Annotated in this window: 46 protein-coding genes and 1 other RNA gene; 32 read left to right on the top strand and 15 right to left on the bottom strand. The window is 62.8% G+C overall.

What is annotated here, in order from left to right:
- Window positions 1-131: 131 nt before the first annotated feature.
- The 6 genes from GA615_RS08805 to GA615_RS08830 all read left to right on the top strand — a co-directional run bounded on the left by GA615_RS08805 (window position 132) and on the right by GA615_RS08830 (window position 3979).
- Window positions 132-533, top strand: coding sequence for a hypothetical protein (locus GA615_RS08805; RefSeq protein ID WP_161602240.1), 402 nt, complete (start codon window positions 132-134; stop codon window positions 531-533).
- Complete coding sequence (locus GA615_RS08810; RefSeq protein ID WP_152050928.1) at window positions 530-1267, top strand: hypothetical protein; 738 nt, start codon at window positions 530-532, stop codon at window positions 1265-1267. Before GA615_RS08805 ends, GA615_RS08810 begins: the two co-directional genes overlap by 4 nt.
- Entirely contained in the window at window positions 1264-1566 is a 303-nt protein-coding gene (locus GA615_RS08815; protein ID WP_152050929.1) for a hypothetical protein, read from the top strand. The genes GA615_RS08810 and GA615_RS08815 overlap by 4 nt, the downstream gene beginning before the upstream one ends.
- A gap of 23 nt (window positions 1567-1589) precedes the next feature.
- Window positions 1590-2312, top strand: coding sequence for a hypothetical protein (locus tag GA615_RS08820; RefSeq protein WP_152050930.1), 723 nt, complete (start codon window positions 1590-1592; stop codon window positions 2310-2312).
- A complete protein-coding gene (locus GA615_RS08825; protein WP_152050931.1) occupies window positions 2309-2659 on the top strand; it encodes a DUF4313 domain-containing protein in 351 nt (116 codons plus the stop codon). The genes GA615_RS08820 and GA615_RS08825 overlap by 4 nt, the downstream gene beginning before the upstream one ends.
- A 75-nt stretch (window positions 2660-2734) precedes the next feature.
- Entirely contained in the window at window positions 2735-3979 is a 1245-nt protein-coding gene (locus GA615_RS08830; protein WP_152050932.1) for a tyrosine-type recombinase/integrase, read from the top strand.
- A 176-nt stretch (window positions 3980-4155) separates the two neighbouring features.
- Here the strand turns inward: GA615_RS08830 and ssrA are convergent.
- The 5 genes from ssrA to GA615_RS08855 all read right to left on the bottom strand — a co-directional run bounded on the left by ssrA (window position 4156) and on the right by GA615_RS08855 (window position 8666).
- Window positions 4156-4525: a transfer-messenger RNA gene (ssrA, locus tag GA615_RS08835) on the bottom strand.
- Window positions 4526-4682: 157 nt separating this feature from the next.
- Window positions 4683-5705: a DUF1559 domain-containing protein gene (locus GA615_RS08840; RefSeq protein WP_152050933.1), complete on the bottom strand. Its 1023-nt coding sequence runs from the start codon at window positions 5703-5705 to the stop codon at window positions 4683-4685.
- Between the two features lie 296 nt (window positions 5706-6001).
- The gene (locus tag GA615_RS08845; RefSeq protein ID WP_235905249.1) at window positions 6002-7219 is read right to left on the bottom strand and encodes a DHH family phosphoesterase; all 1218 of its coding nucleotides are present in this window, start codon (window positions 7217-7219) and stop codon (window positions 6002-6004) included.
- On the bottom strand, window positions 7216-7827 hold the full coding sequence (locus GA615_RS08850) for a DUF4149 domain-containing protein (protein WP_161602241.1): 612 nt from the start codon (window positions 7825-7827) through the stop codon (window positions 7216-7218). Before GA615_RS08850 ends, GA615_RS08845 begins: the two co-directional genes overlap by 4 nt.
- 65 nt (window positions 7828-7892) lie before the next feature.
- The gene (locus tag GA615_RS08855) at window positions 7893-8666 is read right to left on the bottom strand and encodes an SDR family NAD(P)-dependent oxidoreductase (protein WP_152050935.1); all 774 of its coding nucleotides are present in this window, start codon (window positions 8664-8666) and stop codon (window positions 7893-7895) included.
- A 125-nt stretch (window positions 8667-8791) separates the two neighbouring features.
- Between GA615_RS08855 and GA615_RS08860 the strand changes: the two genes are divergently transcribed.
- From GA615_RS08860 to GA615_RS08880, 5 genes are all read left to right on the top strand, one after another.
- Window positions 8792-9298, top strand: coding sequence for a dUTP diphosphatase (locus tag GA615_RS08860; RefSeq protein ID WP_161602242.1), 507 nt, complete (start codon window positions 8792-8794; stop codon window positions 9296-9298).
- Window positions 9299-9433: 135 nt separating this feature from the next.
- Complete coding sequence (ruvA, locus tag GA615_RS08865; protein WP_152050937.1) at window positions 9434-10102, top strand: Holliday junction branch migration protein RuvA; 669 nt, start codon at window positions 9434-9436, stop codon at window positions 10100-10102.
- A gap of 45 nt (window positions 10103-10147) precedes the next feature.
- Window positions 10148-11248, top strand: coding sequence for a Holliday junction branch migration DNA helicase RuvB (gene ruvB, locus GA615_RS08870; RefSeq protein ID WP_152050938.1), 1101 nt, complete (start codon window positions 10148-10150; stop codon window positions 11246-11248).
- A gap of 86 nt (window positions 11249-11334) precedes the next feature.
- Complete coding sequence (locus tag GA615_RS08875) at window positions 11335-12333, top strand: YihY/virulence factor BrkB family protein (RefSeq protein WP_152051151.1); 999 nt, start codon at window positions 11335-11337, stop codon at window positions 12331-12333.
- 901 nt (window positions 12334-13234) lie between these two features.
- Complete coding sequence (locus GA615_RS08880; RefSeq protein ID WP_152050939.1) at window positions 13235-16183, top strand: right-handed parallel beta-helix repeat-containing protein; 2949 nt, start codon at window positions 13235-13237, stop codon at window positions 16181-16183.
- A gap of 200 nt (window positions 16184-16383) precedes the next feature.
- Here the strand turns inward: GA615_RS08880 and GA615_RS08885 are convergent, their stop codons facing one another.
- On the bottom strand, window positions 16384-18642 hold the full coding sequence (locus GA615_RS08885; protein WP_152050940.1) for a redoxin domain-containing protein: 2259 nt from the start codon (window positions 18640-18642) through the stop codon (window positions 16384-16386).
- 311 nt (window positions 18643-18953) lie between these two features.
- Between GA615_RS08885 and GA615_RS08890 the strand changes: the two genes are divergently transcribed.
- The 5 genes from GA615_RS08890 (at window position 18954) to GA615_RS08910 (ending at window position 23330) form a co-directional block, all read left to right on the top strand.
- Entirely contained in the window at window positions 18954-19679 is a 726-nt protein-coding gene (locus GA615_RS08890) for a radical SAM protein (RefSeq protein WP_235905254.1), read from the top strand.
- Window positions 19663-20046 (top strand): hypothetical protein, encoded by a 384-nt coding sequence (locus GA615_RS08895; protein WP_152050942.1) that lies wholly within the window; start codon window positions 19663-19665, stop codon window positions 20044-20046. Before GA615_RS08890 ends, GA615_RS08895 begins: the two co-directional genes overlap by 17 nt.
- Window positions 20047-20064: 18 nt before the next feature.
- Entirely contained in the window at window positions 20065-20601 is a 537-nt protein-coding gene (locus GA615_RS08900) for an RNA polymerase sigma factor (protein WP_152050943.1), read from the top strand.
- Between the two features lie 157 nt (window positions 20602-20758).
- Complete coding sequence (locus tag GA615_RS08905) at window positions 20759-21502, top strand: anti-sigma factor family protein (protein WP_152050944.1); 744 nt, start codon at window positions 20759-20761, stop codon at window positions 21500-21502.
- A 58-nt stretch (window positions 21503-21560) separates the two neighbouring features.
- Entirely contained in the window at window positions 21561-23330 is a 1770-nt protein-coding gene (locus GA615_RS08910; RefSeq protein ID WP_152050945.1) for a hypothetical protein, read from the top strand.
- A 132-nt stretch (window positions 23331-23462) separates the two neighbouring features.
- Here GA615_RS08910 and GA615_RS08915 read toward each other — a convergent pair whose 3' ends face one another.
- The 5 genes from GA615_RS08915 to GA615_RS08935 all read right to left on the bottom strand — a co-directional run bounded on the left by GA615_RS08915 (window position 23463) and on the right by GA615_RS08935 (window position 32837).
- On the bottom strand, window positions 23463-25622 hold the full coding sequence (locus tag GA615_RS08915) for a WD40 domain-containing protein (RefSeq protein WP_152050946.1): 2160 nt from the start codon (window positions 25620-25622) through the stop codon (window positions 23463-23465).
- A 123-nt stretch (window positions 25623-25745) separates the two neighbouring features.
- The gene (locus GA615_RS08920; RefSeq protein WP_152050947.1) at window positions 25746-28193 is read right to left on the bottom strand and encodes a DUF1549 domain-containing protein; all 2448 of its coding nucleotides are present in this window, start codon (window positions 28191-28193) and stop codon (window positions 25746-25748) included.
- Window positions 28194-28307: 114 nt separating this feature from the next.
- Window positions 28308-30740: a PPC domain-containing protein gene (locus GA615_RS08925; RefSeq protein ID WP_152050948.1), complete on the bottom strand. Its 2433-nt coding sequence runs from the start codon at window positions 30738-30740 to the stop codon at window positions 28308-28310.
- 80 nt (window positions 30741-30820) lie between these two features.
- The gene (locus GA615_RS08930; protein ID WP_161602243.1) at window positions 30821-31432 is read right to left on the bottom strand and encodes a Uma2 family endonuclease; all 612 of its coding nucleotides are present in this window, start codon (window positions 31430-31432) and stop codon (window positions 30821-30823) included.
- Between the two features lie 103 nt (window positions 31433-31535).
- Window positions 31536-32837 carry a DUF1501 domain-containing protein gene (locus GA615_RS08935; RefSeq protein WP_152050950.1) on the bottom strand — a complete coding sequence of 434 codons (1302 nt, stop codon included), beginning with the start codon at window positions 32835-32837 and terminating at the stop codon, window positions 31536-31538.
- Between the two features lie 792 nt (window positions 32838-33629).
- Between GA615_RS08935 and GA615_RS08940 the strand changes: the two genes are divergently transcribed.
- From GA615_RS08940 to GA615_RS08990, 11 genes are all read left to right on the top strand, one after another.
- Complete coding sequence (locus GA615_RS08940) at window positions 33630-35636, top strand: M1 family metallopeptidase (protein WP_235905257.1); 2007 nt, start codon at window positions 33630-33632, stop codon at window positions 35634-35636.
- Window positions 35637-35683: 47 nt separating this feature from the next.
- Complete coding sequence (locus GA615_RS08945; protein WP_152050951.1) at window positions 35684-36712, top strand: methionine synthase; 1029 nt, start codon at window positions 35684-35686, stop codon at window positions 36710-36712.
- 50 nt (window positions 36713-36762) lie between these two features.
- Window positions 36763-37617 (top strand): MBL fold metallo-hydrolase, encoded by an 855-nt coding sequence (locus tag GA615_RS08950; RefSeq protein ID WP_235905258.1) that lies wholly within the window; start codon window positions 36763-36765, stop codon window positions 37615-37617.
- Window positions 37614-39152, top strand: a complete 1539-nt coding sequence (gene xylB, locus GA615_RS08955; protein ID WP_152050952.1) for a xylulokinase — start codon at window positions 37614-37616, stop codon at window positions 39150-39152. Before GA615_RS08950 ends, xylB begins: the two co-directional genes overlap by 4 nt.
- Before the next feature lie 71 nt (window positions 39153-39223).
- Window positions 39224-41323 carry an ArnT family glycosyltransferase gene (locus GA615_RS08960; RefSeq protein ID WP_161602244.1) on the top strand — a complete coding sequence of 700 codons (2100 nt, stop codon included), beginning with the start codon at window positions 39224-39226 and terminating at the stop codon, window positions 41321-41323.
- A 151-nt stretch (window positions 41324-41474) separates the two neighbouring features.
- Window positions 41475-42710: a hypothetical protein gene (locus GA615_RS08965; protein ID WP_152050954.1), complete on the top strand. Its 1236-nt coding sequence runs from the start codon at window positions 41475-41477 to the stop codon at window positions 42708-42710.
- 26 nt (window positions 42711-42736) lie between these two features.
- Window positions 42737-43417 carry a hypothetical protein gene (locus GA615_RS08970; RefSeq protein ID WP_152050955.1) on the top strand — a complete coding sequence of 227 codons (681 nt, stop codon included), beginning with the start codon at window positions 42737-42739 and terminating at the stop codon, window positions 43415-43417.
- On the top strand, window positions 43417-44112 hold the full coding sequence (locus GA615_RS08975) for a Uma2 family endonuclease (RefSeq protein ID WP_152050956.1): 696 nt from the start codon (window positions 43417-43419) through the stop codon (window positions 44110-44112). Before GA615_RS08970 ends, GA615_RS08975 begins: the two co-directional genes overlap by 1 nt.
- Before the next feature lie 70 nt (window positions 44113-44182).
- Window positions 44183-45235 (top strand): sugar phosphate isomerase/epimerase family protein, encoded by a 1053-nt coding sequence (locus GA615_RS08980; RefSeq protein WP_152050957.1) that lies wholly within the window; start codon window positions 44183-44185, stop codon window positions 45233-45235.
- A gap of 641 nt (window positions 45236-45876) precedes the next feature.
- Entirely contained in the window at window positions 45877-47025 is a 1149-nt protein-coding gene (locus tag GA615_RS08985; RefSeq protein WP_152050958.1) for a Gfo/Idh/MocA family protein, read from the top strand.
- A 65-nt stretch (window positions 47026-47090) separates the two neighbouring features.
- Window positions 47091-47936, top strand: a complete 846-nt coding sequence (locus tag GA615_RS08990; protein WP_152050959.1) for a sugar phosphate isomerase/epimerase family protein — start codon at window positions 47091-47093, stop codon at window positions 47934-47936.
- 28 nt (window positions 47937-47964) lie between these two features.
- Here the strand turns inward: GA615_RS08990 and GA615_RS08995 are convergent, their stop codons facing one another.
- Together GA615_RS08995 and typA are read right to left on the bottom strand one after the other, a co-directional pair.
- The gene (locus GA615_RS08995; protein WP_152050960.1) at window positions 47965-48363 is read right to left on the bottom strand and encodes an ACT domain-containing protein; all 399 of its coding nucleotides are present in this window, start codon (window positions 48361-48363) and stop codon (window positions 47965-47967) included.
- A gap of 25 nt (window positions 48364-48388) precedes the next feature.
- On the bottom strand, window positions 48389-50227 hold the full coding sequence (gene typA / locus GA615_RS09000) for a translational GTPase TypA (protein WP_152050961.1): 1839 nt from the start codon (window positions 50225-50227) through the stop codon (window positions 48389-48391).
- Window positions 50228-50591: 364 nt separating this feature from the next.
- On the opposite strand from typA, the gene GA615_RS09005 reads away from it, so the two are divergent.
- The 5 genes from GA615_RS09005 to GA615_RS09025 all read left to right on the top strand — a co-directional run bounded on the left by GA615_RS09005 (window position 50592) and on the right by GA615_RS09025 (window position 55763).
- A complete protein-coding gene (locus GA615_RS09005) occupies window positions 50592-51710 on the top strand; it encodes a polyprenyl synthetase family protein (RefSeq protein WP_152050962.1) in 1119 nt (372 codons plus the stop codon).
- A 106-nt stretch (window positions 51711-51816) separates the two neighbouring features.
- The gene (locus GA615_RS09010; RefSeq protein ID WP_201750146.1) at window positions 51817-53373 is read left to right on the top strand and encodes a phytoene desaturase; all 1557 of its coding nucleotides are present in this window, start codon (window positions 51817-51819) and stop codon (window positions 53371-53373) included.
- A 27-nt stretch (window positions 53374-53400) separates the two neighbouring features.
- Complete coding sequence (locus GA615_RS09015; protein WP_161602245.1) at window positions 53401-54288, top strand: phytoene/squalene synthase family protein; 888 nt, start codon at window positions 53401-53403, stop codon at window positions 54286-54288.
- Window positions 54289-54299: 11 nt separating this feature from the next.
- Window positions 54300-55424 carry a hypothetical protein gene (locus GA615_RS09020; RefSeq protein ID WP_152050964.1) on the top strand — a complete coding sequence of 375 codons (1125 nt, stop codon included), beginning with the start codon at window positions 54300-54302 and terminating at the stop codon, window positions 55422-55424.
- A 135-nt stretch (window positions 55425-55559) separates the two neighbouring features.
- Window positions 55560-55763, top strand: coding sequence for a carbon storage regulator (locus tag GA615_RS09025; RefSeq protein ID WP_152050965.1), 204 nt, complete (start codon window positions 55560-55562; stop codon window positions 55761-55763).
- A gap of 43 nt (window positions 55764-55806) precedes the next feature.
- Here GA615_RS09025 and GA615_RS09030 read toward each other — a convergent pair whose 3' ends face one another.
- Together GA615_RS09030 and GA615_RS09035 are read right to left on the bottom strand one after the other, a co-directional pair.
- A complete protein-coding gene (locus tag GA615_RS09030; RefSeq protein ID WP_152050966.1) occupies window positions 55807-56559 on the bottom strand; it encodes a hypothetical protein in 753 nt (250 codons plus the stop codon).
- A 108-nt stretch (window positions 56560-56667) separates the two neighbouring features.
- Window positions 56668-57504 (bottom strand): XRE family transcriptional regulator, encoded by an 837-nt coding sequence (locus GA615_RS09035; RefSeq protein WP_152050967.1) that lies wholly within the window; start codon window positions 57502-57504, stop codon window positions 56668-56670.
- Window positions 57505-57671: the final 167 nt, after the last annotated feature.

A 57671-nucleotide genomic window follows, 5' to 3' on the forward strand; every position in this document is an offset into this window, starting at 1 on the left:
GTAGCGGACGCCGAGCGTCGGCAAAACCTTTGCGTCCGCTACGCCGAGAGGGCTGGTAGTGAGGTGAGATGATCCAGATACCAAAGCACCCTTCCGAAGAAACACGGTTAATCGCCGCAAGGCAAACCGCAATGGCATTAATCGAAGAAGCCGGGGTAGAGGGCGACATCGACGACATCGCCAAGGATGTGGCTGCCCATTGCCGTTACGGCGACGGTTACCAAATGGCAAAGGATTTGGAGCGCGCCTATTGGGATTGCGACATGCGTATAGCCGAGGTGCTCGAAGGCCACTCGTATCGCCTCGACAAGGCGCACGAGCAATTTCTGACCCGATTCCAGCAAGAGCATGGCGTGCAGCCGCCGTTCCCGGTCGGAACCGCGGTTAAAACCAGGCACGGCACCGGCATCATAGACCGCATCTATGAACACCGCGCCATGACCTACGCGGTCAAAATGGACGACGACGAGAAGGCCGAATCGCCCACGAATCGCCGCTCACTGTTCTACTTCGACGAAGTAGAGGCCATATGAAGGCCCGCCCCATCCTGTTCAGCGCTCCGATGGTGCGCGCCCTGCTCGACGGCAGGAAGACGCAGACGCGGCGAATTTTGAAAGGTTCCACGGAGTTCAAAGGCCCCTACAACCCCGCGTACTTGGAAGCGCACCGCAATGCAGATGGATGGAAGCGGATATGCCCCTACGGCCAGCCCGGCGACCTGCTCTGGGTGCGGGAGACTTTCGCTGACGTCAACGACCACGGATGCCCTGCGATCCTATACAAGGCAGACGGCGTGACGCTGGATTTTATGGACATCGCGGATTATCTCTGCGAAGACGGCTCGCTTGATTACGACCATCCGCACATAAAGAAGTACCATTACTCGCAATGGATTGGCGATGTCGAAAGCGGTGAGCCATACCATGGGTTTCACCCCTCCATCCACATGCCCCGCTGGGCCAGCCGCTTGACACTGGAACTGACCGGCGTGCGCGTCGAGCGGTTGCAGGACATCAGCCGCGAGGACGCTATTGCCGAGGGCATTGAGCCTGTTCTGACGGGAGCGGGGGAGCGGTGCGGCTGGCTGGACTATGAGCACAGAGAGGCCGGCACAGGGTATTACATAGAACCCACGAACAGCTACGAGAGCTTATGGGATTCCATCAATGGCTCCGGCTCATCGGACGCCAACCCCTGGGTCTGGGTGCTGGAGTTCCGCGTGCATCAGGTCAACGTAGACGAACTACTCAAGCGGAGGGCCGCATGACCAATGAGCGGGCTGACCAAGAACTTGCCCGGCTGTTGGCGATGTCCGAAGAGGAACGCGAGCGGTACTTCTGCGCGCTTCCTCCCGATGGAACTTCCACGCTTCTTGTGGAGCACCTCCTGACAAAGCCTCAGACCGCTGCTCGAGACGAACTCATCAAGAGGGCGAAGGCCTACTGGTATGACGACTTCAAGTCGCTGAATCCGAGCGGCTGCCCGAAGATGACCCTGCACGACGACTTGATGCGAGCTGGCTACGGAGACTTGGCCGCCAACGTCGTAGGTGGGCTTTACGACTGACTAACCAAACTTAGCGAGGGACTATGCACGACCCGATGACCGTTGCCTTTGAAATACGCTACCCGTGGAGGAGCGAGCCTCCCAGTAAGTTATGGCCGAAGGGCTACCGCAGCTCATTCATCACGATCTGGCATAAGGACCCGGAGCGGGACGGCACGGATGATAGCTGTGGTTGGTTCAAGCGTTCGAGGCATGGCGACTCCGAGACCTTGCAGCGGATACGGTCTAGCTTCGATCAGGAGTGGGACGCGAAGTACGGAGGCTGGTTCCATCCGGACGGCTCTCCGAAGTTCTCGGTTTCGGCCGTAGTCCTTAATCTGTTCTGGCGAGCCGCGTGGGAGCATTTCTCACACGACCGTTCAAAAACCGCTGCGTTCATGCAGCGGCATCTCTTCGACATCCTCTTCTTCGCCGAGAACCCGGTAGATTCACTTCACCCCACCATCACCGGGAAATATGGCTTCGATCGACGCGATCAACGGATCAGCCAGCTGGCGAGCGTTATCTACGGATGGATCCTCAGGGCGGAGCAGAAGTGGTGGCAGCACCCCCGCTTTCACATCCACCACTGGCGCATCCAGGTCCACCCCTGGCAGCAGCTTCGCCGCCGGCACTGGGATCGTTGCTGTAAATGCGGGAAGCGTGGTTTCCCGAAAGGCGTTAGCGCAATCGGCGACTGGTCAGGCGGCAGGATCTGGCACTCCTCTTGTGACGGCAGCGCAGCCGCTGAGGTGAGGGTCACATGACCCGCATCCGCTTTCGCAACTGGAACTGCATCGTCCGCAAGCATCAATACGACAATGGCCGCCCGGCCCTGCAGCTGATCGACGCCGAGGACGGCTCACCGATCGCCCAAGCTACGGTGAATCTCCCGGACGTTGCGCTGGGCAGGAATCAGGTTGCCATCAAGGACTGGTCGGAGAACGAGGGGATGCTCGACGCTCTGGTCGCCGCCGGCGTGGTAAAGCCCACCGGCGAGACCGTCCGGTCGGGCTACGTCGAGGTGCCGATCTGCGAACTCCAGCCGCCGTTCCGGGAGGTGAGCCACGCGGAGCGGGTATCCGAGTCGAAGGGCAATGGGCGCAGCCGCTAACCCATCTGGCGCGCTCCACCTGCTGAACGTAAAATCAGGTCGGATTCCCATCCCATCCACCAAGGAGGCCCAACCTTGGCAACCATCTTCAAACGCGGCCGCGACAAGGGGAAGAAGAACAAGCCATACGTCATCCAGTACACGGATCACGACGGCAAGCGGCAGTTCGCCAAGGGGTTCACTGACAAGGCGCTCACCGAGCAGCTGGCGGCCAAGCTCGAGAACGAGGTGCTCCTCCGCAAGCGGGGGATGATCGACCCCGCCCAGGAGCGGCTGCTCGCCATCAAGCAGAGCCCGATCGAGGAGCATCTCCAGGCCTTCGACCGCTCCCTCGCCAACAACACCGCCAAACACCGGCGGCTGACCATGACCCGCGTCCGGCGGGTGGTCGAGGGCTGCGGCTTCCGCACCCTGGCCGACATGGACGGCGAGAAGGTGGTCGAGTGGCTCAACGAGTTCCGCGAGGAGGAGGACATCGGGGCCCGGACCTACAACCACTACCTTCAGGCGGCCGACGCCTTCGGTAAGTGGCTGGCCACGACGAAGCGGCTGCCCGGCAACCCTCTAATCGGAATGGAGCGACTGAACGCCGAGACGGACGTCCGGCACAAGCGGCGGGCGCTGAAGCCGGAGGAGTTCGCCCGGCTCGTCGAGGCCGCCCGGAACTCTGGCGTCGAGGTGCAGGGCTACGACGGCGAGATGCGGGCGAGGATCTACCTGATCAGCTACCTGACCGGGCTTCGCCGGTCGGAGCTGGCGAGCCTGACCCCCAACTCCTTCAAGCTGGACGACGCCCAGCCGACCCTGACTGTCGAGGCCGCCTGCTCCAAGCACCGTCGCAGGGACGTGCTGCCGATGCACCCGGAACTGGTCTCGCTGGCCCGGGGGTGGGTGGCCGGCCTGGCTCCGGAGGAGCCGCTCTTCCCGAAGCTCGCCCGGCGGAAGACGTACACCATGGTCCAGAAGGACCTGGAAAGGGCGGGCATCCCCTACGAAACCCACGAGGGGCTGGCCGACTTCCACGCGGCGGGCAGGCACACCCACATCACCGGACTGGTCCGGTCGGGGGCCTCAATCATGGAGGCGAAGGAGCTTGCCCGCCATGCCGACATTCGCCAGACCGCCAAGTACACCCATATTGGCATGGAGGAGCGGGCCGAGGCCTTGGCGGCCCTGCCGTTCCCGCTGGCCCCGGCGGCGGTCGAGGCGTTGGAGCATGACGGCGATCTACAGGCACTGGTCACCGCCTGGCCGGGGCTTTCCCCAGAAACGAGGCGGCAGATCCTCGCCCTGGCCACCCCGCCATCGACGGATTCCTGACCGCCGATTGGTTGCGTATTGGTTGCGTTTCGGGCGGCGTTCAGCGTCGGGAGCTTTCAGCGGGTGTCAGGCCGCCCATTCTGGACGCTAGGTCCAGAAACGAGCAAAGCCCCGCCGGAGCGAGGCTTTACGTCGTGTTGTGGCGTCTGCAGTCAGGAGCTGTCAGTCGCCGTAAGTAGTGGAGGCGGCGGGAATTGCACCCGCGTCCCGAGATCCGTCAGTGAAGGCGTCTACATGCGTAGTCGTTTCTTGAATTGTCGGCCTTGGAGCCCCAAACGACAGGGTCTCGTTCGGCTTAGCCCATCATGAGTTTAACCTGATTCGCAACGGGCGGTTGAATCAGGCGAGCCCACTGTGTCGACGTCGGCCATGACCCGTGGACGAAGTCATGACGCAACGCAGCTTACCGCGGTCAGGCGGCGAGGCTGTAGGAACCAACGTTGTTGTTGGCAGCTAATGTTTTGATCGGCTTTTTACGAGGCCAGCCGACCAACCTCGGCATGCAGCCAGACACCTCAGCAATCCGGTCGAACCTAGATCGCCCCCGTCTTGAGAAAGAGTGCCGAAACTGAATCAGACTGTTTCGACACCCTTATTATCCGGGCACCTCGAAGAGAGGTCAAGGTGCCGTGGTGCAGTTTTCATCAGGCAACAAGGAGATCCTCGGGACCTACGGATCGCGACCGGGTCCGTGTCTCAATACTCAATAGTTGTCGGAGCTGAGCACCTCACCGCCGCGAATGGTGCCGAGTCCTCGCCAGACGAGTCCGTCAACGGTTTCTTTGATGAATCGGACGGAGCCATCACCGAGCAGGACATTCACCCCACCTGGGTGCCAGGAGCGACTGGTGACGGCAGCGAAGGTCGGCCCGCCCTGTCCTTCGCGTTGGCCGTTGATGTCGAGGTCATGTTGACCATCGCTGCTCATCACCTCTCGATTCGGTGTCCAGGCGGTGGTGAAGCCGGATTGATGAACATGACCATCGACCCACTCGGTATGCCCGCTGGAGTGGAGGCTTCCACAAGACCCGCTGTACTCGGGAACCAGGGTCAGGGGATCGGCATTGGGCAGGTAGGTGCCGTTCGGATCAGTGACGCTGGCCAGACCGCCACAATCCCGATAGTAGCGCTGGTAGGTTTTGACCTCCGAGGCCAGGATCGTCTGGGTGAGTCCGTCTCGGAATGCGGAGATCGGCCGACTGCGATTCACCATGAACGCGGATCGATTCTCAGGGGCGTTGAACCCTCCCCAAACATACCAGTCTCCCATTGCAAACCCGTAGTTCGTCGTGCCAGCCGGGCCGAAACTGTGGGAGGAGACCTCGGAGTTCACCTCGCTTGGGCAAAGGAAGACCTCAAGCATCTGCGCCGTGACGGTCAGGTTTTGCGGGTGGGAATAGGACGTGCTGAAGTTGATCGCGTCGAACATCGGTCCCTGCTCCATGTAGGGCAGGATGCGACCGTGAACGCTCCAACCGCCAAACCAGGACACCGAGTTCCCGGAACCCGCGAGGATCAAGGCAGGGGGAAACACCCCGTTGGCCCCCTCGTAGTTGTGGAGACCGAGTCCCAGTTGCTTCAGGTTGTTCGAGCATTTCATCCGTCGCGCCGCCTCTCGGGCACTCTGCACGGCAGGGAGAAGCAGGGCAATTAAAACCCCGATGATCGCAATCACTACCAATAATTCAATCAGGGTAAAACCTGCTCGGCTCCGTCGGACGAACATCTGAGGCCTCTTCACGAAGGAGGGGGGGATATTGAGACTCTGTCTCATTAAAGGTCTTCAACATCTGACAGGACGGCCCATCTCCTGTCAACGGGGTTGAGATTCCGAATCGGTTGAATGCGGTGCGTGCGAGTGCCCAATCGGTTCCGAAGTCACGATGGGCCAAGGGGTTCGAGACAGGCGCCTCGTGTCGAAGGAGCGGGGGGCTCGGGGGCGGAATTCGCCAGAAGGAAGAAGCGAGCGTGACCTTCCTGCTCTCGATTGGGAACGCTGGCAGGAGTTCCGACGTGGCTCGGTTAAGGGATCTGGATCATCGGACAGGTTTGGAGCAATCGGCGGCTTGAGGCATCCGTCAGATGAAGCTGATCGAGCAATCGCATGCGAAGCTCTCGGAGCAGGGCGTTGATGGCGGCGGGACTTCGGTCGCTCAGGGGAATGGCGCCGCCGGCTCGTTTGTCGTGTCCACCGGCGGTGCCCAGACCATTGACGACCGCTCGAAGCATCTCTCCGCTATGAGCGTTCAGCGTGTCGGTGCGGGCCGAGAGTCGGAGCTGATCACGAAACTGGCCGATCGCGACCACCCAGTGGGCCCGGTCGAATCGGATGAAGAAATCGGCAAGTTCGGCGATGATGTCGGGTTGAGGAACCTCACCGCACCAGCAGAACAAAAGATCGTCATACAAAAACGCGTTCGCCAGGGCATGCTGGGCCGTGGCAAAGTAACTCTCGGGCAGTCTGGGGTTCCGGATGCGGGCCATCAGGTCCTTGTCGGCTCGGGGAAAGAGCCAGACCAGAGCCCCGTCGTCGGTGGGACCAGCTTCTCGGGGATAACCGATGCTCTCCGACTCGATGCCATAGAACAAGGCGGTGGCCAGTCGCTCGGTCAGGGGCACCTCTTGTTCGAGGAGGTAGCTGGTCACCATCGTTGAGGTCGCCCCCATCTCGGGACGAATATCTCGGAAGGCGACGCCGTCGAGGTCGCCCCCGGTTTCATGATGATCCAGCACGGCGACGGGGGTAATCGACTCGCTCGCGCGGCGTCCGGTGTGCGGCTGGGTATCGACCATCACCACGGCCACCCCCGGTCCCGTCGGGGCATCGTCCACGGGCACAAGAGGAATCTCAAGGTATTCGACCATCGCCCGGTTTTCCGCCCTGGCGAGCATGCCGTCGAGCGTGAGGGTCACTTCCGCCTCAGGCCGACGGTGTTCGAGAAGGGCTCGCAGACCGAGCATCGACGCCAGGGCGTCGGGGTCGGGGTTCACGTGAGAGACGAGCACGATGCGCGGGTAGGGTTCAAGCGCCTCGAGCAGGCGATTGGACCGGCTGCGTCGGGCAACACTGGGGCGGGTGGACGGTTCGGCCTTCATCGCGGGAACATCCCCGGGACGACGGGGGCCGGTTCGAGACGGATCTCGGCGGTCGGCCTTGGTGGTGACACTCTTTGTCGAGTCTACGGTGACAGGCCCCGTGAATTCCAGCACTCGCCGATCGGAATCAGTTCGCTGACTCATCGTCCGTCCCTGGGGTTGTCGGGAGGGGAGTTCGGAGGACCCTGTTCTGGCCCCTGGTCCTCCAAACGCTCTTGCCAGCGTTCGACGCTTCGCCGAGCCCGTTCGGCCGGGGTGGGTTCGGACACCCCTGGACCCTGGGGGGCCGGCCGGAACGCATGAGCAACGATCAACACCACACCAAACACCAGCATCAGGCCGTTGAGGCGAACGCTTCGGCGGTGGAGTTGATCGAAGCGGTCGGCACGCTCGGGGCCCGCATCTCGGGCCGCGTTGATCTGGGGGGTTAAACTATTGCCACAGTAAAGGTTGATCAAGATTCCCGAGAGCATCAGCACCATCTGCACCAGGGCCCAGAGCCCCCGATATTCGGGCCGGACCAGGACACCGCTGGTCAGCGAGGCCAGGGCGATGGTCGCGCTCGTGGCTCCCCAGGAGTAGTATCGGGGAAAGATCGCCCGGACAAATCGAGCGGCCTGAGCGGCGTCGAGGGCCTTGAAGATGATCGGCGCGATCCCGAACGAGAAGAACAGGATCGCCCCGAGCCAGGCGGTCATGCTCAGCAAGAAGAAGGCGTCGAAGATCATAAGGAGCGTTCTGGAATCGATCACGACTGCCGACTCTTCAAGATCAGGAACGAGGAAGATCACCAAGGGTTGGACCGCTGACCGACTCATTATCCCCCGCTGCTGGCCCGAGGGGGAGGTGTCCCCGCGCCGAGTCCACCATCCACGCCCCAGTTCTGCCCGGTAATCCAGCCGGCCTCCGGCCCGAGCAGGAAGGCGGCCACCGCCGCGGGTTCCTCGGGCTGACCGACTCGGCCCAGCGGGTGCATCGCGGCGCTGAATTTTCGGGAGGCTTCATTCTGGAGCAACGCAGCGGTCAATGCCGTCTCGGTCAATCCCGGAGCCACGGCGTTGAATCGGATGTTCGACCTCGCGTACGAGATCGCCCCCGCTCGGACCAGCCCTTCGATTCCCGCCTTGGCCGCGGCGATTCCTTCGTGGTTATTGATGCCTTGCCTGACCGCCACCGTGCTGAATAGAACGATCGACCCGGAATTCTGGGTCCGCATGGGCTTCAGGGCCGCCTTCACGGCGAGGAACGCGGTTCGCAGATTGATGTGAATTGCCTGGTCGAATTCGTCCAGTCGCAACAGGTGAAGCGGCTTGATCACGACCGATCCGATGCAATGCGCCAGGCCATCAAGTCGTCCGAACCGATCGACCGCGGTGGCAACGGCGCGTTCCAGGTCCTCGGCGTTCCCGGAGTCTCCCGCGACCGCGAGGGCCACGGTTTCGCCTCCCAGTTCGTCGACAACCCGATGAAGGCGATCCTCATTGCGGGCAAACAGGACGACCCGGTCCCCGCGATCAACGAGTTTCCGGGCCAGCGCCGAGCCGATGCCGCCGGAACCTCCTGTAATCAGCACGGTTTGCGATTCGGCCATGATGCGCGTCTCCTGGGAAGTTGCATGTCGGTCTTCCGTCGTGTCGATGAATGAGACGGTGTTGTAGACCAAGCCTCTGGCGGGTCAACCCGACTGGTCTTGATGCTCAAAGCGGAGGTTTTCCTGTGCAACTCCGGGTTCGTCGTCTGATCGACCGCGCCATTCTGCCCTCGCGGCACAATTCCCGAGATGCCGGGCTCGACGTGTATGCGATCGACGACGTGATCGTTCGCCCCGGCCAGGTGCTCAAGGTGCCGACCGGCATTGCCATTCAGCCCGAGTCGATCCCTGGAGGCCCCGAGGCCCTCGTCTCCCTCGTCTGGGACAAGAGCGGCCGAGCCGCCTCGGGCCTGAAAACGATGGGAGGCGTGATCGACGAACCCTACACGGGGGAACTGCTGATCGTCGTTACCAACCTCAACCACGGTCCCGTTTTCGAGGCTCTGGCTCAGGGAAACGTCCCGGCCGTCAATCGGGCGCTTGAAGCCGCGACAATTCGCATCCCCTACGGCAAAGCGATTGCCCAGTTGCTCCTGCAATCGGTTCACCTTGCCGATCCGATCGAGGTTGCCGAACTCGACGCCACCGATCGGGGCGACCGGGGATTCGGATCGAGCGATCTCCCGAAATGATCCGGCGGCCAGAAGCCGGTCGGCGGAAACCGAGCAGGAAACTCTTGTCCTGAGGCTCGGGATCGGGCATGATGGTGTACAAATTGTACGATTGGTGGGTCGGGACCCTCGACCGAACAGGGTGGGCGAATCGCGATGATTACGCAGATCCGGGGCAGATTGCGGTCGGTTGCCGAGGAATCCTGCATCCTCGTCGTTGAGCCCTGCCTGGACCTCGAAGTGCTGATCCCCGAGTATGCCCGGCGCCAGTTGCAGGCGAAGCTGGAGGAGCCAGTGGTCCTGCATACGGTCTTCGACATCGAGGGGAACCAGATGTCGGGCCGGATGCGGCCGAGGCTCATCGGCTTCCTGTCTCCCGTTGATCGAGAGTTCTTCGACGTCTTCTGCTCGGTCGATGGGGTCGGGGTGCGAAAGGCCCTGCGGGCGATGGTTCGGCCGGTTCGGGAACTGGCGAGGATGATTCAGGATCAGGATGTCCGCACCCTGGCAACCTTTCCCGGAATTGGTGAGGCGACGGCTGAGCGGATCGTTGCCAAGCTCCGTCGCAAGGTGAGCAAGTTCGCCCTGATGGTCGGCCCCTCGGCCGATGACCCCTCGGCCATCGGCCCCCAGGAATCCAACGGCGAGGTCTCGAACGCGGAGCCCGACGTGATCCGAGACACCTACCACGCCTTGCTCTCCGTCGGTCACTCCGAGGCCCAGGCCCGTCACCTGATCGACCAGGTCCTTTCCGGCAAGAAGAAGTACAAGACGGTCGATGCCATGCTCATGGCCATCTACCAGAACGAGACCCCCGGAACCTGACCCAGGCTCGCAAGCGCCAGGACTGAAGATGGAAGGAGCGAACCGATGAGTGCGAGGGAGCCGATCATCACCGGCGGAGGGCCTCCCGAGGACGACGCCCCCCGCCATCGTGAGGTCCGAGACGACCGCGTCCCCGCTCCGGCCGAAGGGATGGACGAGAAGCTCCGCCCGCAATCCCTTCGAGAAGTCATCGGTCAGCGATCGGTGGCCGAGCGGCTCTCGATTGCTCTGGAAGCCTCGCGGAAGCGCGGCGAGCCCTTGCCGCATATCCTGTTTGATGGACCTCCCGGTCTGGGCAAGACGACCTTCGCCACCGTTTTGCACAACGAGCTGGGTGTCGAGCTGGCCATGACCAGCGGCCCGGCCCTGGCCAAGAACGCGGATATCCTGCCGTACCTGACCAATGCCTCGGCCGGATCGATCCTGTTCATCGACGAGATTCACCGGCTCCCCCGGGTGGTCGAGGAGTTCATCTACCCGGTGATGGAGGACTTCCGGGTCGATATCGTGCTGGGGGAGGGGATGAACGCAAGGACGGTCAACCTGCCCTTGAAGAAGTTCACGATCATCGGGGCCACAACCCGAAGCGGGATGCTCTCCGGCCCCTTGCGCGACCGCTTCCACCTGCATGAGCATCTGGAGTTCTACGACGTGGACGACCTGGCGAGGATCGTCGCCATCAACGCCGGAAAGCTCCGCACGACGATTACCACCGACGCCGCCGAGGAACTCGCCCGGCGCAGCCGAGGAACCCCCCGCCTGGCCAATGCCCGGCTCCGATGGGTCCGAGACTACGCCGTGGCCCGAGCCGACGGTCACATCACCCGGCCGATCGCCGTCGATGCGCTCGACATGCAGGAGGTGGACGTGGAGGGACTCGATCGGCAAGACCGCCGCTATATCGAGACCCTCATCCGGGTCTTCCGAGGCGGGCCAACCGGCGTTGAGGCCCTCGCCGCGACCATGAACATCGCCATCGACACCCTGACCGACGAGGTCGAGCCGTTCCTGCTGCGGCGCGAGTTTATCGTCCGCACCCCCCGGGGCCGACGGGCCACCGAGGTCGCGTACGAGCACCTCGGGCTTGAGGCTCCGGAACCTGACCCCCCCTTCGACCTGATCGATCAGCCTCGTTTGTTTGAATGACGGCGTGGTCACGGTTTTGGTCCCGAAGTTGCTCTACACCTCTTCTCAGACGAGTTCCAAGAAGATGAGGAGGGGTTGCGGTGCAGGTGACGCCCGTTCGATTACGATCAGCGTTCAATCTGGGAGGTCTAACGCCGAGACAACTGGCTTCGCGGACCTGGTGCCAGATCTCCAAGAATTCCCTGATGAGTCGGGCCGCCGCCATTGCCTTCTATGCGATGCTGGCGCTGGTTCCCTTTCTGGCACTGATCCTGACCTTGACCGTCAAGGCCTTGCCGAACCTCTCGGAATCACGCTTTGCTCAGGGACAAGACCTGGGAACTCAGGCGGTGTCGGAATTCGAACGAACGCTGGAGCAGTCGTTCCCTGCCGAAGCCGTGGGTTTGATCGAGGGACAGATTCAGCAGATTCAGGAGCAAGGGCGGGTCGATTTGCTCTCTTTTGGTCTGCTGGTCACAATCTGGCTGGCGTCTGCCCTGTTTCTTGAAATCATGGCGGCGCTGAACGCGGTGCATGGGGTTTCCGAATCGCGGCCGATCTGGAAGCTTCGGCTTCAGGCGATCGCCTTGACACTCGTGCAGGCGACGATTCTGATCGCGGCGTTGGTGTCGATCGTTGCCTGGCCGCAGATCATCCAGGCCATTGGACTGGGCAGCGGCCCGGCCTTCCTCGTTTCTGCCGTTCGGTGGCTTTTGATTGTCCTCATGCTTTTGTGCAGCTTCGCCATGGCCTTCTATTTCGGACCCGACGCCGATACTCGATGGGAATGGATCACTCCGGGCAGTCTCTTTGGGACGGTCGTCTTCGTGATCGCTACGATCGGGTTTCGGGTCTATGTGCAGAATTTCGCCAATTATAATGAGACGTATGGAACCCTGGGCGGTGTCATGGTCCTGATGTTCTGGTTCTGGATCTCGGCGCTCGTCTTGCTCGTTTCTGCTCAGGTGAACCGGGTGATCGAGGATGCCTCTCCCGTGGGCAAGAAAACCGGCCAGCGAGTCGATCCAACCACACCGCCCGATTTCGAACAGATCGACCCGGAACCTGCCCCTGAGTCGGCCGAGCGTCAGCAGGCTCGCCGGTGATCTGTTCCGGGGAATTCGAGGGGAGTCGTTCCATGGATCACGGCTCCTTGAGCACTCTGCCCCAATCCTGATCCGTCAGGTTTCCGTTGCCCGCTCGAACGGGTCAGCCTGCAAAGAGCGGAGGACTTCGGTGCCTTCCGAGTGGCAGGGTGCGCGGCTCGGTGCGCCTCGGGTGCGCGGCTCGGTGCGCGAAGTCACGATGGGGCCAGATCGAAAAAATCCTTTTCTGGAAAAGACTTCCGTCGCTGAGCTTGGGTTCGTTCCGTCAAACGGCTTCAGGCGGAATGGCTTCGTTTCGCGCGGTGCAGGATGGCTTCGTTTCGCGCGGGGGAGCGAGGTCGATTGCGGTGATTCGCACGCAGGAGTGTGGTCGTCGGATTGATGGTGGGATCGTCCTGGTTGCGTTCGAATTGTCAAAGAAAGGGTGAAGCGTTTGAGCGATCGAAGACCAACAGAGGATCGCGGTCGAAGAAGCGGGGACTGGTCTTGAACGACTGCCCACGCTTGAAAGTATCGAGAAATCACGGTCGGGCAGTCACAAAAAGATGGGTTGGAAACCGGAAGATCGAGTCGAAGGGAGTCGGAGCAGAATCGGACCAGGGAGCGGGATGGTCGGTGGAAGATCGTCTTTTTGAGCCAGTTCGAGGTCTGTGTTCTAGAGTCCTCTGACGCTGGAAGGTTGGGAGAAGGTGCTCGGGGATGATTGGGGGCGATGGCATGGCTCCCGGGTTCCCCCCTTGGTAGGCGATCAGGTCGTTGATCCGGGGACTGGGGGACTCTGTGATTCCGCGAAACGGATGCCCAAACCCGAACGCGACCGAAGCCTGGGGCGGGGTCCGAGGGTCGGACTCGCGAAGCAAACCGATCCGCCAGTGATCAAATCACCACAGGACTCAACCGCATGACGTATCAGCGTGATCGCAAGAGCTGGCTCGCATCCGTGACCTTACGGTTTGGGACGCACTCGAACCGGCGGAAGGATCGACGATCGAGCATCCGCTCCGTCGAGCTGCTGGAACCCAGGCAGCTTCTGGCAACGTTTGCGGTTACGAATCTTGATGCATTTGGCGAGGGGTCGCTCCGTCGGGCCATTCAGCTGGCGAACCAGAACGAGGGGATGGACGCGATCTCGTTTGAGGTCAGCGGAACGATTCGGACGGGGCGGGTCGCGCTGCCGGTGGTCACCGATCCCGTGGCGATTGACGGAACGTCGGCTCCTGGATTCGACGGCACACCGAGGGTGACGGTGAACTTCGCCCATCAGCGGGGGCTGGTCTTCGGCCGGGGGGCCGAGGGATCGCAACTGACCTCGCTGGCGATGATTGGCGCGGAGGGGGCAGGGGTGACGCTGCAAGCGTCGCGCGTGACGGTGGCCGGCAACTTCATTGGCCTCGACGCCGACGGGAGAAGCGGACGGGGCAACAGCGGCGACGGAATCCGAATCCTCCCGAGTTCGCGCGGGAATCTGATCGGGAACGTCGATCCGGTGACGGGAATTGATTTCTTTGATGCGTCGGGCGTGGGGATGCAGCCGGTATCAGGATGGCAGGGAATCCGCGCCTGGAGTGCTCCCGGCGAGTTCATGATCACCGGGACATCGAGTACGAATGGTTTGCTGTACATCGGGCCGATCTCGGGGACTGGGGGCACGAGCTATGCGGTGAACATGCCGGGGGCGGCCACGACGAGTGTCTACGGGCCGGATCTGCTCGAATCCGGCGACATTCGGCTGGTCGGGAGCTATCGGACCGGAGACGATCAGGTGCTCGGGTTCGTCTACCAGGGGGCGCTCAACGACCTGGGGAACGCCGGGAACTACCGGACCATCGCCTATCCCGGCGCACAGTTTAATTATGTTCACAGCACGATGGAGCGTTTTGCCGTCGGCAATGCGGATGGGCCGGAGGGGAACTTGCCGATCGGGACGGGGCACGCCTTCCTGTACGATCTGGAACAGGAGATGTTCTTACCGGATCTCGTTTATCCGGGTTCGACCTCGACCACGGCGTACGGCATCTGGCACAACGGCGAGGCGAGTTACACCATTGCTGGAGGATACACGGCCCTCGGCCCCGGATCGGAGGGATCGATTGCGCAGGGCTATCTGGTCGACTTCAACGCGGTGACGGGGGAACTGACGAACTGGACCTCGTTCGAACCGCCGAGCGGCCTCATCGGCGTGGATCTCGTGACCCACTTTGAGGGGATCAGCGGCGAGGAATCGGGCGTTTATACGATCAGCGCCGACGCGGTGACGTTGGGATCGGGAGATGACGGACAGGGATACTGGCTCACGATTCGGCGGAACGCGGACGGCTCGTTCAGCCAGGGAGATTGGATCCCACTGACCTATCCCGGTTCGAGTGGTATCACCAGCGCGAACTCGGTGGCCGGGAATCAGGTGATTGGCATTGTGATCGCTGAATCGGGCACCTTCTCCTATCAATCGACGGTCAACGTCGGGTTTCACCGATCGAACGTGATCAGCGGCAACGGGGGGAACGGTATTTCGATTATTGGATCGCATGAAAACGTGATTGCGATGAACCAGATCGGGACCGACGTGTCGGGAACGGTCGCGTTCGGCAACGGGAGGAACGGAATCCTGGTGACCCACGGGGCATCGGGGAACATGATTGGCGGAGAGGCGACGGGAGGGAACGACCCGACGGCCGGCGTGTTCGTCAGACCTCCGCAAGGAAACCTGATTTCGGGGAACCGAGGCAATGGGGTGCTGATCAATGGTCGAGCCACGCGCAACACACTGAGCGGGAACTTCGTGGGGACCGATGCCGGCGGGTCGTCGGCGCTCGGGAACCGACTCGACGGGGTGGCGATCGTCGGGGCGCATGGGAATGCCTTGATCGGTTGCGAATTCCAGAACAGCCCGTTTGTCTATTACAACGTGCTGAGTGGGAACGGCGGGAATGGCCTGCGGATTACTGACGCCAATGACACGACGGTGCATGCGAACTTCATGGGAATCGGCGCGGACAATGCAACGAGCGTCGGCAATGGCCGCAATGGGATTCTCGTTTCGGGACGATCGCGGAACACGCAGGTCGGCGGGGTGATTCCGCTCGGCAATGTGACCTCGGGCAATGCCTGGAACGGGATCGAGGTACGCGATCGGGCGAGCGGGTTCGTCTCGTTCAACACCTTTGCCGGGATTGCCGCGTTTGGTGACGCGGTGCCGAACGGCCGGAATGGGATCCTGGTGACTTCCGTCGGCGGAGACAACCTGATTCGCACGTCGATCGTCGGGGGAAACCTCGGTAACGGGATCGAGATCGGCGGGTGGGCGACCGGCGTTCAGGTGACTGAGACCGGCGTCGGGACCAATACGAGGCTCGATGCGGCGATTCCAAACGGAGGAAGTGGTATCCGGATCTCCGGACATGCTCACTCGAACGCAATTGGCGGGTTTCAACCGTCGATCGAGCCGAGGATGACAATTTCGGGGAACCTCGGCTACGGGGTGGAAGTTGTCGGGAAGGCGAGGGGGAACCGGATTTTCAATGCGGCGATCGGCACGGATGTGATGGGGAACGCCCCGATCGGCAATGGCCTGGGAGGCGTTTTGCTTGGGCCGGGAACGTCGGGAACAATCATCGGGGGAGAGGCAGCGCGTTTCCAGACCGTGATTCGTCAGAACGTGGGGAACGGGCTCACCATTCTGGACTCAAGGGGAAACAGGGTGGTCGGCAACGGTATTGAGGAGAACACCTGGTTTGGCCTGTTCGCGGCCGGCGACGTGCGAGGAACCGTGGTCGCAGGGAACACGATCGCGGGGAACGGAAGCGGTCAGGTCGATGTGTCGAGCGCGAGGGGAATCGTGATCTTGCCGTGAGGCGTGGGAGTCGAGGGAGGGGGGCGTGGTTGGATCGGTTTGAGCTGGCCGCGGTCCCCCTCACCCGGCCTGGCGGCCACCCTCTCCCCCGCGACGGGGGAGAGGGAGCGTGAATGCTCTGGCGATCGACGGCAAGCCACGCTTTCCCCTACGAACGAGGGAATACGTGGCTGCTTTGATCCAGGCAAATCAAGAGCCGCTCAGTTGCTGGCGGCGACGGGGGCGGGGATGCGGCCGAGGAGACGGTTGATCCGAGATAGCTCGGAGACGACGAAATCGACGTCGAGGAAGGGCTGCCAGGAGATGTCCTGGTAGCGAAGGTTCCCCTGAGCGTCGATGAGGAAGGTGCCATGGAGCGGCATGTCTTCGAAATCGTCGAAGGCGCCGTAGCGTCGGAACGCGGCCAGGTCGGGGTCGGAGAGCAGGGGCATGGTGAACTCGACCTCACCGTTGGTTTTTAGGGCGGTGGTACGTTCGAGGTCATCGGTGCTGACGGCGAGAACGACCGTGCCCGTATCGCGGATGCGGTCGATGTCCTTGCTGAAGGCGATGAGTTGTTCCATGCAGTGGGCACAGTCGCCACCGAGGTAGAAAATCAGCAAGACGTTCTGACCGCGATAATCTTCCAGGCGGTGGGTGATGCCGTCGGTATCGACCCCTTCGAGCGGTTCGGCAGGAAAGGGAGACCAGGTGAGCGGGCCGACGGTGTCGAGATCGATCCGAGATGCGGCGGCCAGGTCGGTTCGAGGCTCAAGCGCAGGGGGCTGCCAGCCGTCCTGCTCCTTCCAGGTGGTGAGCTGGGCGTTGATGCGTTGGAAGACGGGAAGGTCAGGATCGGCTTCGCGAGCGATTTCGCGGAGGGACAGATAGGCGGCTCGGGCCTCGTCGACCTGACCGGCGGCGGCGAGGATCTCGACCTGAGCCGCAAGCGGGGCGACCTCGTTTCGGGCTCGATCGACGGCCTGTTTGGCCTTGGCGACCGCTTCGTCCGTTCGACCGGCGGCCAGTAAGAGGCGGGCGAGGGATTCGCGACGCATGCCGTTGGCATTGCCGAAGGATTCGAAGGCAGCTTCCGTCTCGCCGGCCAGGAGGTGGCGATGACCTTCAAGCTCGGCGATGGCGGAGTCGAGGCCGGGAAGTTTGGGGGCGGGCTTGGGTTTGTCCTTGGACTCGTCGTCGGCCTTCGCCTCGTCGGCTTTCGCTTCATCTGAGGATTCTTCGGACGGGGGGAGGAGGGCCTTGAGGGCGGCAATTTGCTCGTCGAGGGCGTTGAGATCGCCTCGGGCCGCATGGGCGAGGCCAAGGGAGTGAGCCTGCTTGAGCTGTTCGATCGGCTCGTCGGACCAGTCGAGAGCGCCTGAGGCGGTGGCGTCGAGCAGGTCGTCCCAGCGCTCGAAGGCGATGAGGGCTTCGGTCCATCGGCGACGGCCTTCGCGTTGGGGGTGGCCGCCAGATTTGGCGTTGTTCTTCTTGGGGTCGCGGGGCTGCTCGACGAGGTCTCGGGCGACGAGGACGGCGTCGTTGAAGCGTCCGGTCTTTGTGAGACTCTCAGAGAGCCACTGATTGTTGTGGGAATAGTTGTGAATCATGAAGGGCATGACGCGGTCGCGGATCATGTAGGCATGATCGACGCGGGCGGACCCTTCTTGCTGATAGGAGGCGTCGGCGTAGCGCTTCAGGTTGGTGTAGGTGTGGCCGGGCATGTGCCAGGCGTGAGCGATGCCGGGAGACGCCTCGGCGAACCTGGCGGCGGATTCGAGGGCCTGGGTATCGTCCTGCTTGTCCCAGAGGTGGATCTTGTAGTGATGGGCGCCGGGGTGGAGCGGATTTTTCTCGATGACCGAGTCGATGAGCAAGCTCACGGCTTCTCGGCTGCCGATGCCGTCTTGCCGGCCGTTTTGCCAGGTGACCATGGCCAGCCAGGCGCGGGCGTCGAGGTCGTCGCGGAACTCCTGGACGATTTTCTCAAGCCCTTTGAGCCAGCCCTGTCGTCGGGATTTGTCGTCGCCGTCTTCCTTGTAGAAGGCGCTGAGGGCGTCGAGATAGAGCTGCTCACGGCGAGAGATTTTGGTGGCCTCGGCCTTTTCGCGGGCGACCTTGAGGAACCCCTTGGCCCGGTCGGCGTTATTGGCGTTGGACATGGCCATGCCCCAGTAGAGCATGGGGTTTTCGGGCTCGATGGTGCTGGCCTGTCGGAAGGATCGCTCGGCCTCAAAGTAGAAGAAGACGTGGAGCTGGGCGACGCCTTGATTGACGAGCGCCTGGACCTCGGCCGACTCGGTCGTGATGGGGAACTCGACGGATCCCTGACCTTCCATGAGGTATCCGGCCTGGCGGGGGCCTTCGTTGAAGGCTTCGCCGTGGTTGGAGTGTCCTTCGGGGAGGGGGTCGTCTTCGGCCCGAACCATCAGGCCGACACCGAGCAGGAAGACCAGTGAAAGGGTCAGGCGGCTGAGCATGGCGAGGGGCTCCGGGGTCGGTCGGCAGAAAGGATGGATCGAGGAGCGGGCGCGAGGTTCAATCTTAATTGGATCGCAGGGAGAGTTGCCAGGGGGGGATTGAATGGAGAGCGAGGAATCTCTCCCGACGGTCACGCATGGGAGGATTGGTGGAGGGGTTGGAGAAATCAAGAGGGCTGCGGGATTGAATTCGAACACTGGCGAGGCTTTGCGAAGTTCAGAGCCTGACCTTTTGGGTCGAAGGCGTGTACAATGACGAACCTGCTTCCTCTTGCGTCGTAGTGTTGGCTTTCCCCGATCCGGAGCGACCGTTGAGTGCCCCGATCCCGCTGCCCATCGCCGGTTCTCGTCAGGATCACCGTTTGAAGCCGTTGCTGGCCAAACGAGCGGGAACCCTGGTGATTCACGAGGTCTATCGGAGCCTCCAGGGGGAAGGAACCTGGGCCGGATTACCCTGTGTGTTCGTTCGGTTGACGGCCTGTCACCTGCGCTGTTCGTATTGCGATACTCCGCACGCCTTTCACCGGGGCGAGCCGATCGCCGTCGAGGATCTGGTCGAGCAGACGCTCGCACTGGCCGCGCCCGGCGATGTGATCGAGGTCACCGGAGGAGAGCCGTTGCTTCAGCCGGAGGTCTTCCCCCTGATGACCCGGCTGGCCGATTCGGGCCATCTGGTCTTGCTCGAAACGAGTGGCGCGTGCGACATCGGGCCGGTGGACCCGAGGGTCCGGATCATTCTCGATCTGAAGACGCCGGGCTCGGGAGAGGTCGACGCCAACCTTTGGGAAAACCTGCCAAAGCTCAAGCCCACCGACGAGGTCAAAGTGGTCGTCTGTGATCGAGCCGATTTTGACTGGACCGTCGGTCACATTCGGGCTCATCACCTGACCGAGCGTTGCGAGGTGCTGATCAGTCCGGCGCACGGGAAGGTCGAGCCGGCGTCGCTTGCGACCTGGATCCTGGAAAGCGGCCTGCCGCTCCGGTTACAGGTCCAGTTGCACAAGCAACTCTGGGGGCCCGATGCACGAGGGGTCTGACGAAGGAGAAGCGGCCGGGGGCGGATCGGGCTGGGGGCGAATGGGACCGCTGGTGGTCATCGCCCTGGTGCTGGGCTGGCTCTTGCTGTCGGGAGGATCGATTCCAGCGCTGTCGGTCCTCTGGAGAGAGCTTCCCGGAACCAAAGGCTTGGTGACGATTGCAAACGGGGTCATGCTCGGCTTGATCCTGATCATCGTCAACTTTGTGTGGCGCATGCCCCGAGACGGCGGGCCGCTGTTGCAAGACGATGAGGAAGCGGCAGCGAAATCTCCTGAAGAAATCCCGTCGGCGGACGAATTTGCTGAAACGGGATCCCCTGGTGTCCGGGTAACTGATGATGACCGGCCCGTCGAGGACCCGAAGTAGATCGAGGGCCGAGCGCCGATGGATGACGATCGAGGACTGGTCGATGCCTTGCGAGCCGGCGACCCCTCGGCTCCCGCCGCGCTCATCGAACAGTACCAAGGTGTCGTTTTCGGCCTCTGCTTGCGAATGCTCGGCCATCGTCAGGACGCGGAGGACGTCGTTCAGGAGACGTTCGTCCGCGCCTTGAGATCGGTTCATGCCTTCGATGCTGACCGGCCGTTGCGTCCCTGGCTCCTGGGGATTGCGGCCAATCGGTGTCGGACGGCCCTGGGGCGTCGGTCGCGTCGACCTGCTCCGGTTGAACCCCCCGACGACCAGGCCGATCATCGGCCCGGACTGTCTGACCCGGACGACCTGGCCGGCGAGTTGCTTCGAGCGCTGGATCGGCTTCGGCCGGATTACCGATTGGTCTTCAGTCTCTATCATGAACAGGGGCTTCCTTATGAGGAGATTGCTCGGATCATGGATCGCCCGATCGGTACGGTGAAGACCTGGTTGCACCGCGCCCGGGCCTCGCTGGCCGAGGACCTGACGCGACGGGGGGTGATCTGTTGAGCCGAGCATGGGTGAAAGGGTTGGGAACTGGAATGCCCTCGAATCATCCGACGATGATGGCTCGATCCGCCTGGCCTCGGGTCGATCACGCAGCGGGGCCTGGCGGTCGAATCGAACCGTCGGTCACGCGGGTCTGCCTGGCGTGGGAGCGTGTGCGATGACGTGTCGAGAGGTCGAACACTTCTGGGAACGCCGCCTCGACGAGGTCCGATCCGGCGCCTCGCCGGACACTTCGGAGCGATCGCCGGTGGATCTGGTGTCGCATCTGAGTGTCTGCGCCCGATGCCGGGCTCGCGTGGCCGGCTATTCGGCTCTGGCCCAGGCGATCAGCGGGTTGGAGGCCCCCAAGCCTTCGGCGGGCCTTTCGGCTCGGGTCCTCGCGGCGGTCGAGGCGGATCGTGGGCCGGAACGCTTGCCGATGCGATCGGTTCGTCGAGGCTCGGTCACGCTCGTGCGGCGGTTCTCGGTCGCCGCGGCGGTCTTGCTGGCGGTCTTCGGACTTCGGGCGATCTGGTCGCCACGCGAAGGGGGGGATCAGCGGCCGGATCGGTTGCCGCCGATGGCTGCTCCGGTGGTGACGGTTGAGGAGACCCCGCGCCCCTTGACCGAGTCGGTGGCTGAGATGGCCGAGGTGACCGTGGCCATTGCCCGGCGGACGTCGGAACCGGCCGCGAGGCTCGGGCGGGAAATGCTCGGCTCCACCACTGAGCTTCCGGCGCCTTCTGAGCCGACCACGCCGCAGGAAAACAAAGGACAGGCCGATCGCCTGGTCAAAGGGCTTGGCTCTCGGCTCGAATCCGGGGTGAAGCCCTTTTCTGAGCCGGCTCGCAGCGCGTTTAGTTTCCTCGTGCCAAGCTTCCTTCCGCCTGAGGATTCCTCAAAAGCCGAACGGGGAGTCTGAGACCCGCCCCTTCGAATCGTCATGGCCCTTCGATTGAATGAGGCCGGAGAACGTATTGATGCCCGTTTGCTACTCGATTCGCTTGGTGTGTCTGGTGGCGGTCTGGATGATGGTCGCAGGCGAGCCGAGCGTCGCCTCGGCCGAGGATCCGGTGGATCGGCTCCTGGAGCGAGTGCCGCCCGAGGCGTCGATGGCTCTGGTGGTTGAGGACCTCGGGGAGCATCTGGACCGCCTGGAGAGTTCCTCCCTGATGCGGGGATTGAGGGCACTGGGGCCGGTCCAGGAGTGGTTCGATTCCGAAGAGGGGGCGAAACTGCAACGGGCTCGCCGCGACGTTGAGGCGGCGCTCGGGGCGTCGCTTGGGCAGTTCATCGACGGATTGCTGGGCCAGGCGGTGGTCCTTTCGTTGCATCTGCCCCCCGAGGCACCGCCTGACGCGGCTCGAGGACTGCTTCAGACGGTCGTGACCGATCGCGCTCTGCTGGAGCGATTCATCGGGGTGGCCAATGCGGCGGAACTCGCTTCGGGCAAGCTGCGAGGGGTTGAGGAACGCAAGTACAACGGCATTTCCTATTCGGTTCGGATGTTCCAGGACGGACGGCCTGATGAGGCGTTCGTGGTCCTGGATGACGACAGCTTTGTCTGGACCAATAGCGAACCTTTGCTCAAGGGGGTGATGGATCGGCGGGCTGGTGCCGACATTCCCCGATGGACGGACGACTCGGCACTTCATCGATTGCGCGATCGATTGCCCGATCAGGCGATGCTGTCGCTGTTCATCGATCCGGACTTTGTCGCTCGACTGATCGGGGCCAATCCGGAAGACACGACGCTGGACGAATTGCCCGAGCCGGCGCGGGAGATCCTGGCGGCGATCGAATCGCTTGGGCTGGCGCTGGAGTGGCGCGAGGGTCCGGTTTTGCACATGGTGGAAGTCCTCGACGCCGATCGCCTGCCTGATCCGGTTCGATCCTGGGCAGCGCGATCGGGAGACGCCTCGGCCCTGCTGTCTCGGATTCCCGACTCGGCCTTGCTGACGGCCGCGGGCCTTGTTGACGCCCCGGCGGTGTTCGATCTGGCGGTCGCCTCAGTTCCGGAGGGGCAGCGTGATCGCGTCGAAACGGTGATGGAACTGTTCCGGGGCCTGCTGCTTGGCCGGGACCTTCGCCAGGAAATCTTGCCGACGATGGGGCCGGGAGTCGTCGGGTGGGTTCATGCTCCGGAGCCGGATCAGCCAATCCGACGCGCGCCGGCGGTGCTGGTGGCCTCGATCGGTGATCCCGCCGCGGCCGAGGCGATTGAGAACGCCCTCCGGACGGTGCTGGCCTTCATCAGCCTCGATGAAACTAACGATGAGGCACCGCTTCGCCTGGAGCACCAGTGGCGCGAAGGGGCCCAGATCTCGGCGTTGATGGTAGGCAAGGAACCGGGCTCGCCGCGCGTTGCGTTTGCGGTGGCCCGGGGATTGATCGTGCTCGGGACCGATCCCGACGCTGTGGCCTCGGTCGTGGCGGACCCCAGCACGGCGCGGGCAGAGGGACTGCCGACTGCCTTGGCGGCTCGTGATCGCCTGTTCCCGGAAGAATCGACATTTGCCTATCTGGACCTGGCGTCGCTGCATCGCCTGGCGCTCGATCGTCGGGACGATCTGGAACGCTTCATGATGACGCGATCCGGCAAGGGCGACGGCGACGCACCGACCCGTGAGGATCTGGAGCTTCTCTTTGAACTTCTCCCGCTCTTTCGGGCGGTATACGCGACTTCCTCCCTCTCGACCGATGCGACGATCGCTCACCAGCGGGTCGGCTTGATCGTGGCCGAGGATTGAGGCGGCTCCGATGGATCGCAACGCACGAAGGCCAGCGGGCGATGATTCCCGCTGGCCTTCGATGCGTTGACAGTGTTTCAGCCCTGTTCCGCGCAGAGGGAGCCGATCAGGAACGGATCCGTCGGACGGAGATCACTCCTCGTTGGCCGCGGCGGCGGCCGTCGGTTCGGGTTGCCGGGCGTTCAGTTCGGCGACGAGGGCGTCGCGCTGGGCTTCGAGACGCTCGGCGGTGGCCACGAGGGCCTCGACGGGGGGAGCCTTTGCGGCGAGGGCGGCCTCGGCGGCGGCTCGGGCTTGCTGGGCTTGCTCGACGGCGGCCTTCAGCGGGCCAAGGGCGTCGGTCGCGGCCTTCGCGGCGGCCTGGGCGTTGGCCAGGGCGGTGTCGGCGGCCTGTTTCCGGGCGACGGCGTCGGCCAGGGGAGTACGGGCAGCGGTCACGGCGTCGGCTGAGGCGATCACGGCGGCGAGTGCGGGGACGACGGCTTCGGTGGCCTTGGTCCGTTGGGCGAGGGCGGCCTCGGCCTCGGGGAGGGCGGAGGGATCGGTCGCGGCCTTCTCGGTGAGGACTCGGGTTGCCTCGGCGGCGGCGGCAACCGCCTGCGAGGCGTTTCCGAGGGCGGCGAGGGCCTGGGCATCGGCCTCGGCGGCCTTCTGAAAGGAGGCGACCGCGGCCTGGTGGGCGGCGTTCGTTTCGGCGGTCGCGGCCGCGGCGGTCTCAACGGCCTTGGTGGCCTGAGCGGCGGTGGCCTCGGCGGCCTGGACCTGCTGTTCGGCGGCGGCGAGCGCCTCGGCGGTCGAGGCGGCGGCCTGTCGGAGCGGTTCCAACTCAGCGAGGGCGGTGTTGGCGGCGGCCCGGGCGGCCTCGGCCTCGGGGCGAATGGCTTCGAGGCGAGAGGCGACGGTCAACGGATTGGCGCGGAGGTCGCCGAGCGGGCTGGCGTCGTCGCCGTTGAACAGGCGAACGATTCCGTCAAAGGTGCCGGCGATGATGGTCTTCTCATCGTGCCCGATGGCGGCCTGAAGGGCGAGATCGTTGAACCCGCCGAACGCCTTGAGTTGCTTCCCTTCCTGATCCCAGAGCTTGACGGTGCGGTCGCGGCCACTGGTGACGACGCGGCCGTCCTTGGCGAACCGAACGGAGGTGGTGCCGCCGCCGTGGGCGTTCCAGCTCTTGAGCTGATTGCCGGTGAACATGTCCCAGGTCTTGACCGAGGCGTCCTGCGAGGCGCTGGCCAGGACGTTCGAATCGAGCCGCCAGTCCATGCTGGTGACCATGTCGCCGTGGCCAGGGAGGACGTAGAACTCCCGACCAGTGCGGGCCTCCCAGACCAGGGTGCCGCCGTTGCGATCGCCCGAGGCGAGCAGGACGCCATCGGGGCTGAAGGCGACGGAGGTGACCCACTCGGTATGCTTCCGAGACTCGTAGACGAGGGAGTCGTCGTCGGTCCGGTAGACGCGGAGAACCTTGCTCGGCCCGCCGAGGGCGATCAGGGAGCGATCGGGGCTGATGTCGGCGGCAAGAACGAGGTCGTATTCCTGACCAGCTTCGATCAGGCGTTCGCCGGTCTTCACGTCCCAGACAACCACGCGGCCGGATTGACCACCTCGGCCGCCGCCGGCGAGCAGGAGGTCGCCGTCTCGGGAGAAACGGAGGACGTGGACGTCACCTTCGTCAAACGGCAGGATGGCGGCGAGGCTCTTGTTCTCGGTGTCGTAAAGGAGCACCTGCTTGTGCTGGCCGATTGCCATGAGAGGCGCCCAGGGGCTGGCCGCGAGGGCGACGATCGCGCCGGGGCGGTCGTTGACGAGAACCGGCTCGGTGGGCAAGCTCTGGGGCATGGCCGGCTCGCCCGTCGGCTTGCCGAGGGTCGACGGGTCGAGCTGGAACTCCATCTTCGGCTTCTTCTTGACGGTTACAACGCTGCCGGAGTTCTCCGGCGCCCCGGCCTCGATCCACTTGCGGAGGATGTCGATTTCCTCCTCGGGGATCTTCGGAGCGTTCGGGGGCATGGTGGGGGTTTCGTCGTGGTTGACGAGCAGGAAGAGCCAGCTATCGTCCGGGGAGCCCGGTTCGATGACGGAGCCGGAGCCGCCACCTTCCATCATGTTGGCGTAGGTGGTGAGGTTCAGGCCGCCGGAGGCCTTGTCGGCGTTGTGGCAGGTGTTGCAGCGGGCCTGGAAGATCTTGGCGGCGTTGTCGGTGAAGGTGAGCTTGGCATCCTCGGCCGAGGCCAATCCGGCCGAAACGCCGAGCAGCACGGTCAGGGCTGTGGAGAGGGAAAAAGGTCGCATCGGCGAAGACACCTCAAGACGTCGGCGGGTCCAGTCCGGGGATGATCGAAGGGGCGGGACCATTGCGGGCCGAGTCGAAGCGAAGGGGCTCGGCCCGCAATGGCGAAGCATCGGGGTATCAAATCAGTGGTTGAAAATAAACTCGCGGCTATTGAGCAAGGCCCAGAAGACATCTTCAAGCGCCTGCTGCCGGTTCGAGCCTTCGCCGAAGAGGGGCAAGAGCTGGTCACGTTCCTCGGGGGTCGGTTTCCGGCTCAGGCAGCGGACATACAGGTCGGAGATGAGGTCTTCGGGGGAAAGGTCGCTCTCGACCAGTTGTTTGAGGACGGGGCTGGAGCGGATCTTGGCGTTGGTGGTCGAGCCGTTGAGCAGGTGGAGCGATTGCGAGAGGGTTGGCTCCATCTTCACCTCGCACGAGCAGACGGTTTCGCGGGTTGCGCGGCCGAAGGTCGTGAGGAAGTAGTTCGAGGAGCGGCCGTCGGCGATTTGAACGGCCCGGGCACCGAGCGGGAGCCCGCGGAACTTGTCCTGGGTATCGGTCACCTGGCTGATGACGTCGAGCAGGTTCTCGGCCTTGATGCGCCGGAGGTTGGCGCGGGCGAAGTTGACCGAGTCGTGGGCGTTCGACTCGTTGGCGACCGTGTCGCGCTGGTAGGTTCGGCTGTTGCAGATGTCTCGGACAAGAGACTTGAGATCATAGCCCGACTCGGTGAAGCGACGGGCGAGTTCGTCGAGCAACTCAGGGTTCGAGGCGGGGTTCGAGACGCGGAAGTCGTCGACTTGCTCGACAATGCCGATGCCGAAGAAGTGCGCCCAGACCCGGTTGACGAAGCTGGTGGCGAAGAAGGGGTTTTCCGGAGAGGCGAGCCAATCGGCCAGCACCTCACGGCGGTCCTTGCCGCTCACGTCGGGGGTCTCGCCGCCGAGGAATTTGGGAGCCATGTTGCGGCCGTCGACCGGGTGCTTGGTCTCGCCGCCGCCGGAGTTGAAGATGATCGTCTCGCGGTAATCGTCGCCTTGCTTGCGGCCGATCTGGGCGAAGAAGGCGACGAAGCCGTAGTAGTCGTCCTGGGTCCAGCGGTCGAACGGGTGGTTGTGGCACTGGGCGCACTGAATGCGCATGCCCATGAACACCTGGGCGACGTTCTCGGCCATCAGGAGACGGTCGTTGGTACTCAGGAAGTAATTGGTGGCGGGATTCTGGAAGGTGCCACCGCTGGCCGAGAGCAATTCGCGGGTCATGACGTCCATGGGAACGTCGTTGGAGAGCTGCTCGACGAGCCAGTTGTAGTAGAGGTACATCCCCTTGTATTCGATCTGGTTGGCCACGGTGCGGACCTGGAGCAGCTCGGCCCACTTCTGGACCCAGATCTCGGAGAATTCCTTGCGGGTGAGTAACTCTTCGATGACCTTCGAACGCTTGTCGGGGTCGGAATCGTCGAGGAATGCCTGGTATTCGTCGCGGGTGGGGACGAGGCCGACGAGGTCGAGAGAGACGCGCCGGAGGAACGTCTCATCGGAGCAGACCTCGGAGGGAGCGACCCGGATCTTGCGGAGCTTGTTGGCGACGAGGGTGTCGATGTAATTGGCTTCGGGTTCGTCGGGGTACTCGAATTCGAGGCCCTTGGGCAGAACGAGGAACTGGGAGCCGACGGTGAAGGTTTCGAAGCGGGCCATGATGAAGGCTTCGCCCTGCTCTCCGGCGGTGACGAGGCCGGCACCATCGACCGCGGCCGAGTTGTCGTTGTTGGTGCTGAAGACGGCCAGCGAGGTGACGTCACGGTCGGTGCCGTCGGAGTAAATGGCTCGGACGGTCATCTGCTGGCTTGAGCCCTTGCCGTCAAGCACGGCTCGACTGGGGTAGAGCTGGACGTCGGTGAGGGTGGGCAGTTCCGCGACGGTGTCGTTGGGGGCACCGTTGGCGATCCACTCACGGATCGACGCGTAGAGTTCGCTGTCGGTGGAGAAAAGCTGACCGCCGGAGTGGGGGACAAGTCCGGCCCCTTTTTCCAGGACGGTGCTGGCATCGGGCACGGAAAGGTTGATGCGACGGCCGGGCAGCTCGCGGAGCAGGCGGTGATAGTCGCCTTCGGGATCGAAGCCGAAGAGCGAGAGGCGGAAGCCGTCCTTCCCCCGAGCGGCCCCGTGGCAACCGCCCGAGTTGCAACCGGCCTTCATGAACACGGGCATCACGTCGAGCCGGTAGCTCAAGGGGGGCATCTCGCCGGCCCGGGAGACGGTGACGGGGACCTCGACCTTCTGATCGCCGAGGGAGACGGTCAGGACGGTCGAGCCGTTGGCGACCGGGTGGTAGGTGTGCGACTCGTCAACTCGGACGAGCGAGGGGTCGGCCAGCGCGAAGGAGGCCTCGGAGGTCACGTCGCGGGTGGTGTCGTTGGTGAAGTTGGCCTGAACAACGATCGACTGCCGATCGCGGTCGGTGGAGAGATTGATTTGGGGAGGGAAGACCTGAAGCTCGGCGATCGCCGGCTCCTCGGCCCTGGACATGCCGGTCAGGGCGAGCAGGGCGATGGAGGCGGCGGTCAAGCAGGTCCGGATCGAGGGGGGCATGGCTGGCGTCTCCTGCCGTCGGCTGCGCGGGGCGGTCGGTGATTCGGAATCCATGACGATGATCGATCAGAGGGAAGAGGGTGGCCGGTCGAAGGGCGAAGCGATCCGATCCGATCATTGTTCCGGATCGTCGCCTCCCGCGGTGGATTCGGTACGTTGCTGCTGTTCGAGGCGGAGCTGTTCGAGGCGGTTGAGGGGCTTCTTCGCCTCGGGCTTGGGAGCTTCGGGGGCGGGAGCGGCTTCGGCCTTCGGCGCTTCCTTGGGCAGGGGCTTATCGACCCGAAGCTCGGTGGAGCCGAGGTTGTGGAGGATCGGTTCGCCGTTCTGGGTCACGACGACCTGGCAGAAGAGGTTCTTGTGGGTGCCTTCGGGAGTTTCGGCGGCGGTCTGGATCGGGAAGATGATTTCCTCGGTCTCCTTGGTGATCGTCGTCGGCTCGACGGTCGCGGCGTTGGGCAGGCCGACGAGGGTGACGGTTGCTTCGCCGTCGAACGGAGTGATCTGATTGACCTTCACGAGCAAGGGGGCTTCGCTGCCTTGTTCGGCGGCGGCCCGCTCGAACTCAAAGGTCAGGAACTTCTCGGCGATCGTCAGGGGAACGAGCTGAGAGCTGACGGTGACCGGGCCCTTCGGACCGGTCGAGGAGCCGTTGACAACGATCTTCCAGGTCGCCAGCCCGGCGTTGTCGGCGGCATTCAAGGGGATGAGGGCTTCATTCTGCCCTTCGGGAATCGACACGCCACCGGCCGAGCCGATGCCAGGAGGATTCCAGGGGAGGGAAACGGCAATCGGCGCGGTGAACCCTTCGGCGCGGGTGGCCACGACCTTCAACTGCATGGCCCCGTTGCGGACGAGGGGAACCTTCGGCTCGACGACCTCAATGGAGAAGGGGGCTTCCTCGGAAACGCTGACGGCGAGCCGATCGACGGAGCGGGTCCAGAACGGGATGTTGTTGCGTCCCTGAACCAGTTCGACGGTGTGAGCCAGCGCGGAGGGTACGGAGAGGGATTCATCGGTCGGACGGCCGGTCAGGTTGGCGAGCGTTCCCGCCACCGGAGCGTCTGCCGAGGCTGAGAGGAGCACGGGCATCTGGGCGATGCCGGCGGCCATGGTGTCGGCATCCAGGGCGATTCCTTGAGGGAGCCCCTCGGCCGAGAAGGCCAGGTCGCCGCCGAAGTCGGCCCGGGAGGCGTTGACGAGCATTGCGAGGCGATTTCCCCGAGGGACCGACGCGGTCACGACGCCGATCTGGGGGTTCTCGTTCTGCGGACTGATCGTCAGCTTCGGTTCAACGGGCGTGACCTCGATGCGGTAGAAGTGGTTCGGGCTGCCTTTTTGGAGATGGTCGCGAATGCTGACGACGTACTCGCCATCCTCGGGAGCAGTGAAGCGGTAGTAGCTATCCGGCCCGCCGCTGTCGTCGTTCGCGCCGACGTTGCCACCGGCCTTCTTGGAGACGACAAGGACCGCATCGAGCGGCGACCCGAGCGAACGGGCGAAGACGCGGAGGTCGAAGACCTGGCCGTTCTTGGCCTCGAAGCTGAAGCGATCGGTTTCACCGTCTTCTCGAATCACGCCGTTGAGGCCCATCGGGGGAGCGAAGGGAGTGGGCTCGCTGGTCGAGCCGGATTCGATCACGTTCCCAAAGGGGCTGAGGCGGAAGGCGTACGGAGCGGGGGAGACGCCGCGGTCATCCTCGGCGAGGAGGCCGAAGTTCGGGTCGGCATGGTCGGGGAGGGTGACGGCCTGGGTGCGATCCCCTTCGATGTCGCCGATCCACTGGACCTCGATCGTCTCACCGATCGGGCCGCCGGCCGGGACAAAGGCTCGGGGGCGAGGGAAGTTGCCCACATGGAGGCGGTAATGGCAGTTGCCGTTGCCCTGGTAGGCGCTTTCTCGGACCTGGATGATGTACTGGCCGTCTTCGGGGGCGATGAGCTGAACGATGGGGTCCTGGCGGACGAGGCTGGCGTCGTCGCTGCGGACCAGCTCGAAGCGCTGGGGGTTGAGAATGGCGACGTAGGGGTCAAAGAGTGTTTTTCCGAGCCGGATGCCCTCGACCTCGGCGGTGATCCGGTCCCCTTTCCTGGCCTCGATGACGTAGAAGTCGTCGTCCTCGTTCTGGGCGACGCCGATGACGGTGACGTTCAGGGGGATGGGCTGGGGGGCTTCGAAATTGCTATTGGCGTCGGCCGCCTCTGCGATTTCGGGATAAGCGCCGACGCTGAACGTTCGCAGGTGGCTGATGCCCGTGGCGGTGCGGACCCGGAGATCATACAGGCCGAGGCGGGCATCGGCGGCAATCCGGATGGTCGCCTTGACGTTCTTCTCGTCGGCGGCTTCGAGGCTCACCGTCTCGATCCCCGGCTGGTACCAGAGGATTTCCTGGGCGTCCGCGAGCCGATCGCCGGAGAGGGTCAGCTCGACCTCGGTGCCTCGCTGGGCTCCCGCCGGCAAGACCGTGCTCAGGACAGGAGACGAGGCGGATGCGGCCGAGGCCACCAGAAGCACCACGGCAGCGGCGGGAAGGAAGCAATAAGGGCGCATTGGTGATTCTCGCGGGGGGAGGAAGGCGGCGGCAGAGCAGGGTTCGGAAGCGGAGCGGAGCTGGGGGGATCGCGCCATCGTCAAACGAACCAGCGGGCACCGTCGTGACGGATGACTTCGATGCTGGGGCGCGGATCGCCTGGAACGAGGCGGAAGCTGAGCGGGAGGACGTTACTGGCGATCGGCTCCGGATCGCTCGGGCTCGATGTTCCGGCGAGCACGAACCGATCCTCAAGGCGGCGATGGAGTTCGAGGCGCCACGGGTTGCGGTCGACGATCAGGGCTTCTCGGACTCCGACCTTGGCGTAAAAGGGGAGCTTGCGGCGGGCGCGGTCGCCGGGGCTGAGGATCTCGATGAGGAAGTCGGGGCCGCCCAGCCAGTAGGCGCCGCGATTCTCTGCCGGGTTGCCGGGGAGGAAGACGGCGGCATCGGGGCAGCGGAAGTTCTTCCGCCAGCGATCGGGGCGGTCGGAGATGTTGATCGAGGGAAAAAGCTTGATCCCGTCGAGATGACCGACGGCCGCAATCAGCGTATGAAGCAAATAGCCTGCAAGCCCCTGGTGCTGAATATCCGGATCGGGAGACACGACGTAGACTCCGTCCCAGACTTCATCCCAGCGGTAGGCGCCGGACTCCTTTCGCCTGCGGATGATGCGTCGGAGCTGATCCCGAGAAAGAAGGACGTTCGGCATGGCCGTGGGACCTCGATCGAGCAACGGGTTCGACGAGGGAAGGGGGCCGTGATCGTGGGACACCCCTCCCCATCGTTCCCGTTCGATTGTCGCCGGAAGGAGATCAGGCGAGCAACTCGTCGACCACTCGGCCACCGTCGACGATCTCGATCGGTCGATCGCCGGGGGCCATCAATTCTTTGTCGGCGACGATGCCGAGCTGGTTGTAAACGGTCTTGGCCAGGTCTTCGGGGCCGACCGGGTCGCGGTCGGGGTCGCTGGCGGTGGAGTTGCTGGCGCCGTGGATGTAGCCGCGTTTGATCCCGCCGCCGGCCAGGGCCACGCTGAAGACCTTCGGCCAGTGGTCACGCCCGGCGGTTCGGTTGATCTTCGGCGTGCGGCCGAATTCGCTGGAGACCATGACGAGGGTGCGGTCAAGCAGGCCGGTGCGATCGAGGTCGTTGATCAGGGCCGCGAAGGCCTGGTCGAAGGCAGGCATGAGGCGTTTCATGCTGCGGGTGACCTGATTGTGCATGTCCCAACCACCGTAGGTCAGGGTAACCATCCGGACGCCTGCGGCGACGAGGCGGCGGGCCATGAGCATCCGCTGGCCGGCCTGGTTCATGCCGTAGGCGTTGCGAATCTCTTCGGGCTCGGCGTTGATGTCGAAGGCGGCTCGGGCGTCGGGAGAGCTGATGAGGCTGTAGGCCCGATCGTAGAACGAATCCATCGCGGTCAGTTCGTCAGACGACTCGCGCTTACGGAAATAGTCGTTGACGGCGTCGAGTGCGGAGCGTCGGGTGGCGAAGCGTGACTCGTCAACCCCACCGGGAAGATCAAGGTCCTGAACGCGGAACCCCTTGTTGGCCGGGTCGCTGCCGAGGGCGAACGGAGAGAAGGCTGAGCTGAGGTAGCCGGTGCCGGCGTACTCGTTCGGCATGTTTGGCACGCAGACGTAGGGCGGCAAGTTGTTGCGGGGGCCGTACTCGTGAGAGATGACGCTGCCCATGCTCGGGTACTGCAAGGCCGGGCTGGGCCGGTAGCCGGTGAACATGTTGTGCGTTCCGCGCTCGTGGGCGGCCTCGCCGTGCGTCATCGAGCGGATGATAGTGAGCTTGTCGGCGATCTGGCTGGTCTGCGGGAGCGTTTCGCTGAAGCGTTCACCCGGCAGCGTTGTCTCGATCGAGTTCATCTCGCCCCGATACTCGATCGGAGCATAAGGCTTCGGATCGAACGACTCCTGGTGAGCCAGACCGCCGGGCAGGAAGATGTGGATGACCGAATCAGCCTTGGCTTCGATCGGTGCGTAATCCTTTTGCTCGGCCCGTGCCTGAAGGCGAAACAGATCCGTCAGGGTCAGGCCGAAGCCGCAAGCGCCTACAGTTAGAAACCCACGGCGGCCGATCGTGCGGAGCGGAGGGGTCATCAGACGTCTCCTGGAGGGATGAAAGAATGAGGAGGGAGCAACCTCCGACGGCCATCCGAAACCTTGTCGCTCTCCATCAGCTCAAGGTCGCGGCTGACCGGGCCATGCGGGAGGAAACCGGGGTGCAATCGCAACGATCAAGAATGAGGAGGGAGGGGTGGGCAGCGTTACGACCAGATGACTTCGGCATCACACTCAATGTCGGCGATTTGTTTAACAGACAATCGGTTTGAACATACCGAGAGGTACGGGATGGATGCAAGACAACGTTGGGGATTTTTGGAACAGAATCGGGATTTTTGGATTGTGTCGAACAGGCGACTGGACGAAGCACGTTGCGACCACGAGAGATAACACGATTGAGGGAGGATCGGGAGGAACGTTGCGGTTGGGTTGGGAATCCGAGGGCAGGGGGCGGCCAGAGGTTCAAGCGTCGAACACGTGCCCCGAGGTCGCCGTTGCGCCTCTACGTCTCTCACAAATGACCGCGACTGCGACGCTCTCTGGAGCCCGAATGACGGGCAGGTTAGAGTCAACAGCCGAAAGGTGGTTTTCGTGACAGTGGTTCGGCCTCGACTCGACGCGCGTTCCGCTGGATTGTCGAAGGGCAGAACGATCGATTCGGCCCTTGCCGTCATCCATGATCAAGGGCCTCCGCTGGACGGCGAAGAAGCGTGGACAGCTCGAACGATTCCAAAGGGGCCGACCGGTAACCCCTTTGATCATGCGGTGAGCGATCGGGTTGAGCGAGCGTCTCCGGAACGTCGAGGTTCGGGAACGAGGAGATCACGGATGCGGGTCGGACGGATTGGCTCCAATCGGGTTCTGGGAGGAATCGTGACGCTCCTGCTCGTGCTGGGAGGTGGCGGATCCTCGATGGCGCAGCAAGGGGGCCGCCCACCATCAAGGGCCGGACTACCGTCGGGAGACGTGGACGTCCACTCCTGGGGAAATCCGCATCAGATTCGAGTCAGTGCGGTCAAGCTGGCGCTGGAGGTCGACTTCGAGGCCCGGCGGCTTTCCGGAACCGCGCGGCTGTCGCTCGACCGTGCCCCTGAATGTCCCGAGGATGCCGCATTGTGGCTCGATACAAACGGTCTTGAGATCGACCGCGTTCAGGGAGTGGTGGGAATCGGCACCCTGGTGGACCTGCCCTTCGACCTGGTGACCGTTGAGGTGCCGGAGAATGAGCGAACCCTCTTTCCCCAGGGGGATCGCTCGGACGGGAGCACGATTCACGGGACGCCGTTGGTCGTCCAGGTGGGGGATCTTCTTGAAATCATCGTGACCTACCGGACGGAGCCGGCCGCCTCGGCCTTGCAGTGGCTCGACCCTGAGCAGACGGCCGGGGGGAAGCAGCCGTTCCTCTTCTCTCAAAGTCAGGCGATTCATGCGAGATCGTGGATCCCGCTCCAGGATTCCCCCGGCGTTCGCGTGCGATACGACGCGGAGATCCGGGTCGGCCAGCCGGGCCTGAAGGTAGTGATGAGCGCCCTCGGGAATTTCGGCACGTCGCCGACACCACCTGGCCCCGCTGAAGAGGCCGGGAGTTTTGGTTTTTCAATGCCAAGACCGATTCCTCCCTATCTGATCGCCCTGGCGGTGGGGGACCTGGAATTCCGGCCGCTCGGAGAGCGCTCGGGGGTTTATGCCGAGCCGGCCTTGATCGAGGCCGCTGCCTTCGAATTTGCCGATACCGAGGCGATGATCGAGACGACCGAGCAACGCTTTGGGCCGTATCGGTGGGGGCGGTACGATCTGCTCGTCCTGCCACCGAGCTTTCCGTATGGGGGAATGGAGAATCCCCTGCTGACCTTCGCCACGCCGACGATTCTGGCCGGTGATCGTTCGCTCGTCTCCCTGGTGGCGCACGAGCTGGCGCATTCGTGGTCGGGAAACCTTGTGACCAACGCCACCTGGGACGACTTCTGGCTCAACGAGGGGTTTACCACTTACCTGGAACGGCGGATCGTCGAGGATGTCTACGGCCCCGATCTCGCCGCGATGGAAGACGTCCTGGCGCTGGCCGGACTGCGCGCCACGCTCGCCGAACTGGACGAGCGTGATCAGGTCCTCAACATTGACCTCTGGGGCCGCGACCCGGACGACAATGTAACCTCCGTGCCGTACGACAAGGGGGCCTTGTTTCTCAAAACCCTGGAACAGGCGTTCGGAAGGGAGCGGTTTGATGCCTTTCTCCGCGGTTACTTCGACCACTTCGCCTTCCAGAGCATCACGGCGGAACAGTTCGAAGCGTACTTGATGGAGCATCTCGTTGCCGAAGACCCCGAGGCGGCGGAGCAGATCGATCTGCGCGCCTGGCTCGACGCTCCGGGACTGCCGGCGATTCAAGAGCCGACCTCCGATCGGCTGGTCGCGGTCGATCGTCAGGTTCAGGCGTGGCTCGAAGGTGAGATCGACGCAAACCGATTACGATCGGACGATTGGTCAACGCAGGAGTGGCTCCATTTCCTCGGGGCCTTGCCAGCCGATCTGGCCGTTGATCGGGTGGCCGAACTGGACCGGGCGTTGATGCTCACACAGCGGGAGAACGCTGAGATCGCCTGCAAGTGGCTCGAACTGGCGATCCGAAGCGGCTATGGCGAGGCGGACGCCCGGCTCGATCGCTTTCTGACAACCATCGGCCGTCGCAAGTTCCTGATGCCCCTGTACGGGGCGATGGTGGACTCGGGCGAGCTCGAACGGGCTCGGGTGATCTATGCGATGGCCCGCTCGAAGTATCATCCGATTGCCGTCGAGTCGATCGACCGATTGCTCGGAACGCCGGACGATCGGTGATCGGACCGGCCTCGACCGTGAAGCCCTCTTGATTCGGTAGCTTTCTCATGCCTGATCCCATTCTGCCCGCAACCGTCATCGGGAGCTGGTCGTTTCCCGGCTGGTACGAGGCGATCATCGCCGACATCGCCGCCCGTCCCGAGCGCTATGGCCCGCTCGACCGGGAGGAAACGGTCCGCGACGCGGTGCGCGTGGTCGTCGATGATCAACTGCGGGCCGGCCTCGACCGGATTACCGACGGCGAGGTGCAACGCGTCGACTTTAACCTCGGCTTTTATGATTTCCTGGAGGGGATTGAGCCCTTGCCGACGGCTCGTCTCTGGGGGGCTCCGGCTCACGACCAGCGGAGCAAGTACCGCTGTGTCGCGCCGCTTGCGGCTTCGAAGGGGCTCGGTACGGTCGAGGAGCTTCGGCGTTTCCGCCTCGTCACCGACGCCCCTACGAAGATGCCCGTGCCCGGTCCGTTTACGTTGGCAGGTTGCATCAACGGGGGGGAAGTCTATCCCGACCGGATGAGCGTGACAGAAGCCCTCGTACCGATTGTCAACGCCGAGTTGAAGGCCCTGGTCGCCGAGGGAGTGGATTTTCTTCAACTCGATGAGCCGAGCTTCGCCTGCCACCCGGACAACCCGGAGGTCTTCCTCGACATCGTGGCCCGAACCGTCGAGGGAGTGAATGCGTACGTGAGCATGCACATGTGCTTCGGGAATTACCGGGCGAGGGCCGTCGGCTGGCGATCGTACCGGCCGCTCTTTCCTCATATCGGGAAGGCGAAGGTGAATCAACTCGCGATGGAGTTTGCCAGCCGGGAGATGGCGGAGATCGAATTGCTGGCTGAATTGCCGGAGTCGATGGACGTGGCGGTTGGTCTGGTGGATGTCAAAAACACGTGGATCGAACCGAACGAACTGGTGGCGGATCGGTTGAGGTCCGTTCTCAAGCATGTGGATGCGTCTCGCGTTTCGGTCACTCCCGATTGTGGCTTCTCTCAGACGGCCCGGCACGTGGCCGTGGGCAAGGCAAAGGCGATGGTGGAGGGGGTTCGCGCCGTTCGTCGTGAACTGGGCAAGGGTTGAGGGCTTGGCGGAACGACCTGGCCGATGCGTTCACTTAAGCGAGCATGCTGATGTCTGAACTGATTCAGCCGATCAAGAAGGGGGCCGAGCTGGCCGCCGAGATCCGGGAAACGACGCCCAAGCCGGGGACGCTGGCCGTCTGGTGGCTTGGGCAGAGTGGGTTCCTGTACAAGTCTCGGTTGGGAACTTTGGTGATCGACCCGTATCTTTCCGAGTCGTTGACCGAGAAGTACGCGAACACCGAGAAGCCGCACATCCGGATGACCGAATGTCCGATCCGAGGGAACGAGTTGCCGGGCATCGACCTCGTGCTGGCGAGCCACAAGCACACTGATCATATCGACGGCGCGACGCTCTCTCCCTTGCTCGGGGCGAATCCGGAGGCGGAACTCTGCGTCCCGGAAGCGCTCATCCACCATTGCGAGAAGCTGGGACTGCCGAGCAAGCGATTGGTGGGGCTCGACAACGGTTGGGAGTACGAACGGGCCGGGTTCAAGGTGCGGGCCTTGCCTTCGGCGCATATGGCCCTGGACACAGATACGTCGGGGCTCTGCCTGTACCTCGGATTCGTAGTCGAGGTGGATGGTCTGAGGTTCTACCACAGCGGGGATACAGTGGTTTACGATGGCCTGGTGGAGAACCTCGGCCCAGGGCCGTTCGACGCGTTCTTTCTGCCAATCAACGGCTGGGACCCACGCCGGAAGGTGGCGGGGAACATGTCGGCCGAGGAGGCGGTTGAGCTGGCGAACGTCTGCCGGCCGCGGTATCTGGTGCCGCATCATTACGAGATGTTCACGTTCAATACCGTGCCCATCAGTCAGTTTGAAGAGGCGGCGAAGGGGCTGACCGCGGGGGTTGAGCCGGTGGTGAAGCGTTGCGGAGAGCGCTGGGAGATCACGACGTGAGCGTCACCTTGGGAATCGACATCGGCACCTCGGGCACGAAGACGCTCGCGGTTCGCGAGTCGGGCGAGATTGTCGCAAGTGCCTCGGCCGAGTATCCTTGCTCCTATCCGAAACCAGGGTGGTCGGAACAGGACCCCAACCTCTGGTGGGACGCGACGATCGCCACGGTTCGAGAGGTCCTGGCGAAGGGGAACCTGAAGCCCGAGGAGATCTCCGGCATCGGCCTGAGTGGTCAGATGCACGGCTCGGTCTTTCTCGATGAGCATGGCGAGGTTGTCCGGCCCGCCTTGCTCTGGAACGACCAGCGCACCGGGGCTGAGTGCGCCGAGATCGAGGCGAAGGCCGGAGGCCGCGAGGCACTCGTGCGGATGGTCGCCAACCGGGCCTTGACCGGGTTCACGGCGCCGAAGCTCCTCTGGGTTCGCACCCACGAGCCGAAACACTGGGAGCGAGTCCGCACGGTCTTGCTGCCCAAAGATTACATTCGCTACAAGCTCTCCGGGACGTTTGCGACCGAGGTGAGCGACGCCTCGGGCACCTTGCTGCTCGACGTGGCGAACCGCAAGTGGAGCGATGAGCTGCTCGGGAAGCTCGACCTCGATCGCTCCCTGTTGCCCGACTGCTTCGAGAGCTTTGAAGTTTCGGCCCAGGTCAGCGCGAAGGGAGCCGAGGCCACGGGCTTGAAGCCGGGCACGCCGATCGTCGGCGGTGGCGGCGATCAACCGGCCGGGGCGGTCGGCAACGGGATTGTCCGATCGGGAGCCGTTTCGGCGACGATGGGGACCTCTGGGGTCGTCTTCTGCCACACGGACGAAGCGGGCTTCGACCCGGAAGGACGCTTACAGCGCGGTTGCCACGCGGTGCCGGGAGCCTGGCATGTGATGGGAGTGGTACTGGCGGCCGGTGGCTCGTTGCAGTGGTTCCGCAACGAGCTGGGGAAGGCGGAAATCCTCGCGGCGAAGGAGCAGGGGGTCGATCCGTACTTCCTGCTGACCGATGAGGCCGCGACCGTGGGACCCGGAGCCGAAGGCCTGTTCTTCCTGCCGTACCTGACCGGCGAGCGAACGCCTCACTTCGATCCGCACGCCCGAGGCGCCTGGATTGGCCTGACCGTTCGTCATGGACGCGCTCACATGATCCGATCGGTTCTGGAAGGGGCCACCTATGCCATGCGAGACAGCCTGGAGCTGATTCGGGAGATGGGGGCGGCGATCACCCAGATCCGCCTCTCGGGAGGAGGCGCCCGCAACGCGCTTTGGAAACAGATTCAGGCCGACATCTACGGTCAGGACGTGTGCACGATCAACGCGAGCGAGGGGCCGGCCTTCGGGGTGGCCTTGCTGGCGATGGTCGGGACGGGGGCCTATGGTTCGGTCGCCGAGGCGTGTGACGCGACGATCAAGGTGGTTGAGACAACCCCCGTCGATCCTGCGACGAAGGCGCTCTACGACGCGGCCTACCCGATTTATCGCGGGCTCTACGGCGATCTGAAGGAGCGATTCGCTGCGATGGATGCCCTCGTCCGGGGCTCCTGACCCCCTCGCCCCGGAGAGTCGCAATGCCTCGCCGAAAGTCTCCCGCTCCCCGCCCATCCCGAACTTCGACCGTGCGCAGTCTGTCCCCGGCGTCGTCGCCTCCCTCGACAGAGGTCGGGTCGTCGCGACCGTTCCTCACTCGCCCGAGACTGATCCTGATCGTCGTCCTGCTGCTGGTCCTCCAGTGGTCCCTGGCGGTCATGAGCTTGCTTGGGGAGACCCCGACGGTCGACGAGGTGGTCCACCTGCCTGCCGGGGTGACCTACTGGGAGCAAGGGACGTTTCGGCTTTACCCTCACAATCCGCCTTTGATCAAGCTGATCGCGGCGTTACCGGTACTTCAAGCCGGACCGGAGACCGCGCCACTTTACCGAGAGGCCCGCTGGGGGTGGCCTGACGCAAACAAGGCGGCGTTTGCTCATGGATTTATGCTGCTTAACGCGCCTCGATTGTTCGAACTGATGGCTCCGGCCCGGTTGATGATGCCGGTCTTCGCCGTCATCGGTGGGCTGGTGGTCTTTGACTGGTCGCGGCGGCTTTGGGGAGCCTGGGGAGGGTTGATCAGTTTGACGCTCTGGACGTTCTGTCCGAACATCCTGGCGCATACGCGTTTGATTACGACCGATGTGGGAGCCACGGTCATCGGTTTTGCCGCGACGTATGCCTTTTGGCATTTCCTGAGGCGTCCGACCTGGGCACTGACGATCACGGCGGGGCTGTTGCTTGGGATCGCGCAACTGACGAAGTTCAGTCTGATTTTGCTTTATGGGCTTTGGCCGTTGCTCTGGTTGATTCAGGAAGTGGCGCACGGGGATCGCGCCGGGCGTTGGCGCCGGGTTGCTCGGTCGGCGGTGCAGGGGGTGGCAATGGTCGCCCTGAGCCTCCTCGTCATTAACGTCGGCTACGGCTTCGAAGGGACCGGGAAGAAGCTGGGGGATTTCGCGTTCACCTGCCAGACCTTGACCACCGATCGTGACCCGCCTCGACCGCTGTTTCGGAACGAACCAACCCGGCAAGGGCCGGACCTCAAGGCCGGAGTGCTCCAGTTCCGTGAGAATCGGTTCCGGGGGACCCTTCTCGAATCGCTACCGGTGCCGCTCCCTGAATATTACCTTTCCGGTTTCGACGACCAGAAGCTTGAAGCCGAGGGCGTTCCCATTCGCGCCATGATGTTTGCCGACGACTGGTTGAATGCGTCCATCGCTCCCGACGCCATTTCGGGCTACCCCGTTTTCCTCGATGGTGAGCTGAGCAACCAAAGCTGGTGGTACTACTACCTGATGACGCTCGTGTACAAGGTGCCGGAAGGGACCTGGGCGTTGATGCTGCTGACGATCGCTGTCATTCCGATGGCGGCGCGGAGTCGGGCCAGGGCGGTTGATGAAGCGAGCATCTGGGTCGTCCCGGCGGTGGTCATTGGGGTGATGAGCTTCGGGACGAACATTGCAATCGGCTTGCGCTATGTCTTGCCGATCGTTCCGTATCTCTTTCTGGGGGCCGGGAGGCTCGCACCGTGGGCCTCGGGCTTGCAGGGGGGGGCGAGAAAGGGGGCGATCGCAGTCATCGGTGCCGGACTGCTGGCGACAGCCTCGGCGTCCTTGATGATTCACCCGCACTATCTGGCCTATTTCAACTGGGTGTCGGGAGGGGCGAAGCAGGGGTCGGAGCATCTGATCGACAGTAATCTCGACTGGGGACAAGACCTCAACGGCTTATATGAGTGGCTTGAGGCCAATGCGCCGGGCGAGCGGGTGGGCATTGCCTATTTCGGGCAGATCAACCCGGAGGTGTTTAACATCCGGGCACAGGTCAATGATCCCTCGATTGGATCGGGGAGGCCACTGGATTGGTTCCTGCCGCCGGTCATACCGGGGACGCTTCCCGAGCGTCCGGGGCAGGACGCCGGACCACCGGAGCCGGGGCTTTATGCCGTGAGTGCTTCGTTGATGCGAGGCTTGCCCTGGCGGGTTTATGCGCCGGATCGTTGGGCACCGATGTCGGCCCGGCGAGGGGCGTTTCAGTACTTCGAAACGCTCGAGCCGATCGGTCAGATTGGCTACTCGATCCTGCTCTATCGGATTGATGAGGCGGACGTGGCTCGCCTGGCCCGACGCTGGCAATCGGCACCGGTTGAGCCGGGCGTACCGCCGATCGCTCCATTGAGTGACTGAAGGTGCTTGCGTCGGCCGATCGCGGGGTTTACAACCAATGTCCTTATCTGCCATCGAGGACGCGAGGCACCACCGACCGCTTTTGATCGCAAGGGCCGGCGATGGTCTGCTTTCGGCCGCGCAATGGCCTTTGCTGGAGAGTGCGAGTTCTATGAGCGATCAGAATATCGACTCCCGCGCCCGCAAGGCGCTTGACGACGGCGAAGGAATTCTTCGTCTCGCCCCCACCTGGGTTCCCCGGTCGTTCCTCATGCCGGGCGGCCGCTTGAAGTTGGCTCGCGAAGACCTCTATGCCCTGGGCACCCACCGGGGCGGCATCGACGAGCGATGGTTCGCCTCGACGACCCCCGCGGCCAACGAAGGGGCCCCCCCGGATGAAGGGCTCTCGTATGTCGTGGCCGAAGGGGGAGACCGCTTCACCCTCCGCGACGCGATCGCCTCCCACGGCGCCGAGATGATCGGCAAGGACTTGTGGGACAAGTACAAGAAATGGCCCGTTTACTCGAAGTTCTTCGACAACCTCGGGCCGATCCCGCACCACATGCACCAGAACGCCGAGCAGGCGGCCAAGCTCGGCCTGGAAGGGAAGCCCGAGAGCTACTACTTCCCGCCCCAGCATAACTGGACCGGCAACAACTTCCCCTACACCTTCATGGGACTTGAGCCCGGCACGACCAAGGCCGACATCAAGCGCTGTCTGGAACGGTGGAACGAAGGGGATAACGGCATCCTCGACTACTCGAAGGCCTATCGCCTGAAGCCCGGCACCGGCTGGCTGATTCCGCCGTGCGTGTTGCACGCTCCGGGATCGCTCGTGACCTACGAGCCACAGTGGGGTTCCGACGTCTTCGGCATGTATCAGTCGATGGTCGAAGGCCGCCGGGTCCCCTGGGAATTGCTCGTCAAGGACGTGCCCCCTGAGTACCACCAGGATCTCGACTACCTGATCGAGCAGCTTGACTGGGAGCAGAACGTCGACGAGCACTTCAAGGACAACCACTACCTTGAGCCGGTCGTCCGCTCCGGAGGTTCCGGACGAGGCTACGTGGATAAGTGGGTCGTCTACGGCACGATCAACGGCGAGCAGCTGTTCAGCGCCTGCGAACTGACGATCGAGCCGGGCTACTCGACCAAGATCACCGACCCGGGTGCCTCGGGCCTGATCGTCACGCAAGGCAGCGGCACCATCGGCTCGCTGGAGGTCGATTGCCCGGTCTACATCCGCTTCGGCGAGACGACCAAGGACGAGGTGTTCATCACCGCCAAGGCCGCGGCCGACGGCGTGACCTTCACCAACACCGGCAGCGAGCCGTTTGTGAGCCTCCGCTACTTCGGCCCGAACGTCCACAAGGACCTGCCGAAGGTCGGGGCGTACAAGGCGAGCTAATCCGATCCCTCCCGGAGTGATCGTCGATGGACGAGCCCCAGCCGCCCGACATCGAGGACATCCTCGCCGAGTTGCACGAGGATGCCCGAGGACGCGTCAAGGAGGAGCTGCTCCCCGGCGAGCGGCTCCTCTGGGCGGCGCGAAGCCACCGCGATCCGTTTCGGCTCTCGGGGTTCGCCCTGAATCTGTTCGTGACGCTGACGTTCGCGGCCGGCTCGTTCATCGCGTTTCGCTACGTGTTCTCGGCGGAGCGGCAGGGCAGAACACCGGATGGGCTGGTCGCCATCGCAATCCTCCTGGGGATTGCCGCGGCCATCTCGGCGATTGTTTTCGCCTCCTCGATCGCGTCGGAACGAAACAAACGCTGGACCCGATCGCAGCACCTCTACGCGATCACAAACCGCCGGGTGATCCTTCGGACACCGACGTATGACCGGCTTGGCGTCGAGGTGCGGACCATCGATCTGCCGGCTGTGGGAAGTATCCACCGAACCGAGTATCCGGACCAACTGGGGACCTTGACCTTCTCGGTCGAAGGATCCGGCCCGAAGGTCGTCGACCCCGAGCATGGGACGGTCGATCCGTTTGAGACCTATCGACTGGAGAAGATTCCCGAGATCCGCCGCGTGGAGCTCTTGCTCCGCCAGACGATCGCCGATCGCCGATTCCAACAGGCCGACGAAGCCTCTCCGAAGGACTTTGCCTGATGGCCGCGACCTCGACCCCAACGTCGAACCCTCCCGCGAGTGCCGCCGACCCCGGCCAGTTCGTCGAACTGGTCGAGATCGGTTGGGATCAGTATGTCGCCATCTCCGAGGCGATCGGCGAACGCCCGAATCCACGACTCATTTACTGCGATGGGAGACTGGAGATCGTGGTCACGTCGAGGCGGCACGATTGGTTCGCGGAGCGGCTGGGCGATTTTGTCAAGATTGTTGCCGGAGGGTGCGGCATCGACTGGGAGGACGCGGGGACCGCGACCTATCGGCGGGCCGACGAGGAGGTCGGCGTCGAGGGGGACAAGACCTTCTATCTCGGGGCGCACGCCGAGCGGATGAAGGGGGCGTTGGACATCGACCTGGATTCGCAACCGCCCCCCGACCTGGCGATCGAGGTCGAGGTGTCGCACTCGGCCAACCAGGCCTTGAAGGTCTGGGGGCGGCTTGGCGTGCCGGAGGTCTGGCGGTTCGACCCGATGAAGGACCGAGTGACCTTCTGGCGACGGAAGGACGATGGGACCTTCGAGGCGATCGAGCGGAGCCTCGGCCTCCCCGGATTGAGGCCGGTCGACGTGCTGGAACAGTTGCGACTGGCCGATTCGATCGGCGCGGGGGAGTGGTTTGGTCGGCTCAACGATTGGGTCCGCGAGGTGATTCGTCCCCGGCTGGACCAGGCTCGATGAGCAATTCATCCGCCAGCGTGTTTTCAGGTTTCGAATCGGGCATTGCCCGCGACCACAAAGGAATCTTCCAATGAGCAATGGCCATACGAATACGTTTCCGAAGCTGCACAACGCTGCCTGGCCCGGGGTCGTTGGCAAAGGAGGCGAAGGGAACGATCCGCCGATCGAGCTGGACACGATGCTCGACCTGACCGCCGCGGCCGAGGTCGACGGCATCAAATTCGATGGTGTTGACCTGTTCCTGTTTGCGCCTCATGTCGATATCGACGCCGGCGAGGATGAGTTGAAGGCCCTTGCCGACAAGGTCCGTTCTCGCAATCTGGTGATTGGCTCGGTCGTCGCTCCCGTTTGGCCGCCGACCGGCGGAGGACCGGCCCTCGATCCGGGGGAGGGACGTGAAAAATTCCTGACGCAAGTGCGCAAGGCCTGTGGAATTGCGAAGAAGCTGAAGGAACTTGGCGTCCGTCCTTATGGTGTTGTCCGGATCGACTCGGCATGCTCGCCTGCCGAATGGGCTGCCGACCCGGAGACGAGCCAGGCGAACATCGCCGAGACGTTCAAGCAGGCCGCGGCCATCGCCCGCGATCACGGCGAACGGCTCGCAGCCGAAGGGGAAATCTGCTGGGGAGGGATGCACTCCTGGAAGACCATGGTCGATCTGCTCGAACGGGTCGGCGAGCCGGAGACGGTCGGCTTCCAGGCCGACATGGCGCACACCTTGCTCTACACGCTTGGCGAGAATGCCCCCGAAGACCGCATTTTGCCCAGGGATTTCGCCTGGGACGACCGAAACGCGCTCGACGCGGCGCTCAAGACCCTGACCGATGCCTTGCGTCCCTGGACGATCGACTTCCACGTTGCTCAAAACGACGCGACGGTGTTCGGTTCCGGCTCGCACGATCACACCGGTCGGCATTGCTTGCCGAACGATCCGAACGGAAAACTTGATATTCCGCACCACGCCGGCTTCTGGTTGCGAGACGCGGACGGCAACCTCACCAAGAAGTTCGACCATATTTGCTGGGACGGCTGCATGTTCCCGAACTCGGTGATGATGCAGCCGCAGACCTGGAACGATATTCTTGCCAAGATGATCGCCGTCCGCGATCAGCACGGTTATTAAAATGCCATTACAATAATTTGCGAGTGAGTGCAGCCATCAGTTGGCTGTGCTCGCTCCTCCTTGTTCACTCTCAAATTATACTAGAATTTGGATTTACTATGAGCCAACAAGGGTATTGGAGTTTATGGCAAGAGCGGGAATACTTGGGAACAGTAGGCCACCAGAGGTTTAATTTTTTTATCATATTCTTTATTTTGTCTCAACAGACAGTTTTCTCTATTAATGATCGGGCCTCTCAGTTCGTTTTTTGTGCTTCTTGTTTTGTGCCAATTTTGCTGCTAGCAGTATCAGTCTATCATAATGCTCAGGAGGTCGAGAGGATAAAGGCAAAGTTGAAATCGGAGGATCCAGACTTTTCACAACAAGTTTTTGGTGGCGAAAAAATATACGAGAACGATCTTCCTATTAGAGTGCGAGAGAGCTTGCTCGGGCATTTTTACACTGAAAGCCGAAAAAAGCATATATATGGATCTCTAATTCCGTGGTTCTGTGTGTTGGTGCATTTGGTGCAAGCGTTGTACTTATTGGTTGTGCTGTTCAGATGAAGCCAGTGGGGACAGTCAACCAATGATCCTTCAACTTTCCTATCGAGTGGTTTCTCGATAGATGAACCCTGATCGATTCGTCGAGGTAATCAGTTCATGAACGCACAGAAAGACCTCCGCATCGGCATCATCGGCTACGGTTTCATGGGCCGGACGCATTCGAATGCGTACAAGCAGGTTCCCCAGTTCTTCGACCCTCCGCTTCGGCCGGTGCTCAAGGCGGTTTGCGGACGCGACGCCAACAACGCCAAGGCCTTCGCCGATCGCTGGGGATACGAGTCGATCGAGACCGATTGGCGCAAGCTGATTGCCCGAGACGACATTGACGCCATCGACATCTGCACGCCCAACAACACTCACGCCGAAATTGCCATCGCCGCCGCCGAGGCCGGCAAGATGGTCCTCTGCGAAAAGCCCCTGGCCATGGACCTGAAGCAAGGCCAGGAGATGGTCGATGCGATCGAGAAAGCCGGTGTTCCCAACACCGTCTGGTACAACTATCGGCGCGTTCCGGCCGTGTCTCTGGCCAAGCAACTGATCGACGAGGGGCGGCTCGGCAAGATCTTCCACTACCGGGCCAACTTCCTGCAGGACTGGACCATTTCTGCCGATCTGCCGCAGGGTGGCGCGGCACTCTGGCGGCTCGACGCGGCTGCCGCCGGATCAGGTGTGACGGGTGACCTGCTCGCACATTGTATCGACACGGCCTTGTGGCTGAATGGGAAGATCACCGACGTCTCCGCGATGACCGAAACATTCATCAAGGAGCGCAAGCATAGCCTGACCGGGAAGGTCGAGAAGGTCGGGATCGACGACGCTTGCGCCTTCCTTTGCCACTTTGAGAACGGGTCCCTCGGCCTGTTCGAGTCCACGCGCTACGCTCGGGGGCACAAGGCCCTCTACACGTTTGAGATCAATGGCGAGCACGCCTCCATCCGCTGGGATCTGCACGACCTGCACCGCCTGGAATACTTCGACCACCGAGACGATTCCCTCGTCCGGGGTTGGCGATCGGTCCACATTACCGACGGCGACATGCCCTACATGAAACACTGGTGGGTTCCCGGCCTTCAGATTGGCTATGAACACACCTTCATTCACCAGTTCGCCGATTTCCTCGACTGCGCCGCCCAGGGCAAGCCCTGCCCCCCGACCTTCCGCGATGCTCTGGCCACACAGGCGGTCTGCGATGCCGTCCTCGACTCGGCCGAACAGCGGAAGTGGGAAGATGTGGTGCCGGTCTGAGCAGTGAATCATCTTTCCGCAACCACACGTTCTGAGTGTCAGGAATTCTGAGGGGAACGACCGCGATGAAGATCGGGATGAACCTCTTGCTCTGGGCCGATACCGTGACGCCCGAGCATGACCCACTCCTGGAAGAATTGAAGGCGATGGGGTTCGACGGCGTCGAGATCCCGATCTTCAACGGGGCCGACACCGCGCCCTACGAGCGGCTCGGCAAGCGATTAAAGGATCTCGGACTCGGCGCAACGGCGGTCACAGTGATGTCGCCTGAGGCGAACCCGATTTCACCCGATGCCGGGGTTCGAAACGCGGCAATTCAGCACCTTGACGGTGTCTTGGCCTGTTGCGCGGCGAGTGGGGCGGAAGTCCTGTGCGGGCCGATTCACTCGGCCCTGGGTCAGTTTTCCGGTGAGGCTCCCACGGAGGAAGAATTCAAGCGTGGCGTTGACACCCTGCAGAAGGTCTCCGAGAAAGCGCAGGGCCACGGAGTCTTGCTCGCCTGTGAATACCTCAATCGCTTCGAGAATTACTTCCTGACCACCGCTCAGCAGATGGCAAGGTTCGTCGACGCTGTCGGCCATCCGTCGTGTGGGATGATGTACGACAGCTTTCACGCTCATATCGAGGAAAAAGCCCAGAAGGCGGCGATCGGCTCCTGCGGGAACCGGATCATCCACGCCCACGTCTCCGAGAACGACCGAGGGACACCCGGCACCGGTCAGGTGGACTGGGATGGTTATTTCTCGGGCCTCAAGGACGTTGGCTTCGACCGTTGGTACACGATCGAGGCCTTCGGCCGGGCCTTGCCCGCCCTGGCCGCCGCCACCCGCGTTTGGCGCGATCTGTTCCCAGACCCGATGGGCCTCTGCCGCGAAGGGCTCGCGTTCATCAAGCAGCGAACAGGGGGCTGAGGGCCAACCATCCCACGTCCCGGGCTGGTCAGAGGGTTCGGACCTCATGACCGGCCTGGAGGAGGGCCGCGATTGCCCGGTCAAGGAACCGATCGGGCACAAGCACGTAATCCGTCTCGAAACTGGAGACGACGAACAGATTGACCTCGTCCTCGGCCAGTGGGCCGGCGATTGAGGCAAGGACTCCGGTCAGTTCAAAGGGCAGGGGGCCTTCGACCTCAAGGAGTCGCCATCCGCGCTCGGCGTTGACGTGGGCTGGAACGCGATCAGCAGGGCAGACGATCGACAGCTCTCGGTCGGTCCAGGTTTGCGAGCAAAGGGTTCCGGACCTCGCCGCGGGCCAGTCGGGACAACCGTCACCCGGGTCGACCCGGGCGACGGCGTAATTGTCCTGGTGGAGAAATAGGGTCAAGCGATGAGCGGTCATCGGTCATCCCGTGGACACGCGTTGTTCACGCCCCGACGGCCTTCTTGCGGTCCTTGGAGGAACGCTCGGCTCGCTTGCGGTCTTCCTCGCGGAGTTCCTTCTTCCGGAGGCGGATCTTGGAGGGGGTGACCTCGACAAGCTCGTCGTCCTCGATGTATTCGAGAGCGATTTCGAGGGTCAGCTCGCGGGGGGGCTTCAGCAGGATGTTCTTGTCGGAGCCGGAGGCCCGCATGTTGGTGAGCTTCTTCTCCTTGCTCGGGTTGACGACGAGGTCGTTATCCCGGGCATGCTCGGCGACGATCATGCCTTCGTAGACCTCGTCTCCGGGGGCGACGAACATCACGCCGCGCTGCTGGAGGCCGTCGAGGGCGAAGGCGATCGCCTGGCCTCGGCAGTTGCTGATCATCACGCCGTTCGGACGGCGGGGAATGTCGCCGCGGAACGGGCGGAATTCGTGGAAGTTGTGGTGCATGATCGCCTCGCCCTGGGTGGCGCTCAGTAACCGGGTGCGGAGGCCGAGCAGGCCACGGGCGGGGATGACGAATTCCATGTGGGCGTAGGTGCCCTTCAGGTCCATGTTCAGCAGCTCGCCCCGACGGTTGCCGACCAGTTCCATGGCCGGGCCGCGGTGCTCCTGGGGGACGTCGATGACGAGGTACTCGTACGGCTCGTGCTTGACGCCGTCGATCATCTTGGTGACGACCTCGGGCTTGCCGACGGACAGCTCGTACCCCTCGCGTCGCATTGTCTCGATGAGGACGGAAAGGTGGAGCAGACCTCGACCGGAGACCATGAACGAGTCCCGGTCCTCGGTCGGCTCGACGCGGAGCGCGACGTTCGATTGCAATTCGCGGTCGAGGCGGTCCTTGAGGTGGCGGGAGGTCAGGTATTCCCCTTCGCCGGTCAACGGGGAGTCGTTGATCGTGAAGAACATGCTGAGGGTCGGCTCGTCGACCTCGATGCGAGGCAAGGGGGTCGGGTCGTCGGCCGAGGCGATCGTGTCGCCGATGTCCACCGCCGGCAGGCCGACCAGGGCGACGAGGTCGCCGGCCGAGGCGGATTCGACCTCGACCCGGCCGAGCTTGTCGAAGACGAGGACCTGATTGACCGTGCTCGGGACGACCTTGGCGCCGGCCTTCACCAGCGAGGCCGATTGCCCCTTCTTGACGGTTCCCGAGGCGATCCGGCCAATGGCGATCCGGCCGACGTACTCGGAGAAGTCGAGCGTCGTACAGAGCATCTTCAGGGGGCCGTCGGCGTTGACCTCGGGGCCGGGGATCTTTTCGACGATCAGGTCGAGCAGCGGGCGAATGTCGCCGGATCGGGCCTCGGGGTCGTGCGAGGCGTAGCCCGATCGGCCCGAGGCGAACAGGTAGGGGAAGTCGAGCTGGAGATCATCGGCTCCCAGCTCGATGAAGGCTTCGAAGACCTCGTCGAGCACTTCAAGCGGTCGGGCGTCGGGCCGGTCGATCTTGTTGACGACGACGATCGGCCGGAGCTTGTTGGCAAAGGCCTTGCGCAGGACGAACTTGGTCTGCGGCATTGGTCCTTCGAACGAGTCGACCAGCAGGAGGCAGCCGTCGGCCATCTGCAGGGTACGCTCGACCTCACCGCCGAAGTCGGCGTGGCCGGGAGTGTCGATGATATTGATCTTCGTCGCGCCGTAGCCGATGGCGATATTCTTGGCGAGAATGGTGATGCCTCGCTCGCGCTCCAGGTCGTTGGAGTCGAGGATGCAGTCGCCCATGAGCTGGTTCTCACGGAACGAGCCCGACTGGCGGAGCATGGCATCGACCAGGGTGGTCTTCCCGTGGTCGACGTGGGCGATGATGGCCACGTTTCGGATATCGTCGCGTCGGGTCATGTTCGTGGAAATCTTCCGGAGGGGGGGCTGGGTCGGCGGTTGGGAGGGTTGGCGAGGAAGAAATGGAATCGGCGCGTGCACCCTCACAATACGGTTTGCAACGGTCTTCCGACAAGGCCGACCGGGTGGGCTTCGTTCACCATTCACAGAGGTCCGCGGAGAATCTCGGTGGACTCGGAGTTCTTGAACAATCCCCCGGGTCCGATTTGGGGGCTGCACGGTTGCCTACAATGACGCCAGACTGGAAGGGGCCTCTCTGCCCGTCGGTTCCTTCCAGAGAGATGTGACTCGCGATCGGCCCGAAGGGGGGCTGATCGACACGTGCCATTATCGTCTCTCAACGCCTTCGAGCCGAGGAGTTCCCGTGATCGAGGTCGCCCGCCCCTCCCCGGTCATTGATTGGCTCGCGCCACCGAGCGATCGTGATCGGATCGACCGGTCTCTTCACGAGTTCCTCGCCGAGTCGCGGCGAAGGTATCTTGGCAACACCCATCTCGTCAGTTTGTACGAACGAATGTGCGAGTGTGTTCTCAACGGCGGAAAACGCATTCGTCCGCGGCTTTGCCTGGCAAGTTACCGGATCGTGTCGGGGGCTGATGAAACGCCACCGAGACCAGTCTGGCAAGTGGCGAGCAGTCTGGAACTGTTCCACGCGTTCATGCTGGTTCACGATGACCTGATCGATGAGAGCGTGGTCCGGCGAGACCAGGATGCCTTGCACGAGGCGTTGCGGAGGGAGCATGATCGCCCCGACTCGGATCGCGCCCGGAAACTGGGGCGTGACCTGGCCTTGCTCGGTGGCGACCTGATGTTCGCCCTTGGGATGCGGATGGTGAGCCGGTCGGGAATTGATCCGACGGTCGTGCTTCAAATCCAATCGTTGCTGTCGGACATGCTCCTTGAAACGGGGCTCGGTGAAGCGCTCGATGTTCTCTACGACGATCGTCCGCTTGAGGGCATGACGGAAGGTCAGATTGTTGAGGCTTATGTCCGGAAAACGGCTCGCTACAGTATCTCGGGCCCTCTGGTCCTGGGCGCGATGCTCGCGCAGGCCCCCAGAGCTGTCTGGCGGGCACTGGATCGGTATGGCGATTTGCTGGGCCTGGGGTATCAGATCCGCAATGATCTCGACGCCATGACCATCGGTCCCGACGAAGGAGATCACCCCGACCTCGACGGTGGGAAGCGCACCCTACTGCTCTGGACAGCCTACCAACGGCTTTCCTCTACAGGCAGACTGGATCTGGAGCGAGCCCTGGGGAGTCCGCCGACGCTGGATCGTCGCCGACGGCTCGACCACCTGATCCGCGAGAGTGGCGCAATCGATGCGTGCGAAGATCGTTTGCGATCGCTTCAGGAGGAGGCCCACGCCACCCTTCTGGAGTCTCCGCTTGATCCCATTCAGCGCCGATCGTTCCTGGCCCTGGTCGACCTGCTGCCGGGTGGTGTTCCGAGCCCTTCCCCGAGTGCCGTTGCGAATTGACAGGCAGCGATGGCCTCCGCGTGATTCCAGATCCTTCGTCACGGTCCAATCCGTTTCCCCCTTCCTGGCTGGGCCACGTTCGCCCTTAGGTCGAGGTTTCTGAGCGATGAGTATGGGAGTGTCTGCCTCGATTGATCCGAATGTGGCATCGGCGGATCGTCCTGACACGGGCGACTCGCGTCCGAAAGCGGTGGTGATCGGGAGCGGCTTCGGTGGCCTGGCTGCGGCAATTCGCCTGCAGGCCAAGGGGTATTGCACGACCATTCTTGAGATGCGGGATAAGCCTGGCGGTCGTGCTTATGTTTTCGAGGATGAAGGCTTCATCTTCGATGCCGGCCCCACCATCATCACCGTGCCGTTCATCTTCGACGAACTGGCGGAGGTTGCCGGAAAACGGCTCAGTGACTACGTCTCAATCGTTCCTTGCGACCCGTATTATCGTATTTACTTTGATGATGGGATGACGTTCGACTACGTCGGCGATCCCGAGCGGTTCGAGGCGGAGATTCGTAAGTTCAACCCTGCGGACGTGGAAGGGTATCGGCGCTTTGCGGATTACACTCGCCGCGTGTTCGACCGGGCCTTTTCCGACCTGGCCCATCACTCGTTTCACAGTGTCTGGGAGATGGCCAAGGTCGCTCCCGACCTGATTAAGCTGCGGGCCGAAGTGCCGGTGTTTCGCCGCGTTTCGCAGTTTATTCAGGATCCGCATCTGCGGATTGCCCTGTCGTTCGAGCCGCTGCTGATTGGGGGTAATCCGCTGCGATCGTCGTCGATTTACGCGATGATTCACTACCTGGAGAAGACCTGGGGCGTCCACTTTGCGATGGGAGGGACGGGAGCCCTGGTCAACGGCCTCGTCCGCATGTTTCAGGACATCGGCGGTCAGATTGAGTTGAATGCTCGGGTCGAGGAGATCGAGGTCGAGAACGGTCAAGCCCGGCGTGTCCGCCTGGCCGACGGTCGCCGGTTTGACGCCGAGGTGGTGGTTTCCAATGGTGATGTGGCGAATACCTATCGCAAGCTGATCCGCCCCGAACATCGGCGCAAGTGGACCGACCGGCGGCTGGAACGGATGCGGTACGCCATGAGCCTGTTCGTGATCTACTTCGGCACGAATCGGACCTACGACCACATGCCGCACCACTCCATTCTCCTCGGTCCGCGCTACGAAGGGCTGTTGCGCGATATTTTTGACCGCAAGATCGTGGCCGATGACTTTTCGCTCTACCTTCACGCCCCCACACGGACCGACCCGAGCCTGGCACCTCCCGGTTGCGAGGGGTTTTATGTGCTGAGTCCTGTGCCTCACCTCGGCGGCGGTCAAGACTGGGACGCCATCAAGGAGGATTACGCTGACCGCATCCTTGCTTCGATGGAGAAAGAGCACCTCTTGCCGGATGTCCGGAAGCACCTCGTCACCCAAAGGATCTTCACGCCGAAGGATTTTGAGACGCAGCTCGATGCTTACATGGGAACAGCCTTCCAGTTCGAGCCGGTCCTGACGCAATCGGCCTGGTTCCGACCCCACAACAAGAGCGAAGATGTGGAGGGCCTCTATTTTGTCGGAGCAGGAACCCATCCGGGGGCGGGTCTTCCCGGCGTGGTCAGCAGTGCCAAGGTGCTCGATCACTGGATTCCGCCGGTCAAACGATCGGTTTAGGGTGATGAGGGGTGGATGGATTCGAACATGACCGGCTCTCTCGACCAGGCGATCGGAGAACGGCGCTGCCGACGCATCACCCGACACTACGCCAAAACGTTCTTCTTTGCCTCACATTGCTTGCCGCGTGAGATCCGTCGGCACGCTTACGCGGTTTATGGCTTTTGCCGGTGGGCCGATAACGCAGTGGATGAGGCGGCGGACTTTGACGACGCGTCGCGGCGTCTCGATCACGTCCGAGGTGTGCTGGCAGTAGCCTACTCAGAGGCCCCGGCACCCTCGGGAGTTCTGGCGTTTCGGAAGACGCTGCGCGATCGAGCGATTCCCCGACGGCTGTTCGACGACCTGCTGGACGGGATGGCGATGGATCTGACCGAGGATCGTTATCCGGACTATCCCGCCCTTGACCTGTATTGCTATCGAGTGGCCGGGGTCGTTGGGTTGATGATGACGCTCGTGTTCGGGTATCGTGACGAATGCTGCCTGCCTCATGCGCTCGCACTTGGTCGGGCGATGCAATTGACCAACATCCTCCGAGATGTCCGAGAAGATCTCGAACGGGGCCGCATCTACCTGCCTCAAGATGAGCTGGCCCGATTCGGCGTCTCAGAGGAACAGTTGGCCGAACAGCGTGTTGATGACTCGTTTCGGGCCTTCATGCGGTTCCAGATCGATCGGGCCAGAGAAGCGTACGCCGAAGCTGAACAGGGCATCCCGTTCCTGATCGGTATGGCCAGCCGCCTGACGGTCCGAGTCATGGGACGGCTTTATGGCGGCATCCTCGACGAGATCGAGCGACTCGATTATGACGTCTTTCAGACCCGAGCCCACGTCTCAACCTCACGCAAGCTCCGGTTGCTGGCAGCCTGTCAACGAGAGACGATCGGCGAAACTTTGCGACGTTCCTGGAGCTGAGAGTACCAACCGTGTCCGTCATCACCCCGTCTCCCCGCCCGACCCCTCACGATCCGGCCCTCGACCCCGATCGCTTCTTCAATCTTCAAGCTCCCGGCTCGCAGGAGTGGTGGTATTTCGATGCCATCAGCGATGACGGCCAGGATGCCCTGGTGGTCATCTTTTTTGCCGGCTTGCCGTTCAATCCGGCCTATGGGACGGCGGCCAAGCGTCATCTTCTGAATCCGAAGAATTCCCCGGCTCCCCATCCGCTTGATCATTGCGGGGTGGCCTTCAGCTGGTATCGACCCCACGGTGCCAGCGTGAAGCGCAGAGGGCGAGGCAACCCCGGTCATCGTGCCCAGGCCTACGCGCTCAATGGTCATCGACGAAACGACTTTGCACACGACGCCGATCCGTTCCGCGTGTCGATTGGCGGGTCTCGGATCGAGCGTGATGCTGATGGATACCGGATCGTGGTCGATGCGCCTGACTGGGACCCCACCCGTCGGATTCTCGCCGACCTCCGCTTTCGCCCCGCGGCCGGAACCGTGCCGTTCGAAATCAACCTGGGCGGTGAAGGCTCGCCGCACTACTGGCTTCTGGCGGCGGCCGATTGTCGGGTCGAAGGAACCCTTTCGATCGATGGGCCGGGAGGCTCGTCGATGACGTTCCGAGGACGCGGCTATCACGACCACAACGCCGGGACGGAAGAACTGTCGCTGGCGATGTCCAAATGGCAGTGGGGCCGAGTCCACGATGAAGATCGGACCGAGATTTATTACATCGCCCAGCCCAAGACGGGACCAGGCCACTCCCTCTGGCTTTCCTGTCGGGACGGCAAGCCTGAGGTCGTCCGAGATCAGCCGGAAATCACCGTCTCGCAGCGCTGGAATAACTGGTACTTCGTCCCGTATCACGGGGCCATGACCTTCACGGACGGCCAGGGGCAAAAACTGCAACGCTGGATCGACCACTCGATTGATTCGGGGCCGTTCTATCAGCGGTGGCTTGCCGAGTTTCGAGGTCCCGGGTTCCGATCGAATCGGCTCGGCATTGCGGAACAGCTCGACACGGGCAAGCTCAATCATCCACTCTACAACTGGATGATTCCTTACCGGCTGAAACATCCGAACCGCGAATCGTCAGGTTCTTGACACCCTGATGTCGCTTACCGACCCGCGATTCCGACTGCTCGCTCGAACACTTCAGTGTCTCGCCACGGAACCCGGAGGTCTTCCGGGTTTCGTGGGAACGCAACGGAATTCGTGAGCCAGATTGAGGTGGCATCGATGCTGGTACTGGGTCGCAAGCCGTCCGAGCGGATCCTGATCGGAAGTGAGTTGCGGATCACCGTGATCAGCCTGGAAGGGAAACAGGTCCGCCTCGGGATTGAAGCACCCGCCGAGGTGGCCATTGTTCGGGAAGAAGTGATCGCGAAGGATCAACGATCCCCTTGCATGAACCACAAACAGACCAGGCCGTCGAAGGTGTGAACGGCCCGGTCTGGGCAAGGGACGATCGGAGGTGGTTGGGTCGTCAGAAGGCGACGGCAGCTCCGCCGTCGCCGGCGGCCCCTCCCACTTGATCGGGCCGTCCGCTGAAGCGAGAAGCGGCCCGCTGACCCACCGCAAAGGTGCCGAGTGTCAGATCCACGGGATTAGGACTGGCCGTGGGAGCCTCTCCTGAGGGGAATTCCCAGATCAAAGCAGCCTCGTAGTTCGCGTTGCCTGACTCTTCCTTGTAGAAGTACAGGTGGATGAGTTGCAGGTTGCGGTCGGTCATCGTCAGCCGTTCGAACGCCACGGGCGGGGCCACGTCGCTTCGAGGCCAGACGGTCTTGTTCACCTGCTCGATGGGAGCGGAGGTAATCTCAGGTCCGTACACCTGCGCCAGGACGTTGATTACATCGGATCGGAAATCGCCCCGAGCGGGCCGGGGCGGTTCTTCCGGATTCGGCGGTTCCTGGGAATCGCGACGGGCGAGCACATGCAGGGCGTAGTTCGCATTCGCAGACTGCGAGGTAAAACTGGCCGCGACCTCGAACGCATCAGGATTCAGGGGAATCAGTTCGAACTCAGGCTGCTGGGCCATCCCTTGAGGGACTCTGAGGAAAATGGAGTTCTCCGCAAATTCTCCCTGAGCTGCACTATACAGTTGCTGATTGAGGATGATGTCGTCCTTGAGGCGACCCTGGGTTGCCTCAAGTCTCGCCTCGTAGCTGGAATAACCACAGCCGAGAACGGGCAGCAAAAGGACGGAGAACGTCGCGAGGGCCGGGAGGCGTCTCATTCGGAACCTCTGCGGGGGGTCGCAGGAGATCGGGGCCGATCGAGGAAATGGCCCCGAGAAGGTCGATGTTGCAATGCTCCTGAATGGTCGAGCGTTTCGGCCCGGCTGTCAAGAGACTGGCGCGACATGGGGGGTACACGACCAGAGAACTCGGCGGAACGGAATCGTCTCCACGTCCGAATTCTCGTCGCCGGTTCGCGTCGGCACGATCTCGGGCTCGAAGGCGGGATTTTCAGCGCGAAGCAGGACGACGTGCCCGGCGACCTGGAGCCATCGAATCAAGACGCGATCCTCGATTCGAGCCGCAACGAGAGCCCCGTTGAGAACCTCGGGCGATTCAGGACGTTCCGCGATGCCGACCACCGCACCATCGGCCAGGACGGGCATCATGGCTGTCCCTCGGACTTTCAGGCAGTGGAAATTCCGAGACTTGTCGAGCCATTCACGCTTCATTGGCAAGGTCTTGAACGTTTCCTGGCCGCCTTGTTCGCTTCCTTCGATCTCCTCGACGTGAACGAGCACCTGATCGGCTTGCTGGTCGAGTTCGATCCCACGAGGCAGGATGGGAGTCGAACCCGCGCCTCCCTCCGAACGCTGCTCCAGCATGGTCAGCACCTGACGCAGCAGGTCACCCACCGAGCCGGAGGGCTCCAAACTCGAGAGTCGATCGGTCATCATCGGGCGGCTGCGTCGAAGTTTGGCGCCTTCGCCATGGAGCAGCCACCGGGGCTCGACATCCGTCAATTCAATGAAACGAAGAAGGACCTCCGAGGGGACCGTGACCCCCGTTTCATAGTTGTACCAGGTGCGAATGGGCAGGTTTAGCCGACGAGCCAGCTCAGGCCCCCCCCGATCGCCATATTGCTCGGTTCGAATCTCTTTCAAACGATTGGCCAGTTCACACTTGGTGCGAACGACCTCCGGAGAACTCTTGCAGCGTGCCATCGGTGCAGATTCCTCCTCCAAAGGAGCCATCTTGGTCGAAACGATTCAAGTGACTCCCTCGCGGCGGGACGGGTGCCAAACTTGGTTGAAGAACCTTAGTATAGCAATCGGAAAAGGTAAAGCAAAGCACCGTGCCGTGGTGATGCATTGCTGCATCACCGCTCGGA

Origin of the sequence: Tautonia marina (assembly GCF_009177065.1) — a bacterium.
GTDB lineage: Bacteria > Planctomycetota > Planctomycetia > Isosphaerales > Isosphaeraceae > Tautonia > Tautonia marina.

Excerpts from the sequence above, each read along its gene's own strand:
- GA615_RS08805 (WP_161602240.1), top strand. The coding sequence starts at position 132 with ATGGCATTAATCGAAGAAGCCGGGGTAGAGGGCGACATCGACGACATC.
- GA615_RS08810 (WP_152050928.1), top strand. The coding sequence starts at position 530 with ATGAAGGCCCGCCCCATCCTGTTCAGCGCTCCGATGGTGCGCGCCCTG.
- GA615_RS08815 (WP_152050929.1), top strand. The coding sequence starts at position 1,264 with ATGACCAATGAGCGGGCTGACCAAGAACTTGCCCGGCTGTTGGCGATG.
- GA615_RS08820 (WP_152050930.1), top strand. The coding sequence starts at position 1,590 with ATGCACGACCCGATGACCGTTGCCTTTGAAATACGCTACCCGTGGAGG.
- GA615_RS08825 (WP_152050931.1), top strand. The coding sequence starts at position 2,309 with ATGACCCGCATCCGCTTTCGCAACTGGAACTGCATCGTCCGCAAGCAT.
- GA615_RS08840 (WP_152050933.1), bottom strand. The coding sequence starts at position 5,705 with ATGTTCGTCCGACGGAGCCGAGCAGGTTTTACCCTGATTGAATTATTG.
- GA615_RS08845 (WP_235905249.1), bottom strand. The coding sequence starts at position 7,219 with ATGAGTCAGCGAACTGATTCCGATCGGCGAGTGCTGGAATTCACGGGG.
- GA615_RS08855 (WP_152050935.1), bottom strand. The coding sequence starts at position 8,666 with ATGGCCGAATCGCAAACCGTGCTGATTACAGGAGGTTCCGGCGGCATC.
- ruvA (WP_152050937.1), top strand. The coding sequence starts at position 9,434 with ATGATTACGCAGATCCGGGGCAGATTGCGGTCGGTTGCCGAGGAATCC.
- ruvB (WP_152050938.1), top strand. The coding sequence starts at position 10,148 with ATGAGTGCGAGGGAGCCGATCATCACCGGCGGAGGGCCTCCCGAGGAC.
- GA615_RS08880 (WP_152050939.1), top strand. The coding sequence starts at position 13,235 with ATGACGTATCAGCGTGATCGCAAGAGCTGGCTCGCATCCGTGACCTTA.
- GA615_RS08885 (WP_152050940.1), bottom strand. The coding sequence starts at position 18,642 with ATGCTCAGCCGCCTGACCCTTTCACTGGTCTTCCTGCTCGGTGTCGGC.
- GA615_RS08895 (WP_152050942.1), top strand. The coding sequence starts at position 19,663 with ATGCACGAGGGGTCTGACGAAGGAGAAGCGGCCGGGGGCGGATCGGGC.
- GA615_RS08900 (WP_152050943.1), top strand. The coding sequence starts at position 20,065 with ATGGATGACGATCGAGGACTGGTCGATGCCTTGCGAGCCGGCGACCCC.
- GA615_RS08905 (WP_152050944.1), top strand. The coding sequence starts at position 20,759 with ATGACGTGTCGAGAGGTCGAACACTTCTGGGAACGCCGCCTCGACGAG.
- GA615_RS08910 (WP_152050945.1), top strand. The coding sequence starts at position 21,561 with ATGCCCGTTTGCTACTCGATTCGCTTGGTGTGTCTGGTGGCGGTCTGG.
- GA615_RS08915 (WP_152050946.1), bottom strand. The coding sequence starts at position 25,622 with ATGCGACCTTTTTCCCTCTCCACAGCCCTGACCGTGCTGCTCGGCGTT.
- GA615_RS08920 (WP_152050947.1), bottom strand. The coding sequence starts at position 28,193 with ATGCCCCCCTCGATCCGGACCTGCTTGACCGCCGCCTCCATCGCCCTG.
- GA615_RS08925 (WP_152050948.1), bottom strand. The coding sequence starts at position 30,740 with ATGCGCCCTTATTGCTTCCTTCCCGCCGCTGCCGTGGTGCTTCTGGTG.
- GA615_RS08930 (WP_161602243.1), bottom strand. The coding sequence starts at position 31,432 with ATGCCGAACGTCCTTCTTTCTCGGGATCAGCTCCGACGCATCATCCGC.
- GA615_RS08935 (WP_152050950.1), bottom strand. The coding sequence starts at position 32,837 with ATGACCCCTCCGCTCCGCACGATCGGCCGCCGTGGGTTTCTAACTGTA.
- GA615_RS08940 (WP_235905257.1), top strand. The coding sequence starts at position 33,630 with ATGCGGGTCGGACGGATTGGCTCCAATCGGGTTCTGGGAGGAATCGTG.
- GA615_RS08945 (WP_152050951.1), top strand. The coding sequence starts at position 35,684 with ATGCCTGATCCCATTCTGCCCGCAACCGTCATCGGGAGCTGGTCGTTT.
- GA615_RS08950 (WP_235905258.1), top strand. The coding sequence starts at position 36,763 with ATGTCTGAACTGATTCAGCCGATCAAGAAGGGGGCCGAGCTGGCCGCC.
- GA615_RS08965 (WP_152050954.1), top strand. The coding sequence starts at position 41,475 with ATGAGCGATCAGAATATCGACTCCCGCGCCCGCAAGGCGCTTGACGAC.
- GA615_RS08970 (WP_152050955.1), top strand. The coding sequence starts at position 42,737 with ATGGACGAGCCCCAGCCGCCCGACATCGAGGACATCCTCGCCGAGTTG.
- GA615_RS08975 (WP_152050956.1), top strand. The coding sequence starts at position 43,417 with ATGGCCGCGACCTCGACCCCAACGTCGAACCCTCCCGCGAGTGCCGCC.
- GA615_RS08980 (WP_152050957.1), top strand. The coding sequence starts at position 44,183 with ATGAGCAATGGCCATACGAATACGTTTCCGAAGCTGCACAACGCTGCC.
- GA615_RS08985 (WP_152050958.1), top strand. The coding sequence starts at position 45,877 with ATGAACGCACAGAAAGACCTCCGCATCGGCATCATCGGCTACGGTTTC.
- GA615_RS08990 (WP_152050959.1), top strand. The coding sequence starts at position 47,091 with ATGAAGATCGGGATGAACCTCTTGCTCTGGGCCGATACCGTGACGCCC.
- GA615_RS08995 (WP_152050960.1), bottom strand. The coding sequence starts at position 48,363 with ATGACCGCTCATCGCTTGACCCTATTTCTCCACCAGGACAATTACGCC.
- typA (WP_152050961.1), bottom strand. The coding sequence starts at position 50,227 with ATGACCCGACGCGACGATATCCGAAACGTGGCCATCATCGCCCACGTC.
- GA615_RS09010 (WP_201750146.1), top strand. The coding sequence starts at position 51,817 with ATGAGTATGGGAGTGTCTGCCTCGATTGATCCGAATGTGGCATCGGCG.
- GA615_RS09015 (WP_161602245.1), top strand. The coding sequence starts at position 53,401 with ATGACCGGCTCTCTCGACCAGGCGATCGGAGAACGGCGCTGCCGACGC.
- GA615_RS09025 (WP_152050965.1), top strand. The coding sequence starts at position 55,560 with ATGCTGGTACTGGGTCGCAAGCCGTCCGAGCGGATCCTGATCGGAAGT.
- GA615_RS09030 (WP_152050966.1), bottom strand. The coding sequence starts at position 56,559 with ATGAGACGCCTCCCGGCCCTCGCGACGTTCTCCGTCCTTTTGCTGCCC.
- GA615_RS09035 (WP_152050967.1), bottom strand. The coding sequence starts at position 57,504 with ATGGCACGCTGCAAGAGTTCTCCGGAGGTCGTTCGCACCAAGTGTGAA.